Genomic DNA, 41,281 nt, shown 5'->3' on the forward strand with positions numbered 1-41,281 from the left:
CTGCAGCGCGACGCGGTGGCCAATGTGGCGCTTGGCTTCGTGCTGCCCTTCCTGATCCCGGCCGTGGTGAAGTCCGCCTCGATCATGTTCGCGCCGCTGGAATTCGCGTCCGCCCACACGCTGGTCTGGGCGATGACGGCCTGGGCCTTCCTGCCGCTCAGCCTGCTGATGCGGGGCATCGCCATGGGCCGGGTCGCGGCGATGATCGTCGCGCGGCGCAAGATGCATGCCGAGATGGTCGCCGGCATGCAGCCGGCCTGACGCCCGTGCGTGCACCGCTCGCGGCGGCGCTGTTCCTTCTGCTGGTTCCCGCCGCGGCGGCCGATCCCGTCACCGTGGCCGCCTGGACCGTCGAACTGACGGGCGAGGGCCCCGGCCTGATGCTGCGCGACGTCGCGGCGGATGCCCGGGCCGAGGCGGCGGCGCGGTTGCTGGCGGAGCGCGCGCCGGACGTGGTGCTGCTGATGGGCGTCGATTACGATGCGGGGCTGCGGCTGGTCGATGCCTTCGCCGCCCGCGTCGCGGCGGCGGGCACGGCCTATCCGCACCGCCTGTCATTGCGGCCCAACCGGGGGATGGCGACGGGCATCGACCTCGACGGCGACGGACGGCTGGGCGAGCCCGACGATGCGCAGGGCTGGGGCCGGTTCGCGGGCGAGGGCGGAATGGCGATCCTGTCGCGGCTGCCGATCCGGACGGGCGAGGTGACGGACCTGTCGGCGCTGTTGTGGCGCGACCTGCCGGGGGCGATCCCGCCGCCGCTGCCGCCCGAGGTGGCAGCGGTGCAGCGGCTGTCCACCACCGGCCACTGGATCGTGCCGGTGGACCTGCCCGACGGGCGGGTGCTGCGCCTGCTCGTCTTTCACGCCACGCCGCCGGTCTTCGACGGGCCGGAGGATCGCAACGGCCGCCGCAACCACGATGAGGTCGCGCTGTGGTCGGCGCTGCTGGACGGGCGGCTGCCGGTGGCGCCGCCCCCGCCGCCCCTGATGATCGCGGGGAACGCCAATCTCGATCCGCTGGACGGGCAGGGGCGGCGGGAGGCGCTGGCGGCGCTGCTGGCCGATCCGAGGCTGCAGGATCCCGCGCCTCGCTCCGGGGTGCATGGCACCGACACGGTGGACTGGCCCGAGGCCGCGCCGGACGATCCGGGCGACCTGCGCGTGGTCTATCTGCTGCCCTCGGCCGATCTGCAGGTGCGCGACGGCGGCGTGATCTGGCCGGATGCGGGGCAGCCCCTGGCCGCAGAGGCCGGGCTGATCCGGCACAAGCTGGTCTGGCTGCGGGTGGAGTAGGTCAGCCGCGCGGCGCCGCCGCCCGGCGCAGGCGGTCGTTGATGGCGCGACCGAGCCCGCGTTCGGGCACCGGCGACACCGCGATCCGGCCGCCGTTGCCGGCCAGCGCATCGGCCTCGCGCAGGTAGTGGAACAGGTTCGCCGCCGCCTCGACCAGATCGCCCGCAGGCGAGAGGTTCAGCGCCGCGCCCGCCGCCTGCGGCCCGAAGCCCAGCCAGATCTCGTCCTTCCCGGCCTCTGTCGCCTCCAGCCGCACGGCCGCGCCGGGCGCGTAATGCGAGGCGAGCTGTCCGGGGGCGGAGGGCCTGGCGGCATCGCCGCCGCCATTGTCCCCGCTGGCGAGCGGCTGGCCGAGCGCCGCCTCCAGCGCCTCGGCCGGCAGGCCGCCGGGGCGCAGCAGCCTCGCGGGACCGTCGAGGCCGAGGATGGTGCTTTCCACCCCCACCGCGCAGTCGCCGCCATCGACCACCGCCGCGATGCGCCCCGCCAGCCCCGCCATGACATGCGCCGCCCGCGTCGGGCTGACCCGGCCCGAGGGATTGGCCGAGGGCGCGGCCAGCGGGCCGCCGAAGACCGCGAGCAGCGCCCGCGCCACCGGATGTTCCGGCACCCGCACCGCGACCGTCGGCAGCCCCGCCGTCACCAGCGGCGACAGTCCCGCGCCTTCGGCCAGCGGCAGCACCAGCGTCAGGGGGCCGGGCCAGAAGGCCCCGGCCAGACGCTCGGCCCGGTCGTCGAAGCGCGCGATCCGCCGCGCCGCCGCCAGATCGGCGACATGGACGATCAGCGGGTTGAACCGGGGCCGGCCCTTCGCCTCGAAGATCCGGGCGCAGGCCAGATCCGACCGCGCGTCGCCGCCCAGGCCATAGACCGTCTCGGTCGGGAAGGCGACCAGCGCGCCGGCGGCCAGCTGCCGCGCGGCCTCGGCCAGCCCCTCGGGCGTGGGCGGCAGCAGGCGGGTATCGTCCGGGTTCGGCGGGATCATGACGCAGCGTAAAAGTTTGAGGGTCCCCGGCGGTGAGCTAGGGTCCGGGCCGTTGTGACATACGCCCCGTGTCCTGTCTTGCCAAGCGCCGGCCCCGCGGCCCGCGCGGCCGGGCGACCGGGCCGCCGTGCCATCGGGAGGACATCATGGCTTATCGCGCGCCGCTGGCCGAATTCCGCTTCATCCTGGATCAGGTGGTGCCGCTGGCGCCCGTGGCCGCGACCGACCGCTTCGCCGAGGCGACGGGCGAGACCGTCGAGGCGATCCTGACCGAGGCCGCGCGGATGTGCGACGAGGTCATGGCCCCCCTGCAGCGGGCGGGCGACCTGCATCCGGCCCGGCTGGAGAACGGCGTGGTGCGGGCCTCGCCGGGCTTCGCCGAGGGCTATCGCGCCATCGCCGAGGGCGGCTGGGTCGGGCTGGCCGCCGATCCGGCGCAGGGCGGCATGGGCCTGCCGCAGACGCTGAACGTGGCGGTGAACGACATGATGTCGGGCGCCTGCCTCGCGCTGCAGCTGAACCCGCTGCTGACCCAGGGCCAGATCGAGGCGCTGGAACATCATGCCTCGCCCGAGCTGCAGGCGCTGTATCTGCCGAAGCTGATCTCGGGCGAATGGTCGGGGACGATGAACCTGACCGAACCGCAGGCGGGGTCCGATGTCGGCGCGCTGCGGACCCGGGCGGAACCCAAGGGCGACGGCACCTATGCCGTGACCGGGCAGAAGATCTTCATCAGCTGGGGCGACAGCGACGTCACCGCCAATGTCTGCCATCTGGTGCTGGCGCGGCTGCCGGATGCCGCGCCGGGAACGAAGGGCATCAGCCTGTTCATGGTGCCGAAATACCTGCCCGACGCACAGGGCCGGCCGGGGCAGGCGAATGCGCTGAAGGTCGTCAGCCTCGAACACAAGATGGGCCTGCACGGCTCGCCCACCTGCGTGATGGCCTTCGAGGGCGCGACCGGCTGGCTGGTGGGCGAGCCGAACAAGGGCATGGCGGCGATGTTCACGATGATGAACAACGCGCGGCTGGCCGTGGGCGTGCAGGGCATCGGCGTGGCCGAGGCCGCCTACCAGAAGGCGCTGGCCTATGCCGCCGACCGCCGGCAGATGGGGCCGATCCTCGACCATGCGGATGTGCGGCGGATGCTGGCGGGGATGAAGGCCGACATCTTCGCCGCGCGCTGCATCGCGCTGTCCTGCGCGGTGGCCACCGACCTGGCCCGCGCCACGGATGACGGCGATTGCGCCGCGCGCGCCGCCTTCCTGACCCCCATCGCCAAGGCCTTCGGGACCGATGTCGGCATGGCGGTGTCGGACACCGGGGTGCAGGTTCACGGCGGCATGGGCTTCGTCGAGGAGACCGGTGCCGCGCAGTTCTATCGCGACGTGCGGGTGACGGCGATCTACGAAGGCACCAACGGCATCCAGGCGATGGATCTGGTGGGTCGCAAGATGATGGACGAGGGGCGCGCCGCCTTCCGGCTGCTGCAGGAGGTGCAGGACGAGGCCGCCGCCGCCCGCGCCCGGCTGCCCGACCTGGCCGGCGATGTCTGGGCCGCGACCGAGACGCTGCGCGAGGCGACCGAGGCGCTGCTGCGCACGGCGCCGCAGGACCGCTTCGCCGGTGCCGTGCCCTATCTGCGGGCCTTCGCCCGGGTGCTGGGCGGGCATTTCCACCTGAAGGCGGCGCTGGCCGAAGGTGCGGCAGGTCCGCGCGGTGCGCTGGCCCGCGTCTATATCCGCCGCCTTCTGCCGCAACATTCGGCACTGCTGGCCGAGGCGGCAGCGGGGGCGGACGATCTCTATGCCCTTTCCGGCGAGGATCTGGCAGCCTGAGGCCATGACCCTGACCGCACCCGTCCCCGCCGCCCGCACCGCCGCCGCGCCCTTCGCCATCCGCAGCCCTTGGCCGGCGCCGCCCGAACCCGGCGCCGCGACCGAGGTGGCGCCCGGCGTGCTGTGGCTGCGCCTGCCGCTGCCGATGAAGCTCGACCACGTCAACTGCTTCGCGCTGGACGAGGGCGACGGCTGGACGCTGGTCGATGCCGGAATGGATACTGCCCGGTCGCGGGACGAGTGGGAGGCGATCCTGAGCGGCCCCCTGCGCGGCCGGCCGGTGCGGCAGATGGTCGTCACCCACTACCACCCCGATCACATGGGTCTTGCCGGCTGGTTCATGGCGCGGGGCGCGGACCTTGTCACCACGCGCACCAGCTGGCTGATGGCGCGGATGCTGGTGCTGGACGAACAGGACCGCCCGGTGCCCGAGACGCTGGCCTTCTGGCGCGCGGCGGGGATGCCGGCCGAGATGCTGGCGGCCCGGGCGCAGGAGCGCCCCTACAATTTCGCCGACACGGTGCATGCCCTGCCGCTCGGCTATACCCGCGTGGCCGAGGGCGCGGTGCTGCGCATGGGCGGGCGGCGCTGGATCGTGCGCTGCGGCGACGGTCACGCCCCCGAACATGCGACATTCTGGAGCCTCGACGACGACCTGGTGCTGGGCGGCGACCAGCTGCTGCCGTCGATTTCCGCCAATCTGGGGGTCTACGCGACCGAGCCCGACGCCGATCCGGTGGCGGACTGGCTGGCCTCCTGCCGCCGCTTCGCCAGCGTGGCCGAGGACCGGCATCTGGTGCTGCCGGGGCACAAGCTGCCCTTCACCGGGCTGCCGGTGCGGATCGGGCAGATGATCGACAACCACCTGTCGGCGCTCGACCGGCTGCTGGCGCATCTGGACCGGCCGCGCAGCGCCTGCGACTGCTTCCCGCCGCTGTTCCGGCGGGAGATCGGCCCCGCCGAATTCGGGCTGGCGATGGTCGAGGCGGTCGCGCATCTGAACCACCTGCTGCACCAGGGCCGGATCCGGCGCAGCCTGACCGAGGGCGGCGTCTGGCTGTGGTCCCGGACCTGAGCGGGCCGCGGCAAAGCTGCCGCAGGTCCGGCAGGCGTGACGGCCAAGGGGCTGACACCCCGCAATGATTCGGGTATGGCGGGTGCAGGAAACATCCGCAGCACACTTTGCACGAGGGCGCGACATGGCCGAGCACAAGCCGGGCAGCATGGACATCACCACCCAGGAAAAGACCTTCGCGGGTTTCATGCGGCTGACGACATGGGCGGCGGTCCTGATCGTCGTCTCGCTGATCTTCCTCGCGCTGACCAACGGCTGAGGACTCCTTCCCCTGCCGGTGCCCGTGCCGGGCGCCGGGCCGTCCCCCTCCTCCCAGACAGCGGACCTCACATGCGCCCCATCCTTGCCGCGATCGCCCTGCCGGTCGTCCTTGCCGCCTGCGGCGCCGACAACAAATGGGCCAGCGACGCCGATGTGGCGCGGGCCGCCTATGTCAGCCCGGAACCGCCGTCGCTGACGCTCTATACCGCGATCCGGGTCAGCAGCGGCGAAGGCGGCCACAGCGCGCTGATGGTGAATTCGGGCCAGCGGGTGATGTTCGACCCCGCGGGAACCTGGTGGCACCGTACCGTGCCGGAACGGCATGACGTGCTGTATGGCATCACGCCGCAACTGCTGGACTTCTACCTCGACTACCACGCACGCGAGACCTACTACGTGCTGGAACAGAAGATCTACGTGACGCCCGAGGTGGCGGCGCTGGCGCTGGCCAAGGTGCAGGCGAACGGTCCGGTGGGCAAGGCGATGTGCGCGGCCAACACCTCGGACATCCTGAACGACCTGCCGGGATTCGAGAGGCTGCCGCAGACCCTGTTCCCCGCCCGGCTTGCCGCCGCCTTCGCCAAGCTGCCGGGGGTCGAACAGCGCCAGTACTGGGACAACGACGCCGACGACAACCGCGGCCTGCTGGCGGACCAGGGCGGCACCGGCCGGTCGGACGGCACCTTCACCCGTATCGTCGAGGTTCCCCCCGGCGCGATCAGCGGCAAGAACGGCGAGCTGCGCTGATCGTCAGATCAGCCACAGCGCCAGATACAGCACCACCGCCCCGGCCAGGATCGCCTGCAGCACGTTGCGCGTGACGATCCCCGCCGCCACCGTGGCGATCGCCGCGAGGATGCGGGCGGCATCCGGCTGGCCCCCGGTCGCCACCGGCCAGGCCACGGCGGGCGCGACCAGCGCGGGCAGCACCGCGACGGCGGTATAGCGCAGGTGGCGCAGCGCCCATTCCGGCATCTGCCGCCCCCCGATCATGCCGAGGAAGGAAAAGCGCAGCAGGAAGGTGCCGATCCCCAGCCCGAGGATCACCATCCAGATCGTCAGGTCGCTCATCGCGCCTCCTCCGGCCCGCGCCGCAGCTTGTGCCGCGACAGCCACAGTTCCGCCTGCGCGCCCGCCATCATCGCCAGCGCCGAGGCGGCCAGCAGCCCGGTATTGTGCGGCATCCATGCCAGCGCCAGCGAGGCCACGACCGACATCGTCGCCGCGGCGAGATGCGGCAGGGTCCGCAGCATCGGCGCCACCATCGCCAGGAAGGTGATGGGCACCGCGAAGTCGAGCGCGAGCCAGGGCGGGATCGCGGCGCCTACCGTCGCGCCCAGCCAGGTCGCGCCATACCAGACCGGCGCGATCACGGTCATCGTGCCGAAGAAATAGGCCAGCTTGTCGGGCAGGCTCGCCGCGGGGCGCTTGTCATATTCGACCGAGGCCAGCGCATAGGCCTGGTCGATCAGCAGATAGGCGACCAGCGCCCGCTGCCAGGTCGGGGCCTGCCCCAGATGCGGCGTCAGCGAGGCCGAGTACATCGCCATCCGCAGGTTCACGGCCAGCGCCGTGGCAAGGACGATCAGCGCCGGCGCATTGTCGGCGATCATCTGCGCCGCCGCGAATTGCGACGAGCCGGCGATCACCAGAATGGTCATCGCCATGGTCTGGTACAGGTCCAGCCCCGCCTCCTGCGCCACGACGCCGAACAGCAGCCCGAAGGGCGCGACCATCAGGATGAAGGGCAGGGCCTCACGCAGGCCGCGCCGGAAGGTCGGACGATGGAGAAGGGAGGGCATGGCAGGCTCTGGACGCGCGGTGTGCCAAGTCATAGGCATGGGGAGGGTGCGGGCGCAAGGGCCGGCGGGCCGGTCTGACCGGCCCGGCCCGACGGGCAGCGCACCGGAATGCGGGCGGAGGCGGGGATGCAGGGCCGGGCAGCGGGGCCGGGTCTGGGACCGGAGGGCGAAGGCGAATCCGGGCCGGTGGCGGGGGTGATCCTCGCCGGCGGCCTGTCGTCGCGGATGGGCGCGGACAAGGCACTGGCGATGCTGGGTGGGCAGCGGCTGCTGGACCGGGTCGCGCGGCGTCTGGCACCGCAGGTGGCCCGGATGGCGGTCAATACCAACGCGCCGCTGACGGACCCCGGCCTGCCGGTCCTTCCCGATGCGCTGCCGCCGGGGGTGCCCGACCGGCCCGGCCCGCTGGCCGGGATCCTCGCCGCGCTCGACTGGGCGGCGGCCGAGGGTTTCGCGCGGGTGGTGACGGTGCCGGTGGACACGCCCTTCCTGCCTGCGGACCTCGTGGCGCGGCTGGCCGCCGCCGGCTGCCCCGCCATCGCGGAGAGCGGCGGTCGTACGCATCCGGCGGCGGGGCTGTGGCCGGTGAGGCTGGCCCCCGCGCTGCGGGCGGCGCTGGTCGCGGGGCAGCGCCGGGTAGCCCCCTGGGCCGAGGCGGCGGGGGCGGTGCGCGTGACGTTTGCGGGCGATCCCGACCCGTTCCTGAACCTCAACACGCCCGAGGACCTTGCCCGGGCCGAGGCGCTGCTGGCCGGGCAGGGGGCGGGGCGATGACCGTCACCATCACCCGCGGCTTCGAGCCGTCGCTGCGGCCGGTGGCTGCGGGGCTCTACTGGCAGGCCTTCGGGGGCAAGCTCGGCCGGGTAATGCAGCCCGAGGCGCTGGCGCTGGCCCATGTCGCGCGGGTGATGCGGCCGGACCACGCCTTCGCGGCGCTCGACCCGGCGGGCCATCTGGTAGGGATTGCCGGGTTCCGCAGCCTGACCGCCAGCTTCGTCGGCGGCAGCACGGCGGACCTGCGCGACAGCTACGGGCGCCTCGGCGGCACGCTGCGGGGGCTGATGCTGTCGCTGCTGTCGCAGGATGTGGACAACGAACGCTTCCTCGTGGACGGGATCGCGGTGCGCGCCGACCGGCGGGGCGAGGGCATCGGCACCCGGCTGGTCGAGGCGCTGTGCGCCGAGGCGCAGGCGCGCGGCTATCGCCAGATCCGGCTGGACGTGGTGGGCGGCAATGTCCGGGCGCGGCAGCTGTATGAACGGGCGGGCTTCGCCACTGCGGCGCGCAGCCACAGCCGCGCCACCGCGGTGCTGTTCGGCTTCGACAGCGTCACCACGATGGTGCGGCCGCTGTAGCGGCCGCCCGCCGCGGCCGGTCAGTTGGCCGGCGCGGTGTCGGGTGCGGTATCGGGCGCGGCTTCGGCGTCGCCCGCCGCGCCTTCGCTGCCGCCCGCCTCGGAGGCCGGATCGGCGGCGGCCTCGGGTGCCGGTTCGGCAAGCGCGCCGTTCTCCCACCGGCCCGTCGCCGTCTCGCCCGTGGCATAGCGCATGGTGCCTTCGCCCTGCCGCTTGCCCGCGACGAAGGCGCCTTCATAGACATCGCCGTTCGGATAGGTGGCGGTGCCGGTGCCGTCGATCTCGCCCGCCTTCCAGCCGCCGACATAGCGGAAGCCGTCGGCCATCACGATCTCGCCCTCGCCCTCGCGCTGGCCGTTGACGAAGCTGCCGGTATAGACCGTGCCGTCGGCATAGGTGGCGCGGCCCTGCCCGTGGCGCTGCCCCTCGCGCCATTCGCCGTCATAGACATAGCCGTCGGGATAGGTCATCCGGCCCTGCCCGTGGTTCTTGCCGCCGAGGAAGCTGCCCTCGTAGACCAGCCCGTAGGCATAGCGGGCGATGCCTTCGCCCTCGATCACGCCGCCCTTCCACTGGCCTTCATAGGTCGAGCCGTCGGCATATGTGATCTTGCCCGCGCCGTCCTGCAGGTCGTCCGCGAAGGCGCCGACATAGACCGATCCGTCGGGATAGCGGGCGGTGCCTTCGCCCTCGATCCGGCCGGCGGTCCAGGTGCCGGTATAGCTGAACCCGTCCGCGCCGGTAAAGCTGCCCTCGCCCTCGCGCCGGTCGGCGACGAAGCCGCCCTCGTAGACATCGCCATTGGCATAGGTCACGCGGCCCTGGCCCTGACGCTTGCCCTCGACCAGTTCGCCCTCGTAGACATCGCCGTTGGCCTGGGTCAGCTTGCCCAGCCCGTCGATCTGCCCGGCCTTCCACGCGCCTTCATAGGTCAGCCCGTCCGCCATCCGCAGCACGCCCTGCCCGGCGCGCTGGCCGTCGATCAGGTCGCCCTCGTAGACCGATCCGTCGGGATAGGTGATCTTGCCCTTGCCCTGCTTGACCCCCATGACCCAGTCGCCTTCGTAGCGATAGCCGCCGGGGCTTTCCATCACGCCCTTGCCGTCATGCAGCGCGTCGGTGAAGTTCCCGGCATAGCTGGTGCCGTTGGCATAGCGGGCGACGCCCTCGCCCTGGATCTCGCCATCCACCCAGTCGCCTTCGTAGGTGCCGCCATCGGCGAAGGTGATCTTGCCCTTGCCCTGCGGCTTGCCCTTCACGAACTGGCCTTCATAGACCGATCCGTTGGGGAAGCGGGCGACGCCCTCGCCGAGGATCTCGCCCTCGACCCAGTCGCCGGAATATTCGTAGCCGTTGGGCAGGCGATAGGTGCCGCGCCCGTGCTGGCGGCCGTCCTTGAAGGTGCCCTCGTAGACGCCGCCATCCTCGTACTGCTTGGTCACCACGCCCTGCGGCGCGGCGGCCGTCGCGGCCAGCATCGCCGCCATCATCGCCGCTGCCCCGGCTGTCCGCATCCGCCTCATGTCCTGCCCGCTCCTGGTGTGTCCGGTGTTGCGAAACCCCGCGTGTCCCCCGGGCTGCCCGGCGGTGGCGGGAGGATACCTGCGCGGCCAGACCCTAAGGCCAGCCCGCCCCCGAGACAAGCGCCGGAGGGGCGGCGAAGGGCGGCGCGGGCCTTTCCTGTCCGCCCGATCCTGCTAAGACTGGCGCGCATCGCGGCGGGCGGGGCGGGACGGTCCCGGCGCGCCGCAAGACCCTTGGGACGACACCGCATGGCCGACCGCTTTCGCCTGACCCTTGCCCAGTTGAACGCCACGGTGGGCGCCATCGCCGCCAATTGCGACAAGGCCCGCGCCGCCTGGGCCGAGGGCCGGGACGCGGGGGCCGACCTCGTGGCGCTGCCTGAAATGTTCGTGACCGGCTACCAGACGCAGGATCTGGTGATGAAACCCGCCTTCGCCGAACACGCGATGCAGGCGGCAGAGCAGCTGGCCGCCGATTGCGCCGACGGGCCGGCGCTGGCCATCGGCGCGCCCTGGCGGGTGGAGGACAGGCTCTACAACGCCTACTGGGTGCTGAAGGGCGGGCGGGTGATCGCCCGGGCGCTGAAGCATCACCTGCCCAATGACGACGTGTTCGACGAAGAGCGCCTGTTCGACCACGGCCCGATTTCCGGCCCCTATGCCATCGGCGATGTCCGCATCGGCTCGCCCGTCTGCGAGGATGGCTGGTACGAGGACGTGGCCGAGACGCTGGCCGAGACGGGGGCCGAGATCCTGCTGATCCCCAACGGCTCGCCCTATCGCCGGCGCAAGCTGGACCTGCGGATGAACCACATGGTCGCACGCTCGGTCGAGACGGGCCTGCCCGTGACCTATCTGAACATGGTGGGCGGGCAGGACGATCAGGTCTTCGACGGCGCGTCCTTCGTGCTGAACCCCGGCGGTCAGGTGGCGGCGATGCTGCCGCCCTTCGCGGAAACAGTTGCCCATGTCGATTTCGCGCGCGGGCCGGAGGGCTGGCGGGCGGAACCCGCGACGCTGGCGCCGCAGCCCGACGACTGGGAACAGGACTATCACGCGATGGTTCTGGCGCTGCGTGACTATCTGGGCAAGTCGGGCATCCGCCGCGTGCTGCTCGGCCTGTCGGGGGGGATCGATTCCGCGCTGGTCGCCGCCATCGCCGCCGATGCCATCGGCCCGGACAATGTGCGCGGGGTGATGCTGCCCTCGCGCTTTACCTCGCAGGGCTCGCTCGACGATGCGGCGGATGTGGCGGGACGCCTGGGCATCCGGCTCGACACGCTGCCCATCGGCGGCCCGGTCGCGGCGGTGAGCGCGGCGCTGGACCCGTTCTTCGCCGGCACCGAACCCGGCATCGCCGAGGAAAACATCCAGAGCCGGCTGCGCGGCCTGTTGCTGATGGCGCTGTCGAACAAGACGGGCGAGATGCTGCTGACCACCGGCAACAAGTCGGAAATGGCGGTGGGCTATGCCACGATCTATGGCGACATGGCGGGCGGCTACAACCCGATCAAGGACCTCTACAAGACCCGCGTCTTCGAAACCTGCCGCTGGCGCAACATCACCCACCGGGACTGGATGCAGGGACCGCCGGGCGAGGTGATCCCGCCCGCGATCATCGACAAGCCGCCGTCGGCCGAACTGCGCGACAACCAGAAGGACGAGGACAGCCTGCCGCCCTATCCGGTGCTGGACGCGATCCTCGAGGGGCTGGTCGAGGACGAGGCGAGCGTGGCCGATCTGGTGCTGCGGGGCTTCGACCGGGCGACGGTGAAGAAGGTCGAGGGCCTGCTCTATGGCGCGGAGTGGAAGCGGTTCCAGTCCGCCCCCGGCACGCGGCTGACGACGCGGGCCTTCTGGCTGGACCGCCGCTATCCCATCGTGAACCGCTGGCGGGACGGGTCATGACCCGCAGGCCGCCCGGCGCGGCCCCGTCGGTGCTGTTCGTCGTGCCGGCCTTTCACCCGAACCTCTATTACGCGACGCGCGGACTGGCCCGGGCGGGCATCCGGGTGCATGTCTTCGCGCAGTCGCAGGATGATCATACCCCCGCCACCCATGTGGCGCTGCGCCGCTTCGGACCCGATCCCGGCTGGCGCGACCTGTCGCGGGCGCTGGATGCGGCCGCGCCGGATCTGGTGCTGATCCGGGATGCATCGCCCCTGTCGCGCCGTGCCTCGATGCTGGCCCGGCTGAAGGGGCTGGCGATGATCGGCTATGACATCAAGCCGCTGTCCCGCCGGTCGCCGCCGCGGCTGCTGCTGCAAAAGGCGCTGCGCGGCCAGCCGCCGCGCCGGGTGACGCCGGTGCGCCTGCCGCCGCCCGCCCCGCCGGCGGACCCCTGGGCCTTCTTCCTGCCGCTGCCGGTGGGCATCTATGACGACCCGCCGCCGCCCCGCCCGGCCGGCGACAGGCTGCGGGTGCTGGCGGTGGCGAAGCTCGCCCAGCCGAGGAAGAGGGTGCCGCAACTGATCGAGGAACTGGCGCCGGCGGGGCAGGCGGGGCGGATCGCGCTGACCGTGGTGGGCAGCACCACGCTCGCCGCCTCGCGCGCCGAGGCGGCGATCCTCGACCGGGTGCGCGACCTTTCGGCCGGGGCCGAATGGCTGACCCTGCTGGAGGACCGGCCCTTTCCCGAGATGCCCGCGATCCATGCCGCGCATGATGTCTGCGTCCTGCCCTCGACCGGCGAGCCGCTGGGGATCGCGCCGCTGGAGGGGATGGCCTACGGCACGGTCCCCGTGATTTCGACCGGTGCCGGCAGCGCGGGGATGATCCGGGCCGGAGAGAACGGGCTGACCGTGGACGTGCAGCAGCCGGGCCGGATCGCCGCGGCCATCGACCGGCTGGCGGCGGACCCGGCGCTGCTGGCCCGGTTGCGGGCGGGGGCGCTCGCCACCGTGGCGGACGAGCTGTCCGAGACGGCTTATGTCGCGGCGATCCGGGCGCTGATCGCCTCGCGCGGGCGGCGGATCGCGCCCTGACGGGGCCTTCCGGCGGGGCGGGCGGCGGAACATCCGGCAGGGGCGGCGGTTGGCCTTGCTGACCGTCAGAGGAGCCGCAGATGCCCGATCAAGGCCTGACCGCCCATGCCCTCAGCTGTTCGCTGCGCCGGACCGGCGCGGGCGAACCGTCCTCGAGCGAGAAGATGGTCGAGGACATCTTCGCCGCGCTCGCCCGCCACGGCGTCGCCACCGGCCATGACCGGGTCGCGGATTTCGACGTGAAGCCCGGCGTCGGTTCCGACGAGGGGCCGGGCGACGACTGGCCCGCGCTGCGCCGCCGGGTGCTGGCGGCCGACATCTTCGTGCTGGCGCTGCCGATCTGGATGGGACAGCCGTCGAGCATCGCCAAGCGGGTGCTGGAACGGATGGATGCCTTTCTGGGCGAGGCCGATGACCGGCAGCGGATGCCGCCCCTGGGCAAGGTCGCGCTGGTGGCGGTGGTGGGCAACGAGGACGGCGCCCATGCCTGCCATGCCGCCTGCTTTCAGGCGCTGAGCGATGTGGGCTTCACCATCCCGCCCAATGCCGGGATCTACTGGGTGGGCGAGGCGATGGGCCGCGTGAACTATGTCGACCTGCCCGAGCCGCCCGACAACGTCGCCTCGGCCATCGAGCTTGCCGTCTCGAATGCGGTCGCGCTGGCCCGCGCGCTGAAGGCGCATCCCTATCCGGGGGTCTGACGCCCGCGACCGGGTGCCGCTGTGCCCCGCCGCACAGGCGCGGTGCGAAACCCGCCGCCGCGCGCGGCGTTGGCGGGTGGTAGGATGCAACCGGACCCAACGGAGGACCCGTCCATGACCCAGCCGAAGATCGCCGTCATCTTCTATTCCACCTATGGCACCAACCACGCCATCGCCGAACATGCGGCCGAGGCCGCCCGCGCGGCAGGGGCCGAGGTAAAGCTGCTGAAGGTGAAGGAAACCGCCCCGTCCGAGGTCGTCGCCGGGCAGGATGCCTGGAAGGCGCAGGCCGACAAGATGGCCGACATCCCGGAGGCGACGCCCGAGGACATGGTTTGGGCGGACGGCTATTTCTTCTCGGTCCCGACGCGCTATGGCGTGGCGGCCAGCCAGATGCGCGCCTTCATCGACACGCTGGGCGGCGTCTGGTCCAAGGGTCTGCTGGCCGACAAGCCGGTGACGGCCACGACCAGCGCGCAGAACACCCATGGGGGGCAGGAGGCGACGCTCCTGTCGCTTTACACGACCTTCATGCACTGGGGCGCGATCCTCGTGCCGCCGGGCTATACCGACGACTGCATCTATGCCGCGGGCGGCAATCCCTATGGCTATTCTGCCAAGGCCGGCGCCTTCGACGATGCGGGCCGCGCGGCGGTCACGCATCAGGCGACGCGGCTGGTGCGCTACGCGCAGAAGCTGCGGGGCTGACCCGTCACGAATCCGGCATCCTCCGCTGCTAGCGTCCCGTGCGTCGCTGATCGGAGGATGCCATGCGCCGCGCCCTGTTCCTGTCCCTGATGACCGCCGGACTGCTTACCGGCCTGCCTGCCGCCGCCGAGACCCTGACGGTGATGAGCTTCAACATCTGGGGCGGCGGCGCCAACGAGGGCAAAGGCATCGACGAGACGGTGGCCGCAATCCGCGCCGCCGGGGCCGAGGTGGTGGGCCTGCAGGAAACCCGGCTGGAGGGCGATCCCTGCACCGCCGAGTCCTGCCCGCCCGGCGGCCCCTCGGTCGCGCCCGCCATCGCCGCCGCGCTCGGCTGGCAGGTGCATGACCAGACCGCCGAGAATGCGGCGCTGTGGGCCAATGCCGTGATCTCGGCCCATCCGATCACCGGCCACAGCGCCAACGATCTGGGGGTGAAGCTGGACGTGAACGGGCGCGAGGTGTGGCTGTTCAACATCCATCACGACGACGAGCCCTATCAGCCCTACCAGATCCTGAACATCGAATACGGTCCCGCCCCCTTCGTGTCGACCGCCGCCGAGGCGGAAGACTGGGCGCGGCGAACGCGCGGCGCGGCGATGGACCTGCTGGAGGCCGACATGGCCGATGCGGCGGCGGCCGATCTGGTGCTGGTGACCGGCGACTTCAACGAACCGTCGCATCTGGACTGGACCGAGGCCGCGGCGGCGGCGGGGCAGCAGCCGCTGCCGGTGGCCTGGCCGACGACCAAACGGCTGACCGATGCGGGCTTCACCGATGCCTATCGCGCCGCGCATCCCGACCCGGTGGCGAAGCCCGCCTATACCTGGACCCCGATGGGCGACGAGGCGGACCCGGAAGACCACCACGACCGCATCGACTTCGTCTTCGTGAAGGGTGGCAGCGTCACCTCGGCCGCCATCGTGGGCGAGGAGGGGCCGCGCAGCGACATCGCGGTGATGCCCTGGCCCGCCGATCACCGGGCCGTGGTGGCGACGGTCGATTTCTGAGGTCAGACCTCGGACAGCACCACCCGCTTGCGCAGCCGTTCCGCATCGCGCCGGGTGCAGAGAGCCGTCGCCTCGGTCATCACCGCTGCGGCCGCGGCGGCGGAACCGTGCCGCAGCGCCTCGGCCGCCGGCAGGTCGCGCGCCAGCGCCAGCACGAAGGCGGCGAGGAAGCTGTCGCCCGCGCCCACCGCGCTCGCCACCGGCACGTCGACGCCCGAGGCATGCAGCCGCGCGGTCGCCGTGGCGAGGGTGGAGCCGTCGGCGCCGCGCGCCACGATGGCCATATGCGCCGCGCCGGCCCGGACCAGCGACTGCGCGAAATCGGCGGTGTCGCGGCGGCTGGCCAGCGGGTGCCCCGCCACCTCGGCAGCCTCCTCCTGATCCATCCGCAGCACCTCGACCGGCCGGGTGGCGCGGATCGCCGCCGCCAGCGCCGGGCCGGAGGTATCCAGCACCAGCCGCGCCTTCGCGCGGGCCAGCCGCCGCGCCAGCGCAGCGGCGAAGTCGTCGGGCAGCCCCGGCGGCTGGCTGCCGCTGAGCACGACGAAACCGCCGGGCACCGCCAGCGCCGCGATCGCCGCCAGAACCGCGCGCCGGTCGGTCAGCCGCCACTGCGGGCCGGGCAGCATCAGCCGGTACTGCCCGCCGGTGGCGCGGTCGGTGACGGCCAGCGACTGCCGCGTCTCGCCCGGTCCGGGGAAGGGCGCGGTCGGCACGCCCTCGGCCGCCAGCAGCGCCAGCACCCGCGCGCCCGTGGCACCCCCCGCCGCGACGAAGGCCGTGGCCTGCCCGCCGAGGATATGGACAGCCCGCGCGACGTTGATGCCGCCGCCGCCCGGATCGAGGCTCGGCTCCGTCAGCCGCAGTTTCGGCCCCGGCTGCATCCCCGCCACCGATGCGGCGAGATCGAGGCAGGGGTTCAGCGTCACGGTCAGGATCGGCGCCTGCGGCACGGGCGACGCGGCAAGGGGGGCAGGCAAGATGCGGGCTCCTGCGGAGGGCGGCATGCGCGGGGCAGCGACGGGGGTCCGGGCACCATGCCCCGCGCCCCGCCCCCGCGCAAGCCGGGGGCTCAGGTGCCGAAGCCGGGCAGCATCGGCTGATAGCTGGCCGGGACGAAGCGGAAGCTCTCGCCCTCGGCCTGCAGATAGCCGAGCGCCGGGAAGGGCATGTGATAGCCGATGAAGGGCAGCCCTTCCTCGGCGATCATGCCCAGCACCCGGCGGCGGGTTTCGGCGGCCATCGGCTTGTCCATGTCGAAGCGCACCTCCCAGTCGGGATGGGGCACGGAAAAGGCGAAGTGGTTCGCCACATCCGCGATCAGCACCAGCCGGGCGCCGTCGCTGTCGAGCATATAGCTCATGTGCCCCGGGGTGTGGCCGGCGGTCAGCATCGCGGCGATGCCCGCGACCACCTCGTCGCCATCCCCGAGAAAGGTCATGCGGTCGGCCAGCGGGCGGACATTCGCCTCGAACCCGTCATTGCCGGCCTCCGACCAGTGGTCGAATTCGGCCTGCCCGGTGACATAGCGGGCATTGGCATAGGTCGGCGCACCGTTCGCCATCAGCCCGCCGATATGGTCGCCATGCATATGGGTCAGCACGACGATATCCACCTGATCGGGCTGGTAGCCGGCCGCGGTCAGCGCGGCGGTGGTGCCTTCGGCGGACAGGCCGGTATCGAACAGGACCAGTTCCGAACCGGTGTTCACCAGAACCGGGGTGAAGAAGTTCTGCGACATCTCCACCGGCACCAGCGCCGCGGCGGCGGCGGCGGCGAAATCCTCGTCGCTGGCGTTCAGGCCGAAGGTGCCATGCGGATTTTCCAGCGGGCGCGTGCCGGCCAGCAGCGTCGTCACCTCGAAGGCGCCCAGCATGACGCGGTGGAACTGGGGCATCGGGTTGCCCTCCTGCATCGGCGCGGCGGCAAGGGCCGTGCCCGCGGCCAGCAGCGCGGGCGTGGCAAGCGTGGCGGTCGCCACGGCGGAAAAGATCTGGCGGCGGGTTGGGGCGGATCCGGTCATCTGTCCTCTCGCGTCTCGGGTGGGTTCGCGCAAAGGGTAGGGCGGATGTCGGGCCGGGCGAATGTCAAAGCCGTGTGCACAGGGGCCTGTGCACCTATTCCCACCACTGGTCGATGGCGGCGATGTCCTCGTCCGACCAGCCGAAGTGATGGGCGAATTCGTGCACCGTCACATGTGCCACCAGATCGGGCAGCGCCACGTCGCCCCGGTCGCACCATTCGTCGAGGATCGGGCGGCGGAACAGCCAGACCGTGTCGGGGCGCGACGGCTGGTCCATCACCGATTTCTCGGTCATCGGGATGCCCTCGTACAGCCCCGACAGCTCGAACGGGTCGTTCAGGTCCAGCTCTTCCAGAAACTCCTCGGGCAGGAAATCCTCGACCCGCAACGCCACCTCGGCCGCGGCGGCGGCGAATTGCGGCGGCAGCGCCGCGACCGTGGCGCGGGCCATCGCCTCGATCTCTGCCGCCGAGGGTGCGGCCCGTCCGGTCCAGTGCGTCATGGCGTCCATTTCCGTCATCGGCCGTCTCCCTGGCTGTGCCCGGCCCCGATATGGACAAAACCGGGCCGATGTGAAAGAGCGGGCCGAACAGGAGCCGCCGATGTCCGATACGCCCACCCGCCCCGTCACCACCCGTTTCGCACCCTCGCCCACCGGCTATATCCATGTGGGCAACCTGCGCACGGCGCTGTTCAACTACCTGATCGCGCGGAAGTCGGGCGGGACCTTCATCCTGCGGCTGGACGATACCGACCGCGAACGGTCGAAGCCCGAATATGCCGAGGCGATCAAGGAAGACCTGGCCTGGCTGGGCCTGCACTGGGACCGGGTGGAACGGCAGTCCGACCGGCTGGGTCGCTATGCCGAGGCGGCCGAACAGCTGCGCGCGGCCGGGCGGTTCTACGAGTGTTTCGAGACGCCGACCGAACTGGACCTGAAGCGCAAGAAGCTGCTGAACATGGGCCGCCCGCCGGTCTATGACCGCGCCGCGCTGAAGCTGACCGAGGCCGACCGCGCGCGGATGCGCGCCGACGGGCGCGACGGCTACTGGCGGTTCGAGCTGAACCAGACCCGGATCGAATGGCAGGACGGCATCCTCGGCCCGATCTCGATCGACGCGGGCAGCGTGTCGGACCCGGTGCTGATCCGGGCCGACGGGCAGGTGCTGTATACCTTCGCCTCGTCGGTGGACGACATCGACATGGGCGTCACCCATATCGTGCGCGGGGCGGACCACGTCACCAACACCGCGACGCAGATCCAGATCATCGAGGCGCTCGGGGGCACCCCGCCTGCGTTTGCGCATCACTCGCTGCTGACTGGCGCGCAGGGCGAGGAACTGTCGAAACGGCTGGGCACGCTCAGCCTGCGCGACCTCCGGGCGCGGGGCGTGGCGCCCGAGGCGCTGCTGAGCCTGATGGCGCGGCTGGGGTCGAGTAAGCCGGTGGAACTGCGGATGAGCCTGGACGAACTGGCCGAGGGCTTCGACATCGCGACCTTCGGCGCGGCGCCGACGAAATTCGATGCCGAGGACCTGTTCCCCCTGACGCAGAAGCGCAACCAGGCGCTGCCCTTCGCGGCGGTGGCCGACCGGATCGCCGCGCTTGGCATCCCGGAGGGGATGGCGGAACGGTTCTGGGCCGTCGCCTCGCAGAACATCACCGTGCTGGACGATCTGGGCCACTGGGCCGATCTGGTGCTGAACGGGGCGGAGCCGGACATCGCGCCCGAGGATGCGGAATTCATCGCGCAGGCGATGACGCTGCTGCCCGACCCGCCCTATGACGCGACGACCTGGTCCGAGTGGACCGCGCGGGTGAAAGAGGCGACGGGCCGCAAGGGCAAGGCGCTGTTCATGCCGCTGCGCAAGGCCGTCACCGGGCAGGCGCAGGGGCCGGAAATGGCCGATCTGCTGCCGCTGATGCAGCGGGTGCGGGCAAAGGGCTGATCCGCCGGCCTCAGATCATCTCGGGCAGGGCCGCGGCCAGCCGGGTCAGCCCGCCCGGATGCCAGTCGAGCGCCATCAGCCGCGTGCAATCCATCACGTTGACCCGGTCCGCCTCGGCCCGGGGCGGCAGCGGATGGTCGCTGCCGGTCAGCCAGCGCACCGTCGCCAGCAGGTCGTGCCGGTCCAGCAGCAGGTCCGACACGTTGAACAGGCCCCCGGCGCGGCGATCCAGCACCGTCAGCACCGCATCGGCCACGTCCTCGCCATGCACCTCGGTCGCGACGCGGGGCGCGACGGGGCGGCCGGCGAGGTAGTCGGCGAACAGCCCCGCCCATTTGTGCGGCTGGCCCGGCGCGCCCGGCCCGTAGACGCCGGTCACCCGCAGGCTGGTGCCGGTGAAGCCGTCGCCCGACAGCGCGGCAAGGCCCTGTTCGACCTCCAGCTTCATCCGGCCATAGAGCGTGTCGGGACGGGCCGGCATGTCCTCGGTCAGCAGGGTGCCGGGCGGGTGGTCGCCATAGACGGCGCGGGTGGACAGGAAGACCGCCGCCGACAGACCCGCCGCCTTCGCTGCGCGGAACAGCGCCAGCGACCCGTCGCGATTGGCGGCGAGGAAGCCGTCGGGATCGTCGCCCTCGCCGCCGCGATACTTGCCGGGCTGATGGGCAAAGGCGCAATGCACCAGCGCCTCCTGCCCCGACAGGTCGGGCGGCGGCGCGGTCAGGTCGTAGGGCAGCACCGGCAGACCGGCGGGCAGCAGGCCATCGGGCGGCGGGCGGCGGGCGAGCAGCGTGACCGCATGTCCCGCCTCCACCGCGCCCGCGACGATGAACCGGCCCACCAGCCCGCTGCCGCCGGTGATGGCGACCCTCACCGCGACGGTCCCGGCAGGCCGGCTGCGTCGGGCACCGGCCCGTCGCCGGCATAGGCGCGCCACAGGTCGATCAGCGGGCGCAGGCGGTCGGCCTTGTCATGGTCGGCCCAGGGTTTTTCGTACTGGAAATGCAGCACCCGGATCGCGCGCCAGTCCCAAAGCTCGGGCATCGCGAACCAGACATATTGCAGCATGTTGCAGAAGACGGGCAGGCCGTGCCAGTCGGGGAAGAAGGTTTCCAGAAAGGTCTGGTCCGTCCGCCGCCAGAAGGCGCCGGGCACGTCCAGCCGGGCCAGCATCGCCGCGAAGGTCGCCTCGGAGGGGCGGGCGGTGAAGACGCCGGAATTCATCCGGTGAAAATCGGCGACGCTTTCATAGACGTTCGGGGCGGCGCAGAATTCGGGATAGTCGAACAGCACGTCGGAATTGCGCAGCACCAGCGTGTCAGCGTCGAGGAAGACCACCGCGCGGTATTCCGTCAGCTGCCACAGCCGCAGCTTGGCGAAATTGTCCAAAGGGGTGTGGAAGGGCGGCTTCGTGCCCTTGGTGAAGGCGGCGCGGGCATGCAGCGCGTCGCGGGCATGGGCCGCGTTGAATTCGGCGCCGGTGGGCAGCAGGTCCACCTGCACCAGCCGCGCGCCAAGCGCCTTCAGCGGCGCAAGGTGTTCGGCCGCGACATCGGTATGCAGCACCACCAGATCGGCCCCGGTCCCCGACAGGACGAGCGAGCGCAGCAGCGCCCGCGCGCCCGTGGCATAGTCGGGATTGGTGACCAGCGTGACCCAGGCCCGGTCGCCTTGCGCCGGGCCGTCGGCCAGAAGTCCCTCAGCCATTCACGAAACCGATTTCAGCCGCTTCCCCTCGGGGTCGTGCTCGACCCGCTTGGCGATGTCCTTGGTCCAGGCCGAGACGGCGGGCACGCGGCTGCGGTCGATGCGGTGGGCGAATTTCTTCGCCACGTCCACCACCTCGGACAGCAGGCCCTCGGCCAGCGTGGTCGGGTTCAGGCCCAGCGACAGGAACTGGTCGTTCTTCACGATCAGGTCGTTCTCCTCGGCCTCCTTGCGGGGGTTCGGCAGGTAGGCGACCTTCGCCCCGGTCATCTTCGCCACCAGTTCCGCCAGATCGCGGACGCGGTGGGTCTCGGTCATCTGGTTGAAGATGCGCACCCGCTCGCCCGCCTTCGGCGCATCGCCGATCGCCAGTTCGATGCAGCGCACGCAGTCGCGGATATGGATGAAGGCGCGGGTCTGGCCGCCGGTGCCGTGCACCGTCAGCGGGAAGCCGATCGCCGCCTGAATCAGGAAGCGGTTCAGCACCGTGCCATAGTCGCCATCATAGTCGAAGCGGTTGATCAGCTGCGGATGGCGCGCGGTCTGGTCGGTATGGGTGCCCCAGACGATGCCCTGATGCAGGTCGGTGATCCGCAGCCCGTCGTTCTGGGCGTAGAACTGGAAGAGGATCTGATCGAGGCTCTTGGTCATGTGATAGACCGAGCCGGGCCGCGTCGGATACAGGATCTGCTGCGGCTTTTTGCCGGTGGGGGTCTCGATCTCGATGTCGAGATAGCCCTCGGGGATCGGCGCGCCGACCGAGGAATAGCCATAGACGCCCATCGTCCCCAGATGGACCAGATGCGCGTCGATGCCGGTTTCGACCATCGCGGCCAGCAGGTTATGCGTGGCGTTGACGTTGTTGTTGACGGTGTAGACCTTGTGGCGGTCGGTCTTCATCGAATAGGGCGCGGCGCGCTGTTCGGCGAAATGGATGATCGCCTCGGGCTGGAACTCGGCCAGGAAGTTCTTGATGCGGTCGTATTCGCGCAGGTCGAGGAAGTGGAAGTGCAGCTTCTCGCCCGTTTCCTGCTGCCAGATCCGGCACCGTTCCTGGATCGAATCCATGGGGGTCAGCGACTGCACGCCCAGTTCGGTGTCGATCCAGCGCCGCGACAGGTTGTCGACGATATGCACCTCGTGCCCAAGGCTCGACAGGTGCAGGACCGTGGGCCAACCCACGAAGCCGTCGCCTCCCAGTACCGCAATCCGCATGTGCCGCTCTCCTTCCGGTTCGGTTGCCCGAACATGCCATGTTCGGGCCTGTGTGTCGCCTTTGCCCTGCGCATCTGTGACATGTCCATGAAAGATTTAAGACAGGCCGGGCGCAGCCGCCCGCCGATGCGCGGGCTTCCGCCGGCGTGGAACCTGCGCCATAACGACGGATCAGGGAAGGGGACAATGGCGCACAGGGTCGATCTGGTAATCTTCGATTGCGACGGCGTGCTGATCGACAGCGAGATCATCAGCGCCCGGATGCTGGTGGCCGAACTGGCGCGGCTGGGGGTGGCCATCGACCTGGCCTATGTGGGGCGGCATTTCCTCGGCCGCAGCTATCCGACGGTGCTGAAGCTGATCCGGCAGGATTTCGGTCTGATCCTGCCCGCGGATTTCGAGGTACAGTATCGCCAGCGCCTACTGGCCGCCTTCGAGGCCGGGCTGACGGTGATGCCGGGGGTGGAGCCGGTGCTGCGGGCCCTGCCGCGGCCGTGGTGCGTGGCCACCTCGTCGTCGGAGCCGCGGGCGCGGCGGTCGCTGCAGATCGCGGGGCTGGCCGATCTGGTGGGCGAGCGGCTGTTTACCGCCGGCATGGTCGCCAACGGCAAGCCCGCGCCCGACCTGTTCCTGCTGGCGGCCGCGCGGATGGGGGCCGATCCCGCCCGCTGTCTGGTGATCGAGGACAGCCTGAACGGCATCCGCGCCGCCCTTGCCGCCGGCATGCAGGTCTGGCGTTTCACCGGCGGCAGCCATATGGCGGATGCCACCGAACCCGAACCCGAGGATGCCCGCCCGCACGGGCGCTTCGCCCGGTTCGACCATTTCCCGGGCCTCGCCCCGGAGCTGTTTGCCGAGGCCGCGCGATGAGCCGTTCCGACCATGATCCGAGCCCGCTTGACGATGCCGCCCGCGCGGGCTGGCTGTCCTATGTGGGCGGCATGACGCAGGACCAGATCGCCGTCGAACTGGGCGTGTCGCGGCAGCGGGCGCAGCGGCTGGTCAGCCGGGCGATGGCCGAGGGGCTGATCCGGGTGCGGCTCGACCACCGGATCGGCGCCTGCCTGCGGCTGGAGGCGGAGCTGACCCGCCGCTTCGCGCTGATGGAATGCCGGGTGGCGCCGGCGCTGGCCCCCGGTGCCGATCCCGCCCATGGCATCGCCGGGGTCGCGGCCGAGGTGTTCGAGCGCGTGCTCGCCCGGCCCGAACCCCAGGTGATCGCGGTGGGGACGGGGCGGGCGCTGCGCGGCATGGCGGACGAATTGCAGCCGCAGCCCTGCATCCGGCACCGGATCGTGTCGCTGATCGGCAATATCGCCCCGGACGGCTCGGCCAGCTTCTTCGACGTGCTGATGCGCATCGCCGACAAGCTGCAGGCCCCGCATTACCCGATGCCGGTGCCGGTGATTTCCGACAGTGCCGAGGAGCGTGCCTCCTTCTACCGGCTGCGCCCGGTGCGGGCGGTGGTCGACCTCGCGCAGCGGGCGGACGCGACCTTCGTGGGCGTGGGCCAGATGGGCGATGACGCGCCGCTCTACAAGGACGGGTTCATCACGCTGGACGAACTGCGCGACCTGCAGCGGCAGGGCGCCTCGGGCGAGGTGGCGGGCAATATCTACGACGCCTCGGGCCGCTATCTGGAGACGGAACTGATCGGGCGCATGGGCGGGGTGCGGATCGCCCCCGCCAGCGACCGCCCGGTCGTGGGCATCGCCGCCGGTCCGACCAAGGTCGCGGCGATCCGCGCGGCGCTGACAGGCCGCATCATCAACGCGCTCGTCACCGACGAGACGACGGCGCAGGCGCTTCTGGCCTGAATTTGCACGATCTCTGGGCCGCGCACGAAAAACTGCGTTGACTTTGGCGGGGGGTTGCGAATTATTATTCGCATGGCGGGCAATTGCTCAGAGGAGAGCAGTGCCGATTTGCCGATGGGAGGACTCCATGACCATGACGATCCGCGCCCTTCTGGGGGCGTGCGCCGTTGGCGCGCTTGCCACCGCCGCCACTGCCGAGACGATCACCGTCGCCACCGTGAACAACGGCGACATGATCCGCATGCAGGGCCTGATGGCAGATTTCGAGGAAAAGCACCCCGATATCGACGTCGAATGGGTGACGCTCGAGGAAAACGTGCTGCGCCAGCGCGTGACGACCGACATCGCCACCAAGGGCGGACAGTATGACGTGCTGACCATCGGCACCTACGAGGTGCCGATCTGGGGCAAGCAGGGCTGGCTGGTCAGCCTGAACGATCTTCCGGCGGAATATGACGCCGACGACATCCTGCCGGCCATCCGCAACGGCCTGACCATCGACGGCGAGCTCTATGCCGCGCCCTTCTACGGCGAATCGTCGATGGTGATGTATCGCACCGATCTGATGGAGCAGGCCGGGCTGACGATGCCCGAGGCGCCGACCTGGGACTTCATCAAGGAAGCCGCGGCGGCGATGACCGACAAGCAGAACGAGGTCTATGGCATCTGCCTGCGCGGCAAGGCCGGCTGGGGCGAGAACATGGCCTTCCTGACCGCCATGGCCAACAGCTATGGCGCCAGGTGGTTCGACATGGACTGGCAGCCGCAGTTCGACGGCGAGGCCTGGAAGGCGACGCTGACCGACTACCTCGACCTGATGAACAACTACGGCCCGCCCGGCGCGGCCAACAACGGCTTCAACGAGAACCTCGCGCTGTTCCAGCAGGGCAAGTGCGGCATGTGGATCGACGCCACCGTCGCCGCCTCCTTCGTGACCAACGCCGCGGAATCGACCGTGGCCGACAAGGTGGGCTTCGCGCTGGCGCCCGACAAGGGCCTGGGCAAGCGCGGCAACTGGCTGTGGGCGTGGAACCTCGCGATCCCGGCCGGGTCGCAGAAGGTGGATGCCGCCAAGGCCTTCGTCGCCTGGGCGACCTCGAAGGACTACCTCGCGCTGGTGGCCGAGGAAGAGGGCTGGGCCAACGTGCCGCCGGGCACCCGCACCTCGCTGTATGAGAACCCGGAATACCAGAAGGTGCCCTTCGCCAACATGACGCTGGAATCCATCAACGCGGCGGACCCGACGGCGCCGACCGTGGACGAGGTGCCCTATGTCGGCGTGCAGTTCGTGGCGATCCCGGAATTCCAGGGCATCGGCACGGCGGTGGGCCAGCAGTTCTCGGCCGCGCTGGCCGGGACGGTGTCCGCAGAACAGGCGCTGCAATCCGCGCAGCAACTGACCGAGCGCGAGATGAAGAAGGCCGGCTACATCAAGTAAGCCGCCCGATCCTGCGGCGGGGACGGCTCCTCCCCGGTTCCCGCCGCCCTTTCTTCTCTCGCCACCCCTTCGATCAAGGAAATTCGCGATGGCGACCCAGGCTTCCCGCGCTGCCGGACGGCTGATGCTTTCGCCGGCGGTCATCCTGCTTCTGGCCTGGATGATCGTGCCGCTGGCGATGACGCTCTACTTCTCGTTCCTGCGCTACAACCTGCTGATGCCCGGCATGGAGGAATGGACGGGCTTCGACAACTACACCTACTTCCTGACCGATCCCGCCTTCTTCGACGCGCTGACCAACACGCTGCTGCTGGTGGTGGGGGTGCTGCTGATCACCACGGTGGGCGGCATCGCGCTGGCCCTGCTGCTGGACCAGCCGTTCTGGGGACAGGGGATCGTGCGCGTGCTGGTGATCGCGCCCTTCTTCGTGATGCCCACCGTGTCGGCCCTGGTCTGGAAGAACATGTTCATGAACCCGGTCAACGGGCTCTTCGCGCATCTGGCCAAGGCACTGGGGTTGCAGCCCTATGACTTCCTCGGGGTGGCGCCGCTGTTTTCCATCACCCTGATCGTCGCATGGCAATGGCTACCCTTCGCCACGCTGATCCTGCTGACCGCGCTGCAAAGCCTCGACAGCGAACAGCTGGAGGCGGCCGAGATGGACGGGGCGAGCGCGCTGTCGCGGTTCCGCCACATCATGCTGCCCCATCTGGCGCGGGCGGCGACGGTCGTGATCCTGATCCAGACGATCTTCCTGCTGTCGACCTTCGCGGAAATCCTCGTCACCACCAATGGCGGGCCCGGCACGGCATCGACCACGCTGACCTACCTCGTCTACGTGCAGTCTCTGCTGCAGTTCGACGTGGGCGGCGGTGCGGCGGGCGGCATCGTGGCGGTGATCCTGGCGAATATCGTGGCGATCTTCCTGATGCGGATGATCGGCCGGAATCTGGAGACCTGACATGGCGCGCGCCGCATCCCCCCGCCGCCGGGCGGTCACCACCGTCATCGCCTGGGCCGTCGGACTGGCGATCTTCTTCCCGATCCTCTGGATCGTGATCCTCAGCTTCAAGTCCGAGGGCGACGCGATCCGCCCGCCGCTGCAGGTGCTGACCTCGGCCTGGACGACGCATACCTATGCCGAGGTGCAGGAACGGTCGGACTATTTCCGCCATTTCATGAACTCGGTGATCATCTCCTTCGGCTCGACGCTGGCGGCGCTGGCCATCGCGATCCCGGCGGCCTGGTCCATGGCCTTCGTGCCGGGCCGCCGGACCAAGGACCTGCTGATGTGGATGCTCAGCACCAAGATGCTGCCCGCGGTGGGCGTGCTGGTGCCGATCTACCTGATCTTCCGCGATACCGGGCTGCTGGACACCCGCACGGGGCTGGTGATCGTGCTGACGATGATCAACCTGCCGATCGTCGTCTGGATGCTCTACACCTACTTCAAGGAGATCCCGTCCGAGATCCTCGAGGCGGCGCGGATGGACGGCGCCGGGCTGCGGGACGAGCTGCTGTACGTGCTGACGCCGATGGCGGTGCCGGGCATCGCCTCGACCCTGCTGCTGAACGTGATCCTCGCCTGGAACGAGGCGTTCTGGACGCTGAACCTGACAGCCTCGAAGGCGGCGCCGCTGACCGCCTTCATCGCCAGCTATTCCAGCCCCGAGGGGCTGTTCTACGCGAAACTGTCCGCCGCCTCGACGCTGGCCATCGCCCCCATCCTGATCCTCGGCTGGTTCAGCCAGAAGCAGCTGGTGCGCGGTCTGACCTTCGGCGCGGTGAAATAAGGAGCCCGGACCATGGGACAGATCGAACTGAAAGGCGTCACCAAGCGCTTCGGCGAAGTCGAGGTGATCCCGCCCCTCGACCTTTCCATCGGCAAGGGCGAATTCGTGGTCTTCGTCGGCCCCTCGGGCTGCGGCAAGTCCACGCTGCTGCGGCTGATCGCCGGGCTGGAAGACGTGTCGGGCGGGGTGATCGAGATCGACGGCCAGGACGCGACCCCGCTGCCGCCCGCGCGGCGCCGGCTGGCGATGGTGTTCCAGAGCTATGCCCTCTACCCCCACATGTCGGTGCGGAAGAACATCGCCTTCCCGCTGCGGATGGCAAAGATGGACGCGGCCGAGATCGACCGGCGGGTGGAAAGCGCGGCGAAGATCCTCAACCTCGGCGCCTATCTCGACCGCCGCCCGGGGCAGCTGTCGGGCGGCCAGCGCCAGCGTGTCGCCATCGGCCGGGCCATCGTGCGCGAACCGGCGGCCTTCCTGTTCGACGAACCGCTGTCGAACCTCGATGCCGCGCTGCGCGTGTCGATGCGGATGGAGATTTCCGAACTGCACCAGTCGCTGGGCACGACGATGATCTACGTCACCCATGACCAGGTCGAGGCGATGACCATGGCCGACAAGATCGTGGTGCTGAACGCGGGCCGGATCGAGCAGGTGGGTAGCCCGCTGGACCTGTATCGCCGCCCGGCCAACCTGTTCGTGGCGGGGTTCATCGGCTCGCCGAAGATGAACCTTCTGAACGGGGCCGATGCCGCGCAGCACGGCGCCGCGACCATCGGCATCCGGCCGGAACATCTGCGCGTCAGCCGCGACAACGGCACCTGGAAGGGCAAGGTCACCGTGTCGGAACATCTGGGATCGGATACTTTCCTGCATGTGGCCACCGATCAGGGGCTGCTCAATGCCCGCGTCGGCGGCGAGGTCGAGGCGCGGCATGGCGACACGGTGTGGCTGACGCCCGATCCGGCGCAGCTGCACCGCTTCGGCGCGGACGGGAGGGCGCTGTCGTGAGGCTTGCGGGGCGGCGCGCGCTGATCACCGGCGGCGCGCGGGGCATCGGCCGCGCCTTTGCCGAAGCCTATCTGCGCGAGGGCGCGACGGTGACGATCGGCGATATCGACATCGCCCGCGCCGCCGCGACCGCGGCCGAGATCGGGGCCACGGCGCTGCATCTGGACGTGACCGATCCCGCCAGCATCGAGGCCGCGATGGCGGCGATCCGCGAGGCGGGCGGGATCGACATCCTGATCAACAACGCCGCGATCTTCACCGCCGCCCCGATCGTCGAGATCGCGCGCGCCGATTATGACCGCACCTTCGCCATCAACGTCGCGGGCACCCTGTTCACGATGCAGGCGGCGGCGCGGTTGATGATCGAGCAGGGCCGCGGCGGGCGGATCATCAACATGGCCAGCCAGGCCGGCCGCCGGGGCGAGGCGCTGGTGGCCGTCTATTGCGCGACCAAGGCCGCTGTCATCAGCCTGACCCAGTCCGCCGGGCTGGACCTGATCCGCCACGGCATCAACGTCAATGCCATCGCGCCCGGCGTCGTGGATGGCGAGCACTGGGACGGGGTGGACGCCTTCTTCGCCAGATACGAGGGCAAGGCCCCCGGCCAGAAGAAGCGCGAGGTGGGCGAGGCCGTCCCCTTCGGCCGCATGGGCACCGCCGAGGACCTGACCGGCATGGCCATCTTCCTTGCCTCGGACGAGGCCCGATACATCGTCGCCCAGACCTACAATGTCGACGGCGGCAACTGGATGAGCTGAGGACGCCGACATGACCCTTTCCAACGCCACGCTCGACGCGCTGCCCGCGACCGTCGCCCGCCCCCGCTATGACCGTGCCGCGCTGACGCCGGGGATCGTGCATGTGGGCTGCGGCAACTTCCACCGCGCGCATATGGCGGTCTATCTGGACGATCTCTTCGCCATGGGCGAGGGGCAGGACTGGGCGATCCTCGGGGCCGGCGTGCGCGAGGGCGATGCGCGGATGCGGGCGATGCTGGAACCGCAGGACTGGATGTCCTCGGTGATCGAGCTGGCCCCCGGTGCCCATGCGGCCCGGGTCATCGGCGCGATGACGGGCTTCGTGCCGGTCGAGGCGGGCAACGGCCCGCTGATCGCCGCGATGACCGACCCGGCGATCCGCATCGTGTCGCTGACCGTGACCGAGGGCGGCTATTACATCGACCCCGAGACCGGCACCTTCAGCCCCGACCATCCCGACATCCTGAAGGACGCGGACCATCCCGAAGCGCCGGACACCGTCTTCGGCGCCATCGCGGCGGCGCTGAAGGCGCGGCGGGCGGCGGGGGTGCCGGCCTTTACCGTGATGTGCTGCGACAACGTCCCGCACAATGGCCGCGTCACGCGCGACGCGGTGGTGGGGCTGACCCGGCTGCATGACCCGGCCCTTGCCGACTGGATCGCGGCGGAGGTCGCCTTCCCGAATTCGATGGTGGACCGCATCACCCCGGCCACCGGCCCGCGCGAACGGGCGATGGCGACGGAACTGGGGCTGGACGATGCCGTCCCCGTCACCTGCGAGCCGTTCCGGCAATGGGTGATGGAGGACCGGTTCCCCGCCGGCCGTCCGCCGCTGGAAAAGGTGGGCGTCACCTTCACCCCGCATGTCGACCGGTTCGAGACGATGAAGATCCGCATCCTGAACGGCGGGCACGCGATCATCGCCTATCCGTCCGGGCTGATGGACATCCAGCTGGTGCACGAGGCGATGGCCGATCCGCTGATCCGCGCCTTCCTCGACAAGGTCGAGACGGACGAGATCCTGCCGATCGTGCCGCCGGTGCCCGATACCGACCTGATGGCCTACAAGGCGCTGATCCTCGACCGCTTCTCCAACCCCGAGGTGGCGGACACGGTGCGCCGGCTCTGCCTCGACGGGTCGAACCGGCAGCCGAAGTTCATCATCCCCTCGATCCGCGATCGGGTGGCGGCGGGGCAGGACGCGACCGGGCTGATCCTGCTGTCCGCGCTCTGGTGCCGCTATTGCTTCGGCACCACGGAGTCGGGGGCAGAAATCGCGCCCAACGATCCGAACTGGGACATGCTGACCGCGCGCGCCGCGCGCGCCAAGGCCGATCCCGGCGAATGGCTGGCGATGCGCGAGGTCTATGGCGATCTGGCCGACGACCCGGTGGTGGCCGCACGCTTCGCGCAGATGCTGGGCGCGGTCTGGCGCGAGGGGACGGCGGCGGTGCTGCGCGCCTATCTCGACGGCAGCCTGTGACGGACCTCGCCGGGTAACCGCCGGCTGGCGGGCGGCCGATCCCGCGAATCCGCGCCGAATGCCGCAATTCCGCCGCGCCCGCGCGCGCCTGCCGCACCCTTCCGCATCGCAGGATCGGTCCCGCCGATGACCGCGCCCCGCGCGGACCGGCGGGGCGGATCGGGGGACGGGACGGTGGCGCAACTGGTGCATGCGGGATCGGCGGGCGGCGGACCGATGAGCTATGCCACCGCCATCGGCGATCTGGCCGTGGTGACGACCGCGCAGGGCAGCTGGCTCGTCACCTCCAGCGGGGCGGGAGGCGGGGTCGCGAGCTTCCGGTTGCAGCAGGGCAAGACGCCGGTGCTGGTGGATCAGCAGGGGCTGGCCCCGGGCGGCGCCGCGGTCGGGGTGGAGTTCGGCGCGGTGCAGGCGGGGGGCGGGGTCATGCTTCTCTGCCCCTCGGCCTCGGGCCTGGCGGCGGTGGCGCTGTCGACCGCGGGGATGCTGGATCCCGGCACCGCCCCCGCCGGGGCCGAACCGCCCGCCGCCTTTGCAACCCTCGCCACCAGCGGCGGAAGCTGGCTTTACACCGCGGGCGCGGACGGGCTGACGCAATGGTCGGTCGCCGCGAATGGCAGCCTGACAGAGGTCCGGACCCTGCCGCTGGCCGATCCGGTCACCGAACTGTCGGCGGTGACGGTGGGCGGGGTGCCGATGCTGGTTTCGGCCTCTGCCACGGGCGACAGCGTGACGCTGTGGCAGGTCGATCCGCAGACGGGGCTGCCGGTCGCGTCGGACAGCATCGGCGCCTCGGACGGTCTGGGGATGGACACGCCCGCGGCGCTCGACACGCTGGTGGTGGGCGGGCAGGCCTTTGCGGTGCTGGGCTCGGCCGGATCGAACAGCCTGACGGTGCTGACGCTCGGGGCGGATGGCAGCCTCGGCGTCGCCGACCATGTGATCGACACGCGCGATACCCGGTTCGAGGGCTGCACCGCCCTCGACTGCGTGACGGTGGGCGAGCGTGCCTTCGTGCTGGCGGCGGGGGCGGATGACGGGCTGACGCTGTTCACCCTGCTGCCCGACGGGCGGCTGGTCTGGACGCAGACCATCGCCGACACGGCCGCCACCCGGCTCGACAACCCGACGGCGCTGACGGCGGTGCAGGTCGGGGCGGACCTGCAGGTCTTCACCGCCTCGCAGACGGAACCGGGCGTGTCGCAATTCGTGCTGCCGCTGGCGGGGCTGGGCCTGACCTTGACCGCCGGGGCGGCGGGCGGCAGCCTGACCGGCGGCGCGGCCGAGGATCTGCTGATGGGCGGCGCCGGGGCCGACAGCCTGTTGGGCGGGGCGGGGGCGGACCTGCTGGCGGACGGCGGCGGCAGCGACACGCTGCGCGGCGGCAGCGGCGCGGACCTGTTCATCCTGTCGGCGGATGGCCAGACCGACACTATCGCCGATTTCGAGCCGGGGGTGGACCGGCTGGATCTGGAAGACTGGGCGATGCTCTACGATGCCGACCAGTTGTCCTTCCAGTCCACGGCCGGCGGCGCGCAGATCGTCTGGCGGGACGAGGTGCTGGTGCTGCAATCCGCCACCGGCGGCCCGCTGACCCGGGCGCAGGTCTTTCCAACGGGGCTGGGCGGGCCCGACCGGCCGCCGCTGGTCCTGACCGCGCCGTCCGAGCCAACGCCGGGGCCGGACCATCTGGCCGGCGGGGCCGAGGCCGAGGCGCTGGCGGGCCTTGCCGGGGCGGACACGCTGTCCGGGGCCGGCGGGGCCGACACGCTGGACGGGGGCGAGGGCGATGACAGCCTCGACGGGGGCGCGGGCGATGATCTGCTGTTCGGCGGCGCGGGCTATGACACGATCCGGGGCGGCGACGGCGACGATACGGTCGAGGGCGGCGATGGCCGCGACCTGATCCTGCTGGGCGCGGGCAACGACCGCTTCGTCGATGCCGACCAGTCCGACATCCACGGCGCCGATACCGTCTGGGGCTGGACCGGCGACGACACGATCCTCGGCCGGGGCGGCGACGACCTGCTGCAGGGCGAGGATGGCGCGGACAGCATCGAGGGCGGCGCGGGCCATGACCTGATCGCCGGCGGCACCGGGCGCGACACGCTGCGCGGCGGCGACGGCGATGACAGCGTCGAGGGCGGCGACGGCTGCGACCTGATCTACCTCGGCAACGGCAATGACCTTTTCACCGATGCGGCGGAGACGGGGCCTTCGGGCGCCGACACCGTCTGGGCCGGCCCCGGCAACGACCGCCTTCTGGGCGGCGGCGGCGCGGATATCCTGTATGGCGAGGGGGGCGAGGACAGCATCGAGGGCGGGGCCGAGAATGACGCGCTCTACGGCGGGATCGGCTATGACACGCTGCGCGGCGGTGACGGCGATGACAGCCTCTGGGGCGGCGACGGCTGCGACCTGATCTACATGGGCAACGGCAACGACCTGTTCACCGACGGCGCGCAGGCGGGCGACAAGGCCCGCGACACCGTCTGGGCCGGCCCGGGCGACGATACGATCCTCGGGCGCGGCGGCGACGATCTGCTTTATGGCGAGGGCGGGAACGACAGCATCGAGGGCGGCGCCGGCCATGACCTCCTGTCCGGCGGGGCAGGCGACGACACGCTGCGCGGACTCGACGGCGACGACACCGTGCTGGGGGATGCGGGGGCGGACACGGCCTTGCTGGGCAATGGCAACGACCTGTTCACCGACAGCGCCGATGCGGGGGCGGATACGGTCTGGGGCTGGACCGGCGACGACACGATCATCGGCCAGGGCGGCGACGATTTGTTCTACGGCGAGGACGGGGCGGACAGCCTGTCCGGCGGCGCGGGGCAGGACCGGCTCTATGGCGGGGCGGGGGCCGACTGGCTCGACGGCGGGGCGGGCGATGACAGCCTGTGGGGCGGAATGGGCACCGATCTCTTCACGCTCGCCCCCGGGGGCGGGACCGACCGCATCCTCGATTTCGAACCGGGGCAGGACCGGATCGTGCTGCAGGACGGGCTGTCGATGGCGGCGCTGACCATCAGCTATGCCGCCGGCGCCGCCATCGTCGACACCGGCACCGGCACCCTGACCGTCGAGGGGATCGCCCCCGGCGGGTTGTCGGCCTCGGATTTCATCCTGCCGTGACTCGTCAGCCGGACCCGAGGATCCGGCCCTCGCAGCGGCGCACGAGGAACAGCCCCAGTGTCAGCAGCGCCAGCCCCAGCAGCAGCGGATAGACCGGCATCAGCCCCGGCGGGTCATAGCCCGGATAGATGCCGCGCCGCAGGTCCGCCACCACCTGCGCCACCGGGTTCAGCATCAGCCGGCCCGCCCAGGGATGCGGCATCGCGTCCGGCAGGAAGAACAGCCCGGACACCACGAAGAGCGGACGCGTCAGGATCTGCCAGACCCGTTCCCACAACGGCCAGACCGCGAACAGCGCGCAGTTGACCGCCCCGGCGCCGAAGGCCAGCAGCCCGGCACTGCCCGTCGCCCGCAGGATGGGCCCCGCGCGCGGATCCATGGGCGCCGCGAGCCCCAGGCGCAGCCCCGCCAGCACCAGCAGCAGGATCACCAGATGCGTCCCGAATCCCAGCAGGAACCGCGCGATCAACGCATCGGTCAGCCGCACCGGCGGATAGGCGAAGAGCGGGCGCGAGAATCGCCCCGCCTGCGCCACGCGGCCGGACAGGTCCAGGAACAGCATGAAGGGCAGCCAGCCCGTCGCGTAGAACAGCGCGAAGCTCGACCCGAGCGCCGGGGCGCGCAGGGCGATCGAAAAGCCCAGCGACAACAGCGCGATGGCCGCCAGCGGCTCTGCCAGCGCCCAGAGATAGCCGCCCGGCGAGCGTCCGAAGACGGTCTGCATCTCGCGCAGGACCAGCGCGCCGATCACACGCGCCCGGGGGGACAGCCCGCCGCGCCGGGCCGGGGCCGCCGGTCCGGTCGCCGCCCGCCCTGCGGGTCTGACGGCATTAAGCATTGCTTGATCCTCCCACGCTAATCCGGTCGCCGTGCACCGGCAGAATGGACCGGTGCCGGTTAGCGAAGCGCAAACGCTGCAGGAGGCTGCGATGACCACGGAACCGGCGGGGCCGAGGCCCGTATTGTCCGAACCGCCGGCCGCCGCGCGACAGGCGGCGGCCGGACATGCCGGCCAGCGCACCGACGCGAGACCGGCCCCGGCCCGGGCCGAACCGCTGCTGCCGCGCGGCGGCGCCCGGGTGACCGCGCTGGCCCCCGCGCCCCGGCAGGCCTCGCAGGGCGGCCAAGTGCCCGCGCGTCTGCCGGCTCCGCCGCCCGCGCCCCGTTTCGGCCCCATGCCCCGCCCGCAGGAACCGCACAGCGCCCCCGCCCGGCCGCGCCATCGCGCCGCGCGGACGGGCTTCGTCCTGGGCGTCCTGCTGCCGGTGGCGCTGCTGGCGCTCTACCTCTGGGGCGTCGTCCGGGACCAATATGCCTCGGTCGCGGCCTTCTCGGTCCGGCAGGAGCAACCGGTGGCCCCGCTGGAGGCGTTCGGAGGGATGATCGGCCTCGGGTCGGGCAGTTCCTCGGACAGTGATATCCTGCACGACTTCATCCTCAGCCCCGAGATGGTGGCCCGGATCGACGCGCAGATGGACCTGCGCAGGCTCTACGCCGCCGGCCGGCCCGACCCGCTGTTCGCGCTGGCCGCCGACGCCACGGCCGAGGATCTGCGCGACCACTGGCGGCGGGTGGTGCATCTTGGCTACGATCAGGCCGCGGGGCTGCTGACCCTGCGCGTGCTGGCCTTCGACCCGGCGCAGGCGCAATGGATCGCCGCGGCCATCCTCGACGAAAGCACCCGCGTCATCAACGACATGTCGGCGGCCGCCCGGGCCGATGCCACCCGCGCCGCCGAGGAGGAGCTGGCCCGCGCCCGCGCCCGGCTCGCCGGGGCGCGGATCGCGCTCACGCGCTTTCGCGCAGAACACCGGCTGGTCGATCCCGAGGCCGACCTCGCCAGCCAGACCGGGGTGCTGGACCGGCTGAACGCGGATCTGGCCGAGGCGATGGTGGAACGCGACCTGCTGCTGCGCAGCACCGGGGCCAGCGACCCGCGCATCCTGCTGCGCGACGACCGGATCCGGGTGATCGAGACGCGGATCGCCGCCGAGAAGGCGAAGTTCGGCGGCGGTGCCGGCGACCTCGTCGACCTCGTGGGCGAGTTCGAGCGCCTGACGCTGGAGCGTGACTTCGCCCAGCAGGCCTATGTGGCCGCCCTTGCCGCCCGCGACGCCGCGGTGGCCGAGGCCGGCCGGCAGCGCCGCTACCTTGCGGTACATGTCCGCCCGACGCTGGCCGAACGACCCGAATATCCGCGGCGCTGGCTGTGGATCGCGCTGGCGGCGGCGCTGTCGTCCCTGGTCTGGGCGGTGCTGGTGCTGGCGGCCTGGCCGGAGGACGGGCGGGGGCGCCGCGCATGATCCGGCTCCACGCGCTGTGCAAGCGCCACGTCGCCGGCGGGGTGTGCCGGGTGGTGGCCGATGCGATCACCGCTGAACTGCCCGGCGGACGGTCCATCGCGCTGCTGGGGCGCAACGGCGCCGGCAAGTCCAGCCTTCTGCGCATGATCGCGGGCACGCTCGCCCCGGATTCGGGCCGCATCAGCAGCAGCGGCAGCATCTCCTGGCCCGTGGGCTTTGCCGGCGCCTTCCACGGCGAGCTGACCGGCGCGCAGAACGCCCGTTTCGTGGCGCGGATCTACGGCGTCGACAGCGACCGGCTCTGTGCCGATGTCGAGGCGGTGGCGCGGCTCGGCCCGCACATCCACCAGCCGGTGCGCAGCTATTCCTCGGGCCTGCGCGCGCGCCTCGCCTTCGGCCTGTCGATGGCGATCCGCTTCGACACCTACCTTGTGGACGAGGTGACCTCGGTCGGCGACGCGGCCTTCCGCCTGCACAGCGAGGCGCTGCTCCGCGACCGGCTGCGGGGGGCCTCGGCGATCGTCGTCTCGCACCAGATCGGGATGCTGCGGCGGCTTTGCGACATGGGCGCGGTGCTCGACCGGGGGCGGCTGACGCTGTTCGACGATCTGGAGGCGGCGATCCGTCACCACGGCCGGCTGATGCAGGCGGAGGCCGAGGCGCGGGTGTGGATGGGACGGGTGGGCATGGCAGGGATGGAGGCACCGGCATGACGGCAAGGATCGCGATCCTCGGTGCGGGCGGGCAGGTGGGGCGGCTTCTGCAACGGGCCTGGCCCGGCCCGCCGCCGCTGTGGCTGACCCGCCGGCCGGCGCCGGATGCGCTGGCCTGGGACCTGCCGGCCCGGCCGCCCGCCGCCTTGTCTGCCGCGCCGGCCGGTGAGCAGGCGGGCAGACTGGCGGGGACGGACACGCTCGTCTGCCTGCTGCGCCCGCCCGCCGATGCGCCGGTCGAGGCGCATGCCGCGCTGGCCCAGGTGACGGTGGAGGCGGCGCGGCACATCGGCGTCGGCCGGCTGCTGCTCGCCTCCAGCATCGCCGTCTATGGCCGCGACGGCGCGCCCTGGGACGAGGATGCCCCGCTCTGCCCGGCCAACGACTACGGGCGCGGCAAATGCGCGATGGAGGCGGTGGCGCTGGCGGCGCCGCTGCCGGTGACGGTGCTGCGTCTGGGGAATGTCGTCGGCGCCGATGCCCTGTCGGCGGCGCTGGCAAGCGCGGCGCCGGTGACGATCGACCGGACGGGGCCGGCAGGCCCGCTGCGCTCGGTCATCGGGGCCGGGGCGCTGGCGCGGGTGCTGCTGGCACTGGCCCATCGGGCAGAGGTGCCGCCGGTCCTGAACGTGGCGCTGCCCGGCGCGGTGGGGATGGCGGATCTCGCGCGGGCCGCGGGCCGGCATGCCGGCTGGCGGGCGCCCGGTCCCGCGGCGCTCGCGCGGGCCGAGATGCGGGTCGACCGGCTCCAGCGCCTGCTGCCCCGGACGCTGCCGCCGGCCGATGCCGCGGCGCTGATCGCCGAATGGCAGTGCGCGGACCGGGCCGCATGACGACGCGGCGGGCGGCCGATCTGCTGCTGGTCCTGATGCTGTTGCCGCTGGTCCTGCCGCTGTTGGGGCTGCTGGCGGGGCTGGCGCTGATCCTGCAGGGGCGGCCGGTGCTGCATGTCAGCGAACGGATGCGGACACCCGACCGCGCCTTCCGGCTGGTCAAGCTGCGCAGCATGCGGCCGGAGCGCGGAACCGGCATGACGGGCGTCACCGGCGGCGACAAGGCCGCGCGGATCACGCCCTTCGGCCAGGCAATCCGGCGCCTGCGACTGGACGAATTGCCGCAGCTCTGGAACATCCTGCGCGGCGACATGGGATTCGTCGGCCCGCGACCGCCGCTGCGCCAGCATGTCGATTGCGCGCCCGACCTCTTCGCCCGGGTGCTGGCGGACCGGCCCGGCCTGACCGGCGCCGCCACCCTGCGCTTCCACGCCCGCGAGGCCGCGATCCTCGGCGCCTGCCGCGACGCGCAGGAGACCGATGCCACCTATCGCGCGCGCTGCCTGCGGCAGAAGGCGCGGCTCGACCTCGCCTATGCGCGGCGGCGGACGCTGGCGCGGGACGCGGCGATCCTGTGGCTGACGCTGGCGGCCTTGGTGCGGCCGCGCCGGCGGCCGGCCCTGCACGGACCCGCGCCGAGGAGACGGACCGCGCCCGGAAGGATCGGGTCCGGAAGGATCGCGCCTGGAAGAACCGAGCCCGGGAAGACGCCGTTAAGCCTCGCCTGCGACACTCGGGGCATGACAGACGCAGCCACCCCCCCGAATCCCTTCCGCCCGAATCCCCTCCGACCGCTCCCCTTCCGGGCGCGGTGCCGCAAGGGCGGCCGGGACGACGCACCCCGGCCCGAGGATCTGCTCGACCGCCGGCCGGACCCGGAGCCGCTCGCCGGGCTCGGCCCCTGCTATCGCGGGCGATCCGTCCTCGTCACCGGCGCAGCCGGGTCCATCGGCACCGAACTGTGCCGGCACCTGATCGCGCTTGCCCCGCGGCAGCTGCTGCTGCTCGACCATTCGGAAGAGGCGCTTTGGCGGCTCGACCGGGCGCTGGCGCCGCTCGCGGCCGCGGCCGGACTGCGAATGACGCCGGTGCTCGCCTCGGTCACCGCGGCGCCCCTGGTGCAGAACCTGCTGCGCCGGCAGCGGGTCGACATCGTGCTGCATGCCGCCGCCTACAAGCATGTGCCGATGGTCGAGGCGAACCCGGTCGCGGGCCTCGCCAACAACGTGCTCGGCACCGAGACGCTGCTCCGCGCGAGCCTTGCCGCGGGGGTCGACCGTTTCCTGCTGGTCTCCTCGGACAAGGCGGTGCGGCCGGTGGGGGTGATGGGCGCGTCAAAACGATTGGCCGAGATGGTGGTGCAGGACGCGGCCCTGCGCGCGGCCGGCACCCGGCTGGGGATCGTGCGCTTCGGCAATGTCCTCGGCAGTTCCGGCTCGGTGCTCCCCGTCTTTGTCGAGCAGGTGCGCGCGGGCGGGCCGCTGACACTGACCGGGGCGGGCGTCACCCGCTATTTCATGACCGCGCCCGAGGCCGCGGCACTGGTGCTGCGGGCTGCATCGCTCGCCCGGGGCGGCGAGGTGTTCCTGTTCGACATGGGCGCGCCGCTGCGCATCGACGAACTCGCCCGCCGGGTGATCCGCGCGATGGGGCGTCAGCCGCGCGAGGCCGGCTGTCCCGCGGGAATCGAGCTGCGCGAGATCGGGCTGCGCCCCGGCGAGAAGCCGCATGAGGAACTGCTGATCTCGGGCCGGCCGCGCCCCGCCGGCCATCCGCGGCTGTTCGTGGTTGAGGAGCCCTGCCCCTCGCAGGTGGAGGTGGCGGCCATGCTGCGCGATATCCGCGCGGCCACCGTCCGCGACGATGACACGCTGGCCGGTGCGGTGGCCCGGCGGCTGGTCGAGCGCCAGCAGTCGGGCGGCCAGTCAGGCGGCCGGCCGCACCGGGCCGCGGTGCCGGCGACCGCAGAGGGCGCGGCCGTCGGCCGCGGCCCTCCGGACCCGGCCTCAAGGAACCCCGGATCGGGAAGCGGCCCCGGCGCCCAACCCCCGGGACGCGCGGCCGCGGAGCGGGCGGTGGGGGAGCGATAGTCCGCAGCGTGCCGGACCTCGCACCGCCTCCGGGGGAGCGACAGCACGCGGCCCGCCGGACGTCGCATGGCCTGCCGACCGCTTCGGCAGGGCAGACTCGCGCCGCCCGACGGCGACCTGGCCGATGCCCGGCGCCCCGCCTGCAGGGGCATCCGGAAGGAACGGATCCCAGAAGGAATGAACCGATGAACGACCGACTCCTGATCGTCGGCGCCGGCCTCTCGGGCGCGGTGATCGCCCGCACCCTGGCCGAGGCCGGACGCCCCTCGACGGTGATCGAGGCGCGCGACCATCCCGGCGGCAACTGCCACACCGCGCGCGACGAGGCGACCGGGGTGATGGTGCATGTGCACGGCCCGCACATCTTCCACACCGACGATGCCGAAGCCTGGGCGCTGGTCAACCGCTTCGCCAGCTTCCGCCCCTACCGGAACCGGGTGAAGACGACGGCCGCCGGCGCGGTCTATTCGATGCCGATCAACCTGCACACGATCAACCAGTTCTTCGGCCGCACCTTCGCCCCGGGCGAGGCAAGGCAGTTCATCGCCGCGCGGGCCGAACCCGCGACCGCGCCCGCCCGCAGCTTCGAGGATCAGGCGCTGCAGATGATCGGGCGCGACCTCTACGAGACCTTCCTGCGCGGCTACACGCTGAAGCAATGGGGGCGCCCCCCCGCCGAGCTGCCGGCCGCGATCCTGCGCCGGCTGCCGCTGCGCTTCGACTATGACGACAACTACTTCGCGCATCGGTTCCAGGGGATCCCGGAGGAGGGCTATACGGCGATGATCGCGCGGATGCTGGACCATCCGCTGATCGGGCTAGAACTCGGCTGCCCGTTCCGGCCCGGAATGGCCGCCGATTTCGGCCATGTCTTCTATTCCGGCCCGCTCGACGCCTGGTTCGGCTGCGATCTCGGCCCGCTCGGCTATCGCACGCTGGATTTCGAGCGGATCGAGGCGCAGGGCGATTTCCAGGGCTGCGCGGTGATGAATTACGGCGACGCGGATGTGCCCTGGACCCGGATCACCGAACACAAGCATTTCGCCCCGTGGGAGCGGCACGAGGCGACGGTCTGCCATCGCGAATACAGCCGCGCCGCGGGGCCGGGCGACCTGCCCTACTATCCGGTCCGGCTGGTCGAGGAGACGGCGCTGCTGACCCGCTATGCCGGGCGGGCGGCCGAACTGGAGGGCGTGACCTTCGTGGGCAGGCTCGGCACCTACCGCTATCTCGACATGGACGTGACGGTGCGCGAGGCGCTGGACACCGCACAGGCCTTCCTCGCCGCGCGGCGCGACCGGCGACCGATGCCGAGCTTCCTGAGGGCGCCGCTGTGAGGGTGCCGGCGGATCTGCCAAGACCCTGCCTGTGCCGCGAGGCGCCGGAGGCGCGCCGGGGCGGCGCCTCGCCGCTGCCGCGGCCGCTGCAGCGGCGCGACCGTGCCGGCCGGGGGGCCGAGGGGGCGCAGGCGGC

General features: G+C 71.5%; 39 protein-coding genes (1 of these 39 running past the window's edge). 28 read left to right on the top strand and 11 right to left on the bottom strand.

Going from position 1 to position 41,281, the window contains the following annotated elements; genetic code table 11:
• Positions 1-261: the end of a hypothetical protein gene (locus tag EEY80_RS14935; RefSeq protein ID WP_126977749.1), read on the top strand. The gene continues 573 nt to the left of window position 1, outside the view; 261 of the gene's 834 nt are visible here — the last part of the coding sequence; the start codon falls outside the window, past its left edge; the stop codon is at positions 259-261.
• A 119-nt stretch (positions 262-380) separates the two neighbouring features.
• Entirely contained in the window at positions 381-1,295 is a 915-nt protein-coding gene (locus EEY80_RS14940; RefSeq protein WP_126977825.1) for an endonuclease/exonuclease/phosphatase family protein, read from the top strand.
• Between the two features lies 1 nt (position 1,296).
• On the opposite strand, the gene EEY80_RS14945 is transcribed toward EEY80_RS14940, so the two are convergent.
• Positions 1,297-2,280: an L-threonylcarbamoyladenylate synthase gene (locus tag EEY80_RS14945; RefSeq protein WP_126977751.1), complete on the bottom strand. Its 984-nt coding sequence runs from the start codon at positions 2,278-2,280 to the stop codon at positions 1,297-1,299.
• A gap of 146 nt (positions 2,281-2,426) precedes the next feature.
• Between EEY80_RS14945 and EEY80_RS14950 the strand changes: the two genes are divergently transcribed.
• From EEY80_RS14950 to EEY80_RS14965, 4 genes are all read left to right on the top strand, one after another.
• Positions 2,427-4,118, top strand: a complete 1,692-nt coding sequence (locus EEY80_RS14950) for an acyl-CoA dehydrogenase (protein ID WP_126977753.1) — start codon at positions 2,427-2,429, stop codon at positions 4,116-4,118.
• Positions 4,119-4,122: 4 nt separating this feature from the next.
• Positions 4,123-5,193 (top strand): MBL fold metallo-hydrolase, encoded by a 1,071-nt coding sequence (locus EEY80_RS14955; protein WP_126977755.1) that lies wholly within the window; start codon positions 4,123-4,125, stop codon positions 5,191-5,193.
• A 124-nt stretch (positions 5,194-5,317) separates the two neighbouring features.
• Positions 5,318-5,452 (top strand): aa3-type cytochrome c oxidase subunit IV, encoded by a 135-nt coding sequence (locus tag EEY80_RS14960; protein ID WP_126977757.1) that lies wholly within the window; start codon positions 5,318-5,320, stop codon positions 5,450-5,452.
• 71 nt (positions 5,453-5,523) lie between these two features.
• On the top strand, positions 5,524-6,201 hold the full coding sequence (locus EEY80_RS14965) for a hypothetical protein (RefSeq protein WP_235829866.1): 678 nt from the start codon (positions 5,524-5,526) through the stop codon (positions 6,199-6,201).
• A 3-nt stretch (positions 6,202-6,204) separates the two neighbouring features.
• Here EEY80_RS14965 and EEY80_RS14970 read toward each other — a convergent pair whose 3' ends face one another.
• Together EEY80_RS14970 and EEY80_RS14975 are read right to left on the bottom strand one after the other, a co-directional pair.
• Complete coding sequence (locus tag EEY80_RS14970; RefSeq protein WP_126977759.1) at positions 6,205-6,525, bottom strand: AzlD domain-containing protein; 321 nt, start codon at positions 6,523-6,525, stop codon at positions 6,205-6,207.
• Positions 6,522-7,256 carry an AzlC family ABC transporter permease gene (locus tag EEY80_RS14975; RefSeq protein ID WP_235829867.1) on the bottom strand — a complete coding sequence of 245 codons (735 nt, stop codon included), beginning with the start codon at positions 7,254-7,256 and terminating at the stop codon, positions 6,522-6,524. The genes EEY80_RS14970 and EEY80_RS14975 overlap by 4 nt, the downstream gene beginning before the upstream one ends.
• A 126-nt stretch (positions 7,257-7,382) precedes the next feature.
• Between EEY80_RS14975 and mobA the strand changes: the two genes are divergently transcribed.
• Together mobA and EEY80_RS14985 are read left to right on the top strand one after the other, a co-directional pair.
• The gene (mobA, locus tag EEY80_RS14980) at positions 7,383-8,030 is read left to right on the top strand and encodes a molybdenum cofactor guanylyltransferase MobA (RefSeq protein WP_126977761.1); all 648 of its coding nucleotides are present in this window, start codon (positions 7,383-7,385) and stop codon (positions 8,028-8,030) included.
• Complete coding sequence (locus tag EEY80_RS14985) at positions 8,027-8,611, top strand: GNAT family N-acetyltransferase (protein ID WP_126977763.1); 585 nt, start codon at positions 8,027-8,029, stop codon at positions 8,609-8,611. The genes mobA and EEY80_RS14985 overlap by 4 nt, the downstream gene beginning before the upstream one ends.
• Positions 8,612-8,631: 20 nt before the next feature.
• On the opposite strand, the gene EEY80_RS14990 is transcribed toward EEY80_RS14985, so the two are convergent.
• Positions 8,632-10,125 (bottom strand): MORN repeat-containing protein, encoded by a 1,494-nt coding sequence (locus EEY80_RS14990; RefSeq protein WP_126977829.1) that lies wholly within the window; start codon positions 10,123-10,125, stop codon positions 8,632-8,634.
• Between the two features lie 258 nt (positions 10,126-10,383).
• On the opposite strand from EEY80_RS14990, the gene EEY80_RS14995 reads away from it, so the two are divergent.
• From EEY80_RS14995 to EEY80_RS15015, 5 genes are all read left to right on the top strand, one after another.
• Entirely contained in the window at positions 10,384-12,042 is a 1,659-nt protein-coding gene (locus EEY80_RS14995) for an NAD+ synthase (RefSeq protein WP_126977765.1), read from the top strand.
• Positions 12,039-13,118 carry a glycosyltransferase family 4 protein gene (locus EEY80_RS15000; protein ID WP_126977767.1) on the top strand — a complete coding sequence of 360 codons (1,080 nt, stop codon included), beginning with the start codon at positions 12,039-12,041 and terminating at the stop codon, positions 13,116-13,118. The genes EEY80_RS14995 and EEY80_RS15000 overlap by 4 nt, the downstream gene beginning before the upstream one ends.
• 80 nt (positions 13,119-13,198) lie before the next feature.
• The gene (locus EEY80_RS15005; protein ID WP_126977769.1) at positions 13,199-13,819 is read left to right on the top strand and encodes a flavodoxin family protein; all 621 of its coding nucleotides are present in this window, start codon (positions 13,199-13,201) and stop codon (positions 13,817-13,819) included.
• Between the two features lie 114 nt (positions 13,820-13,933).
• Positions 13,934-14,527 (top strand): NAD(P)H:quinone oxidoreductase type IV, encoded by a 594-nt coding sequence (gene wrbA, locus EEY80_RS15010; RefSeq protein ID WP_126977771.1) that lies wholly within the window; start codon positions 13,934-13,936, stop codon positions 14,525-14,527.
• A 62-nt stretch (positions 14,528-14,589) separates the two neighbouring features.
• Positions 14,590-15,537, top strand: coding sequence for an endonuclease/exonuclease/phosphatase family protein (locus tag EEY80_RS15015; RefSeq protein WP_126977773.1), 948 nt, complete (start codon positions 14,590-14,592; stop codon positions 15,535-15,537).
• A gap of 2 nt (positions 15,538-15,539) precedes the next feature.
• Here EEY80_RS15015 and EEY80_RS15020 read toward each other — a convergent pair whose 3' ends face one another.
• The 3 genes from EEY80_RS15020 to EEY80_RS15030 all read right to left on the bottom strand — a co-directional run bounded on the left by EEY80_RS15020 (position 15,540) and on the right by EEY80_RS15030 (position 18,062).
• The gene (locus EEY80_RS15020; protein ID WP_268885662.1) at positions 15,540-16,517 is read right to left on the bottom strand and encodes a 1-phosphofructokinase family hexose kinase; all 978 of its coding nucleotides are present in this window, start codon (positions 16,515-16,517) and stop codon (positions 15,540-15,542) included.
• 92 nt (positions 16,518-16,609) lie between these two features.
• Positions 16,610-17,560: an MBL fold metallo-hydrolase gene (locus EEY80_RS15025; RefSeq protein WP_235829868.1), complete on the bottom strand. Its 951-nt coding sequence runs from the start codon at positions 17,558-17,560 to the stop codon at positions 16,610-16,612.
• A gap of 94 nt (positions 17,561-17,654) precedes the next feature.
• Entirely contained in the window at positions 17,655-18,062 is a 408-nt protein-coding gene (locus tag EEY80_RS15030; protein WP_126977833.1) for a metallopeptidase family protein, read from the bottom strand.
• A 100-nt stretch (positions 18,063-18,162) separates the two neighbouring features.
• Between EEY80_RS15030 and gltX the strand changes: the two genes are divergently transcribed.
• Positions 18,163-19,509, top strand: coding sequence for a glutamate--tRNA ligase (gltX, locus tag EEY80_RS15035; protein WP_126977777.1), 1,347 nt, complete (start codon positions 18,163-18,165; stop codon positions 19,507-19,509).
• A 10-nt stretch (positions 19,510-19,519) separates the two neighbouring features.
• Here gltX and EEY80_RS15040 read toward each other — a convergent pair whose 3' ends face one another.
• The 3 genes from EEY80_RS15040 to EEY80_RS15050 are packed head-to-tail and all read right to left on the bottom strand — an operon-like array spanning position 19,520 to position 22,431.
• Positions 19,520-20,383, bottom strand: coding sequence for an NAD-dependent epimerase/dehydratase family protein (locus tag EEY80_RS15040; protein ID WP_126977779.1), 864 nt, complete (start codon positions 20,381-20,383; stop codon positions 19,520-19,522).
• A complete protein-coding gene (locus tag EEY80_RS15045) occupies positions 20,380-21,216 on the bottom strand; it encodes a glycosyltransferase (protein ID WP_126977781.1) in 837 nt (278 codons plus the stop codon). Before EEY80_RS15045 ends, EEY80_RS15040 begins: the two co-directional genes overlap by 4 nt.
• Positions 21,217-22,431 carry an NAD-dependent epimerase/dehydratase family protein gene (locus EEY80_RS15050; protein ID WP_126977783.1) on the bottom strand — a complete coding sequence of 405 codons (1,215 nt, stop codon included), beginning with the start codon at positions 22,429-22,431 and terminating at the stop codon, positions 21,217-21,219.
• Positions 22,432-22,617: 186 nt separating this feature from the next.
• Between EEY80_RS15050 and EEY80_RS15055 the strand changes: the two genes are divergently transcribed.
• The 9 genes from EEY80_RS15055 to EEY80_RS15095 all read left to right on the top strand — a co-directional run bounded on the left by EEY80_RS15055 (position 22,618) and on the right by EEY80_RS15095 (position 33,869).
• Entirely contained in the window at positions 22,618-23,301 is a 684-nt protein-coding gene (locus tag EEY80_RS15055; protein ID WP_126977785.1) for an HAD family hydrolase, read from the top strand.
• Positions 23,298-24,248: a sugar-binding transcriptional regulator gene (locus EEY80_RS15060; RefSeq protein ID WP_126977787.1), complete on the top strand. Its 951-nt coding sequence runs from the start codon at positions 23,298-23,300 to the stop codon at positions 24,246-24,248. Before EEY80_RS15055 ends, EEY80_RS15060 begins: the two co-directional genes overlap by 4 nt.
• Before the next feature lie 127 nt (positions 24,249-24,375).
• Complete coding sequence (locus EEY80_RS15065) at positions 24,376-25,686, top strand: ABC transporter substrate-binding protein (RefSeq protein WP_126977789.1); 1,311 nt, start codon at positions 24,376-24,378, stop codon at positions 25,684-25,686.
• A gap of 88 nt (positions 25,687-25,774) precedes the next feature.
• Positions 25,775-26,647 (top strand): carbohydrate ABC transporter permease, encoded by an 873-nt coding sequence (locus EEY80_RS15070; protein WP_126977791.1) that lies wholly within the window; start codon positions 25,775-25,777, stop codon positions 26,645-26,647.
• 1 nt (position 26,648) lies between these two features.
• A complete protein-coding gene (locus EEY80_RS15075; protein ID WP_126977793.1) occupies positions 26,649-27,479 on the top strand; it encodes a carbohydrate ABC transporter permease in 831 nt (276 codons plus the stop codon).
• Positions 27,480-27,491: 12 nt separating this feature from the next.
• Positions 27,492-28,490, top strand: coding sequence for an ABC transporter ATP-binding protein (locus EEY80_RS15080; RefSeq protein WP_126977795.1), 999 nt, complete (start codon positions 27,492-27,494; stop codon positions 28,488-28,490).
• Positions 28,487-29,248, top strand: a complete 762-nt coding sequence (locus EEY80_RS15085) for an L-iditol 2-dehydrogenase (RefSeq protein ID WP_126977797.1) — start codon at positions 28,487-28,489, stop codon at positions 29,246-29,248. Before EEY80_RS15080 ends, EEY80_RS15085 begins: the two co-directional genes overlap by 4 nt.
• 10 nt (positions 29,249-29,258) lie before the next feature.
• Positions 29,259-30,731, top strand: coding sequence for a mannitol dehydrogenase family protein (locus EEY80_RS15090; protein ID WP_126977799.1), 1,473 nt, complete (start codon positions 29,259-29,261; stop codon positions 30,729-30,731).
• A gap of 126 nt (positions 30,732-30,857) precedes the next feature.
• Complete coding sequence (locus EEY80_RS15095; RefSeq protein WP_126977801.1) at positions 30,858-33,869, top strand: calcium-binding protein; 3,012 nt, start codon at positions 30,858-30,860, stop codon at positions 33,867-33,869.
• A 4-nt stretch (positions 33,870-33,873) separates the two neighbouring features.
• On the opposite strand, the gene EEY80_RS15100 is transcribed toward EEY80_RS15095, so the two are convergent.
• Positions 33,874-34,707, bottom strand: coding sequence for an ABC transporter permease (locus EEY80_RS15100; RefSeq protein WP_126977803.1), 834 nt, complete (start codon positions 34,705-34,707; stop codon positions 33,874-33,876).
• Between the two features lie 91 nt (positions 34,708-34,798).
• On the opposite strand from EEY80_RS15100, the gene EEY80_RS15105 reads away from it, so the two are divergent.
• The 5 genes from EEY80_RS15105 (at position 34,799) to EEY80_RS15125 (ending at position 41,145) form a co-directional block, all read left to right on the top strand.
• Positions 34,799-36,172 carry a hypothetical protein gene (locus EEY80_RS15105; RefSeq protein WP_126977805.1) on the top strand — a complete coding sequence of 458 codons (1,374 nt, stop codon included), beginning with the start codon at positions 34,799-34,801 and terminating at the stop codon, positions 36,170-36,172.
• Entirely contained in the window at positions 36,169-36,885 is a 717-nt protein-coding gene (locus tag EEY80_RS15110) for an ABC transporter ATP-binding protein (RefSeq protein WP_126977807.1), read from the top strand. Before EEY80_RS15105 ends, EEY80_RS15110 begins: the two co-directional genes overlap by 4 nt.
• On the top strand, positions 36,882-37,718 hold the full coding sequence (locus tag EEY80_RS15115) for an NAD-dependent epimerase/dehydratase family protein (protein WP_126977809.1): 837 nt from the start codon (positions 36,882-36,884) through the stop codon (positions 37,716-37,718). The genes EEY80_RS15110 and EEY80_RS15115 overlap by 4 nt, the downstream gene beginning before the upstream one ends.
• Positions 37,715-39,808: a polysaccharide biosynthesis protein gene (locus EEY80_RS20675; protein ID WP_164738272.1), complete on the top strand. Its 2,094-nt coding sequence runs from the start codon at positions 37,715-37,717 to the stop codon at positions 39,806-39,808. Before EEY80_RS15115 ends, EEY80_RS20675 begins: the two co-directional genes overlap by 4 nt.
• A gap of 185 nt (positions 39,809-39,993) precedes the next feature.
• Positions 39,994-41,145, top strand: coding sequence for a UDP-galactopyranose/dTDP-fucopyranose mutase family protein (locus EEY80_RS15125; RefSeq protein WP_126977813.1), 1,152 nt, complete (start codon positions 39,994-39,996; stop codon positions 41,143-41,145).
• Positions 41,146-41,281: the final 136 nt, after the last annotated feature.

The sequence above is a fragment of the Frigidibacter oleivorans genome (assembly GCF_003993775.1).
In the GTDB taxonomy this organism is placed as follows: domain Bacteria; phylum Pseudomonadota; class Alphaproteobacteria; order Rhodobacterales; family Rhodobacteraceae; genus Frigidibacter; species Frigidibacter oleivorans.

Bases quoted from the DNA above. Each gene is read 5' to 3' on its own strand.
- EEY80_RS15000 (WP_126977767.1), top strand. From the start codon at position 12,039: ATGACCCGCAGGCCGCCCGGCGCGGCCCCGTCGGTGCTGTTCGTCGTG.
- EEY80_RS15060 (WP_126977787.1), top strand. From the start codon at position 23,298: ATGAGCCGTTCCGACCATGATCCGAGCCCGCTTGACGATGCCGCCCGC.
- EEY80_RS20675 (WP_164738272.1), top strand. From the start codon at position 37,715: ATGACGACGCGGCGGGCGGCCGATCTGCTGCTGGTCCTGATGCTGTTG.
- EEY80_RS15055 (WP_126977785.1), top strand. From the start codon at position 22,618: ATGGCGCACAGGGTCGATCTGGTAATCTTCGATTGCGACGGCGTGCTG.
- EEY80_RS15115 (WP_126977809.1), top strand. From the start codon at position 36,882: ATGACGGCAAGGATCGCGATCCTCGGTGCGGGCGGGCAGGTGGGGCGG.
- EEY80_RS14975 (WP_235829867.1), bottom strand. From the start codon at position 7,256: ATGCCCTCCCTTCTCCATCGTCCGACCTTCCGGCGCGGCCTGCGTGAG.
- gltX (WP_126977777.1), top strand. From the start codon at position 18,163: ATGTCCGATACGCCCACCCGCCCCGTCACCACCCGTTTCGCACCCTCG.
- EEY80_RS15125 (WP_126977813.1), top strand. From the start codon at position 39,994: ATGAACGACCGACTCCTGATCGTCGGCGCCGGCCTCTCGGGCGCGGTG.
- EEY80_RS15065 (WP_126977789.1), top strand. From the start codon at position 24,376: ATGACCATGACGATCCGCGCCCTTCTGGGGGCGTGCGCCGTTGGCGCG.
- EEY80_RS15025 (WP_235829868.1), bottom strand. From the start codon at position 17,560: ATGACCGGATCCGCCCCAACCCGCCGCCAGATCTTTTCCGCCGTGGCG.
- EEY80_RS14960 (WP_126977757.1), top strand. From the start codon at position 5,318: ATGGCCGAGCACAAGCCGGGCAGCATGGACATCACCACCCAGGAAAAG.
- EEY80_RS14990 (WP_126977829.1), bottom strand. From the start codon at position 10,125: ATGCGGACAGCCGGGGCAGCGGCGATGATGGCGGCGATGCTGGCCGCG.
- mobA (WP_126977761.1), top strand. From the start codon at position 7,383: ATGCAGGGCCGGGCAGCGGGGCCGGGTCTGGGACCGGAGGGCGAAGGC.
- EEY80_RS14985 (WP_126977763.1), top strand. From the start codon at position 8,027: ATGACCGTCACCATCACCCGCGGCTTCGAGCCGTCGCTGCGGCCGGTG.
- EEY80_RS15100 (WP_126977803.1), bottom strand. From the start codon at position 34,707: ATGCTTAATGCCGTCAGACCCGCAGGGCGGGCGGCGACCGGACCGGCG.
- EEY80_RS15070 (WP_126977791.1), top strand. From the start codon at position 25,775: ATGGCGACCCAGGCTTCCCGCGCTGCCGGACGGCTGATGCTTTCGCCG.
- wrbA (WP_126977771.1), top strand. From the start codon at position 13,934: ATGACCCAGCCGAAGATCGCCGTCATCTTCTATTCCACCTATGGCACC.
- EEY80_RS14940 (WP_126977825.1), top strand. From the start codon at position 381: ATGCTGCGCGACGTCGCGGCGGATGCCCGGGCCGAGGCGGCGGCGCGG.
- EEY80_RS14995 (WP_126977765.1), top strand. From the start codon at position 10,384: ATGGCCGACCGCTTTCGCCTGACCCTTGCCCAGTTGAACGCCACGGTG.
- EEY80_RS15110 (WP_126977807.1), top strand. From the start codon at position 36,169: ATGATCCGGCTCCACGCGCTGTGCAAGCGCCACGTCGCCGGCGGGGTG.
- EEY80_RS14955 (WP_126977755.1), top strand. From the start codon at position 4,123: ATGACCCTGACCGCACCCGTCCCCGCCGCCCGCACCGCCGCCGCGCCC.
- EEY80_RS15030 (WP_126977833.1), bottom strand. From the start codon at position 18,062: ATGACGCACTGGACCGGACGGGCCGCACCCTCGGCGGCAGAGATCGAG.
- EEY80_RS15045 (WP_126977781.1), bottom strand. From the start codon at position 21,216: ATGGCTGAGGGACTTCTGGCCGACGGCCCGGCGCAAGGCGACCGGGCC.
- EEY80_RS15075 (WP_126977793.1), top strand. From the start codon at position 26,649: ATGGCGCGCGCCGCATCCCCCCGCCGCCGGGCGGTCACCACCGTCATC.
- EEY80_RS15005 (WP_126977769.1), top strand. From the start codon at position 13,199: ATGCCCGATCAAGGCCTGACCGCCCATGCCCTCAGCTGTTCGCTGCGC.
- EEY80_RS15080 (WP_126977795.1), top strand. From the start codon at position 27,492: ATGGGACAGATCGAACTGAAAGGCGTCACCAAGCGCTTCGGCGAAGTC.
- EEY80_RS15015 (WP_126977773.1), top strand. From the start codon at position 14,590: ATGCGCCGCGCCCTGTTCCTGTCCCTGATGACCGCCGGACTGCTTACC.
- EEY80_RS15090 (WP_126977799.1), top strand. From the start codon at position 29,259: ATGACCCTTTCCAACGCCACGCTCGACGCGCTGCCCGCGACCGTCGCC.
- EEY80_RS15095 (WP_126977801.1), top strand. From the start codon at position 30,858: ATGACCGCGCCCCGCGCGGACCGGCGGGGCGGATCGGGGGACGGGACG.
- EEY80_RS15105 (WP_126977805.1), top strand. From the start codon at position 34,799: ATGACCACGGAACCGGCGGGGCCGAGGCCCGTATTGTCCGAACCGCCG.
- EEY80_RS14965 (WP_235829866.1), top strand. From the start codon at position 5,524: ATGCGCCCCATCCTTGCCGCGATCGCCCTGCCGGTCGTCCTTGCCGCC.
- EEY80_RS14970 (WP_126977759.1), bottom strand. From the start codon at position 6,525: ATGAGCGACCTGACGATCTGGATGGTGATCCTCGGGCTGGGGATCGGC.
- EEY80_RS15050 (WP_126977783.1), bottom strand. From the start codon at position 22,431: ATGCGGATTGCGGTACTGGGAGGCGACGGCTTCGTGGGTTGGCCCACG.
- EEY80_RS14945 (WP_126977751.1), bottom strand. From the start codon at position 2,280: ATGATCCCGCCGAACCCGGACGATACCCGCCTGCTGCCGCCCACGCCC.
- EEY80_RS14950 (WP_126977753.1), top strand. From the start codon at position 2,427: ATGGCTTATCGCGCGCCGCTGGCCGAATTCCGCTTCATCCTGGATCAG.